The organism is Vibrio sp. CDRSL-10 TSBA, from assembly GCA_039696685.1.
In the GTDB taxonomy this organism is placed as follows: Bacteria; Pseudomonadota; Gammaproteobacteria; order Enterobacterales; family Vibrionaceae; genus Vibrio.
The window spans coordinates 3,114,262-3,171,932 of sequence record CP155566.1; the positions used below are offsets into that span (position 1 = coordinate 3,114,262).

Genomic DNA, 57,671 nt, shown 5'->3' on the forward strand with positions numbered 1-57,671 from the left:
TGGTCATGGTGGCTTTACGGCCTGCGCCCGTTACGCCGCTGACCGCATTAATCACCGGCCACTGCGCTTTATCGACCAGACCCGCTGCCAGCAGTGGTTTAATCGCCAGTTGCGAAGCCGTCGGATAACAACCGGCTACCGCGACCAGCTGACTATTAAGAATAGCCTCTTGGTTCCACTCAGCCAGTCCGTACGCCGCTTCCGCCAGCCAGTCACCATGCTGATGCTGGAAACCGTAATACTGATCATAAAAACCTTCACTCTGCACCCGGTAAGCACCTGACAGGTCAAACACCTGGCAGTTGTTGGCCAGGAAAACCGGCGCCAGATCGTGACTCACTTCGTGTGCCGTCGCGAGAAATACCACATCACACTCTTGCGCGACCTGCTCCACATCCGTCAATGCCTGCACCGGCATATCGACCAGCCCCGCCAGTTTACCGTGCAACTGGGCGATCGACTTTCCTGCATCGACGCTGTTGGCGGAAACGTATAAACCTGATAGCGTGAGCTCTGGGTGTTTGTGAACCATAAGAGCAAGTTCTGCTCCGGTGTAACCGCTTGCGCCGATAATGGTGGTTTTTAGCATCTCAAAGCATCCAAAGTGAAGGTAAATGATAATAGTTAAAACTGATTATTGATTTACATTTAAACTGACTATTAATTTGTAAAAAGACCGGATTATTTGGTTTTTTATTCATTAAAAGTGATTTAATATGTGTTTTACATTTTCAGCGTTATTCTGTCAATAGTAGGAGCAAGAATAATATGCAATTACCGAGTTTCCTCGAAGTCTATGAAGGCTTGATTTCGACCCCGTCGATCAGTTCCACGGACCCGCAATGGGACCTGGGCAATGAAAAGGTGATTGCCAAACTGGCGGACTGGCTTACTGCGCTTGGCTTTAGCGTTGAAATCGACCAGGTCGCTCCCGGCAAACAGAACCTGATTGCCAAAAAGGGTCAGGGCGAAGGCGGCCTGCTGCTGGCCGGTCACAGTGATACCGTGCCATTTGACGAAGGACGCTGGAATTTTGATCCCCATGCCCTGACTCAGGCCGACAACCGCTTTTACGGTCTCGGCACCGCTGATATGAAAGGCTTCTTTGCGTTTATCTTCGAAGCGGTGAAAAAAGTCGACTGGAACAAGCAGACCAAACCCCTGTACGTGCTGGCGACCTGTGACGAAGAAACCACCATGCTCGGTGCACGTCACTTTACTGAAAACGCACCGTTTCAGCCCGATTACTGCATCATTGGCGAACCGACCAGTCTGGTGCCGATCTACGGCCATAAAGGTCACGTTGCCAATGCGATTCGCGTGACCGGTAAGTCGGGCCACTCCTCCAACCCGGCGCTGGGCGTCAATGCGATCGAAATCATGTATGAAGTGATGTTCGCGATGATGCAACTGCGCGACAAGCTGATTAAAGAGTACCAGCATCCGGGATTTGAAATTCCGCACCCGACACTTAACCTCGGCCATATCCACGGCGGTGACACACCAAACCGCATCTGTGGCTGCTGTGAACTGCACTATGATGTACGTCCGCTGCCGGGCATCAGCCTGGATGGTCTGGATAACATGCTGCGCGGTGCCCTGAAAGAGGTACAGGAAAAATGGCCGGGCCGGATTGAAGTTGAACCTTTGCATGATGCGATTCCGGGTTATGCCTGTGATCACGACCATCCGTTTCGTGACTGACGTCAGTCAAATCTGTGAGCAGCCGGCGCAAACCGTCAATTACTGCACTGAGGCGCCGTTCCTGCAACAGCTGTGTCCGACCCTGGTGCTTGGTCCGGGCTCGATTGATCAGGCGCACCAGCCGGATGAGTTCCTCGCCTTTGACTTCATTGATCCGACCATCAATGTGTTATCAAAAGCCATGGTTAAATACTGCTTTTAAAGTATGAATCTTGAATGACAGCCCCTGAGCAGATTTTATTCGCTCAGGGGTTTTTGTAAGAAATTTTCAACAAAATTGGGGATTTGACTTAACAAGTGTTCAAATGATTGCTCAGCGGCATAAATGGAATTTTAGTATGTCGGGTTTGACTGTAGTGGACAAACATAGTTAGATTGTGTACTTAAGAAAAGAACAATGGATGTAATTTTTTTACAAGGCAGGATGACAATGAACGAGAAATACGCCGCGCTCAAAAGTAACGTGAGCATGCTTGGTCGCCTTCTGGGGCAGACAATTCAGGATGCCAGCGGTGACGTTATTTTAGAGAAAGTGGAAACCATCCGAAAACTTTCCAAATCTGCCCGCGCCGGCAATCAAGCCGACCGCGATAATCTCATTGAAGAGATTAAAAGCCTGAACAATGATCAGTTAACGCCGGTTGCCCGCGCGTTTAACCAGTTTCTGAACCTGACCAACATTGCCGATCAGTACCACACCATTTCGCGTCACTGCGAAGAGCATGTGTGTGAACCTGACGCAATTCACGATCTGTTCAGCAAACTGAGCGACAACAGCGTCAGCAAACTCGATACTGCACAGGCGGTACGTGATCTTAATATTGAGCTGGTTCTGACCGCACACCCGACGGAAATCACCCGTCGCACCATGATCAATAATCTGGTTAAGATTAATGAATGTTTATCGAAACTTGAGCTGAGCGATCTTTCGTCCAAAGAGCGCCTTAAAACCGAGCGTCGTCTGGAACAGCTGATCGCTCAGGGCTGGCACTCTGATGTTATCCGTAAACAGCGCCCGACTCCGCTTGATGAAGCCAAATGGGGCTTCGCTGTGGTTGAGAACTCACTTTGGCAGGCGGTACCTGAATTTTTGCGCGAACTGGACGTCAGCGTGAAAAACTACCTCGGCGAAGGGCTGCCTATCGATGCCCGTCCGGTCCATTTCTCCTCTTGGATGGGTGGCGACCGTGACGGTAACCCGTTTGTCACTCACACCATCACCCGTGAAGTGATGCTGCTGTCACGCTGGAAAGCGGCGGACCTGTATCTGGGTGATATCAATGAGCTGATCTCCGAACTGTCGATGACCAAGTGTAACGACACAGTTCGCGACCTGGCGGGTGAAGAAGAACACGAACCGTACCGCGCCATTCTGAAACGAGTGCGTTCGGTCCTGCAGGAAACGCTGGAAATTCTTGATGCCAAAGTGCACGGCCAGCAACTGGCGGTTAAAGCGCCGCTGCGTAACATCAGTCAACTGTGGGAGCCGCTGTACGCCTGTTACCAGTCACTGCACGAATGTGGCATGGGCGTGATTGCCGATGGCTCACTGCTCGACACCCTGCGCCGCGTGAAAGCGTTTCGGCGTGCACCTGGTACGCCTTGATATCCGTCAGGAAAGTACCCGTCACTCTGATGTGCTGTCTGAACTGACCCGTTATCTGGGCATCGGTGATTACGACCAGTGGAGTGAGCAGGACAAGATTGCCTTCCTGACTAACGAGCTGGCCTCTAAACGCCCGCTGCTGCCGCGCGACTGGGAACCTTCAGCGCCGGTTAAAGAAGTTCTCGATACCTGTAAGATCATCGCGTCTCAGCCACGTGAAGCCTTTGGTGCCTACGTGATTTCCATGGCGCGCACTGCGTCTGACGTGCTGGCAGTCCATCTGCTGCTGCAAGAATGCGGCTGTCCTTACCGCCTCGATGTGTGTCCGCTGTTTGAAACGCTCGACGACCTCAATAACGCCGAAGCCGTGATTACCCAGCTGATGAGCATCGACCTGTACCGCGGCTTTATCCAGAACCACCAGATGGTGATGATCGGCTACTCCGATTCAGCCAAAGACGCCGGTGTGATGTCGGCGGGCTGGGCACAGTACCACGCGATGGAATCCCTGGTTAAAGTCGCCGAAGAAGCCGGTGTTGAACTGACCCTGTTCCATGGCCGCGGCGGTACTATCGGTCGTGGTGGTGCGCCGGCGCACGCCGCACTGCTGTCTCAGCCGCCAAAGAGCCTGAAAGGTGGCCTGCGCGTAACTGAGCAAGGTGAAATGATCCGCTTTAAACTCGGTCTGCCGGACGTGGCGGTCAACAGCTTCAACGTCTACGCCAGTGCGATTCTGGAAGCCAACCTGCTGCCGCCTCCGGAGCCAAAACAGGAATGGCGCGATCTGATGGAAGTGCTGTCAGACGTTTCCTGCGCGGCTTACCGTGCGGTCGTACGTGGTGAAGCGGACTTCGTCCCTTACTTCCGTCAGGCAACGCCTGAGCTGGAGCTCGGCAAACTGCCGCTTGGTTCACGCCCGGCGAAACGTAACCCGAATGGCGGCGTGGAAAGTCTGCGTGCGATTCCGTGGATCTTCTCCTGGAGCCAGAAACCGTCTGGTTCTGCCAGCCTGGCTTGGTGCCGGCGAAGCGATTCAGCACGCCATCGATCAGGGTTACCAGGCACAGCTGGAAGAGATGTGTCGCGAGTGGCCGTTCTTCTCAACCCGTCTCGGTATGCTGGAAATGGTGTACACCAAGTGTAACCTGGATATTGCCCGTTACTACGACGAGCGTCTGGTGGATGAACCACTGCGTCCGCTTGGTCAGCGTCTGCGCGATCAATTGCAGAAAGACATCAAGACCGTGCTGAACGTGGAAAACAACGAGAACCTGATGCAGAGCGACCCATGGGGCCATGAGTCGATTCGCCTGCGTAACATCTACGTTGAGCCGCTCAACATGCTGCAGGCTGAACTGCTGTACCGTACCCGTCAGAGTGAACAGCCGGATCCGGAACTGGAAGAAGCCCTGATGGTGACCATCGCAGGTATTGCCGCTGGCATGCGTAACACCGGCTAATCGCCAGTATGAAATTCTAAAAATTAACAAAAGATCGCATTTTTGCGGTCTTTTGTTTTACTTGATAATCTTATTGAGAATAATATCAGTTTTTCATTTGAAAACCGTATTGTATTCTACTTTATGCTTATTATTTAGATATACTACTGCTGCTCGATGACGGCATTTAATAACAACAAGTCGCAGAGCGATACGTAGAGTATCAACCCTAGGTGATAAACGGCTTTAAGGTGACATGACAGCAGATTTCTGCTGACCAGAATCAGGCACTGCATCAGAGAGTACCGCAGAGTACCCACGATGGCTGAATCTGGTGTAAAAAGTTTATTAACCATTTGGATTGAAGACATGTCATTACCACACGTTATCCTTACTGTTCTTAGCACTCGCGATGCAACCGGCTACGATATCACCAAAGAGTTTTCTGCGAGCATTGGCTATTTCTGGAAAGCCAGCCACCAACAAGTCTACCGTGAACTGAATAAAATGGGTCAGCAGGGCCTGGTAACTTGTGTCCTGGAACCTCAGGAAGGCAAACCTGACCGTAAAGTTTATTCAATTACGGACGCAGGCCGCAGCGCTCTGGGCGAATGGTTCGACCAGCCGACCGCGCATCCGACAGTAAGGGATGAATTCAGTGCTAAATTGATGGCTTGTGCCGTTCAGCCTGCAGAAACCTTACCGGGCTCAACTGGGCGAGCTGATTGAAGAATCCCGTAAGCTGGTGACTCACTACAAAGAAATTGAGTCGGCTTACTACGCCAATCCGGCGGTAATGGATAAGCAGCAACGTCTTGAGCGTCTCACGCTGCGCCGTAATCTGCTGCTTCGCCAGGCCTGGATCAACTGGGCAGAAGAAGTGATTGCGGAAATGGATGCAATGGCATAAGCCACACCAACTGAACACCAAACAAAAAGGATGATGCCGGGCATCATCCTTTTTTCGTTTTAGCCTTGGGTGTCAACCCAGGCAGATTTTCTACCACTTAAGGTCAGGCAAGCTTAAATGCCATCTCCGCCGGTGAACGTCTGGGTACGGCCGTTGAACTGCTGATCCATATCCAGTGACGGCTTCTGGGTTTTTGGCCGTCCGACGATACGCGCCGGCACCCCGGCGACTGTCGTGTGTGGCGGCACAGGTTGCAGCACCACCGAACAAGAGCCAATTTTAGCGCCCTCGCCGACTTCGATATTACCGAGAATTTTCGCTCCGGCACCGATCATCACCCCTTCACGGATTTTCGGGTGACGGTCACCGCTCTCTTTACCGGTACCACCCAGCGTGACGTCCTGCAGAATCGACACGTCGTCGCCGACCACCGCCGTTTCACCGATCACAATGCCGGTGGCGTGATCCAGCATGATGCCGCGCCCGACTTTCGCCGCCGGGTGGATATCCACCTGACACGCGACAGAAATCTGGTTCTGCATATAGGTTGCCAGTGCCTGGCGTCCTTGCTTCCACAACCAGTTGGCTACGCGGTGGCCCTGCAGGGCATGATAGCCTTTAAGGTACAGCAGCGGCATAGAATACATCGACACCGCCGGGTCACGGTTGACCGTGGCGCAAATGTCACATGCGGCGGCTTCAGCAATAGCCGGGTCTGATTTAAATGCTTCCTCGACCACCTCCCGTACCGCAATCGCCGGCATCGACGCTGTCTCCAGACGGTTAGCGAGGATGTAGCTCAACGCAGCCGCCAGGCTGTCATGCTTAATAATGGTCGCATGGTAGAAACTGGCCAGCATCGGCTCCTGCTCTGCCTGCTCACGGGCTTCTTGTACTATGGTCTGCCAAACTTTACTTTGTGCACACTGTTTCATTATTCACTCTGCCTCTGGCTGTGTTCGGCACAACGGCGTACCGCGCAGCTCTTTTAATCCTTCAAAATTCTACCAAGCAGCTTGGTGGTGATCATTCTCGTTCTGCTTTCTTGTCGCGCGCCAATAAGTCCTGAGCGGCCAGACGCGCGTCTTTGCCTTGATACAATACCTGATAAATTTGGTCAACGATTGGCATTTCCACACCCATACGCTGTGCCAGCAGCCACACCTCTTTGGTGTTGCGGTAACCTTCAACCACCTGACCGATTTCATCCTGTGCGGTATCGACATCTTTGCCCTGGCCAAGCGCCAGACCAAAACGGCGGTTACGTGACTGATTGTCAGTACAGGTCAGCACCAGATCGCCAAGACCAGCCATGCCCATAAAGGTTTCCGGCTGCGCGCCCAGTGCAGCGCCTAGGCGGCTCATTTCCGCCAGACCGCGGGTGATAAGCGCCGTACGCGCATTGGCACCAAACCCGATGCCATCCGACATCCCGGCACCAATCGCAATCACGTTTCTTCACCGCACCGCCCAGCTGCAAGCCGGTGAAATCACTGTTGGCATAGACGCGGAACGTCTTGCTGCAGTGGATTTTCTCCTGCAGCTGCTCAAGGAACTCAGCATCAGACGAGGCGACTGAAATCGCCGTCGGCATGCCCATTGCCAGCTCTTTGGCAAACGTCGGACCGGACAGCACCGCCAGCGGATGGTTATCCCCCAGTACTTCACGGGCCACATCCTGCAGCAGACGGCCGGTTTCCGGCTCCAGCCCCTTCGTTGCCCAGCAGATACGGGTATCTTCGCGCAGATAAGGTTGCAGGCTGTTCAGCACAATACCGAACACATGGCTGGGTACGACGACCAACAAATCACGACTCGCCTGCACCGCCTTTTGCAAATCGGCTTCAATGATCAGAGAGGGCGGGAAATCGATGCCCGGCAAAAAGGCATGGTTAGCCCGATCGGCTTCCAGACGTGCCATGTGCTCAGGATCATGTCCCCACAACACCACGTTCGCTCCGTTACGAGCCAGAGAAATCGCCAGTGAGGTACCGTAAGAGCCCGCACCGATCACGCTCATTGAAATCGCTTTACCGTAGGCATTATTTGTTTGTGAATCGCTCATTGTTCCGCCTGATAGCTATGCTCAGATGCACCAAAGCCCGGGCCTTGGTCATCGGTTTTGTTATTCTATACCCAAAACAGCGCGAGGTGCAGGCGCATTCGTCTGTTTTCCCTGAGTGAAAACAAAAATGCACACCGCACCTTGGTGTGTCAGTGCGTTGTGCATTCAATAAGCCGCCGGTTGTCGCACCGCCGGCCCGGATGAGTCAGAAAACGGCAGCGATTACGCTTGCGCTTCTTCCTGACCTGCCTGCTGTTGCAGGTAGTTCATGAACAGAGCATCAAAGTTAACTGGTGCCAGGTTCAGTTGTGGGAAAGTACCTTTTACCACCAGGCTTGAGATAGTTTCACGTGCGTACGGGAACAGGATGTTCGGGCAGAATGCACCCAGGCAATGAGCCAGCTGACCGGCTTCCATCTGTTCAGCAGTAAAGATACCCGCTTGCTGTACTTCACACAGGAACGCGTTCTCTTCTTCGTTTTTCACTGTCACAGTCAGACGTAGCACGACTTCGTATACACCTTCGCCCAGTTCACGGCTCTGAGTATCCAGATCCAGTTTAACATCCGGGTTCCACTCTTTCTGGAACATGGTTGGCGAGTTCGGTGCTTCAAACGACACATCTTTCAGGTAGATACGTTGAATTGCGAAGTTTTGTTGCGGAGCTTGTTGTTGTGCTGCTTCAGCCATGATTTTGTCCTTAATACAGATAAATTCGGGTCATAATGGTGGTGAGACTAACCGAGAGCGCGCTGCGGCATTAGAAACGATGCGTCATTCCGTGCCAGTCGTCACATCCGGTGCGAGTGGGTGCTGAGTTTGTAACCAGCACCACCGCCACCATTACAACCGTGTTTTGTTGCCCCGGAATTACTTCTTGCCACGTACCAGCGGCAGATTCGCTTCGTTCCAGGCTACCAGGCCATTTTTCAGCAGATTCACTTTTTCGAATCCTGCTTTGGCTAACAGCTCAGCGCTTTGACGCGCAGTCTGACCGGTCTTGCATACCACAATGATTGGGTCTGATTTATGACTTTCAAGGGCAGACAGATTACCGGCTTTGATGTCTGACGGTAAAATGTGAACTGAGTCAGTAATATGGCCACGTTTGTATTCGTCTTTGGTACGAATATCGACCACCACACCATTTTCACGGTTCATCAGTTGAGTAACCTGAGAGGCACTCACTTCTTTGTATGCGGCCGTAGCGGATTTAAACGTGGTAACGATCAACGCCACCAAAATACCTACCCAGGCCAACGATAGGATCATGTTCTGTTGAAAAAACTCAATGTATTCTTGCATATCCTGTGCTCTTGCAATGGTGGTTCAAAACAGTCAAGGAGTATAGCGAGGTTGCCCGCATGACGCGAGCGCTTAGCGCGCAGAATCCCTGACCCAGGCCACGAAATTGATCCCGGATGTTACCGGGATCCGCCGTCCGTGACCGGGCTTTACGCGCGTGGAAACGGAAACGCCGTCACCTTATCAATATGATCTTCACCCAGTGCCAGCATGATCAGGCGATCAATACCGAGCGCAACGCCGGCACACGGTGGTAGTCCGGCCTGCAGCGCCGCAATCAGATGGTAGTCGATCGGCTGCGCCGTCAGTCCCATTTCTAAACGCTTGGCATTATCGCCCTCAAAACGTGCCAGTTGCTCGGCCGGGTTATCCAGTTCATGGAAGCCGTTAGCCAGCTCAATGCCTTTAAAATAGACCTCGAACCGATCAGCCACCCGCGCATCGTGCGGGTTAATTTTGGCCAGCGCCGCCTGAGAGGCCGGAAAGTCATACACAAACGCCGGCACCTGCTGGCCGATGTGCGGCTCGATGCCAATACTGAACAGCAGTTGCAGCAGGGTATCGCGATCCTGCTCCGGCTCAGCAATATCACTCAGGCCGAGTTTCGCCGCCGCCAGTTTAAGTTCCGCCATACTGCCTTGCAGCGGACAGACGCCGAGGACAGTGATAAACGCCTGCTGATACGTCATGCGCTCAGCGGCGCCGATGCCAAGCACAAGTTGCAGCAGCGCATCCATTTCATCCATCAGCATGTGATGGTCAAATCCGACCCGGTACCACTCCAGCATGGTAAATTCCGGGTTGTGGTAACGGCCGTTTCTCTTCATTGCGAAATGCTTTACCTATCTGGTAAATCGAACCGCTGCCGGCGGCCAGCAGGCGTTTCATGTGGAACTCCGGGCTGGTCATCAGATGCAGTTGCCCGCCATCGGCATAACCTGGCCCGACAAACTCGGTCTGAAAAGTATGCAGGTGGACGTCAGTCACCGTAGCGTGACTCATGGCCGGCGTATCGACCTCAAGGACATCACGGGCAGCAAAAAACTGCCGGATAGTATTCAGCAGCGCGGCACGCTGCTTAAGTTGCTGGATTGATGCAGTGGGCATCCACTCTGGCTGGCTCATCTTCGTTCTTCTTCCAAACGCACAAGCCGCCAATTCTACCTGCTGGAGAACAAATTCCAAACAGTGACGTGATCAAACTCACACCTGCGGCATTAAATATGCTCGCATGTGCAATACCGCCACAAAAGTCCAACCGAATCAATATTTGCCCCGCTGGCCTCTTCTACACTAGCTCTACCACTTAGGTACAGGTGGTGCGCAGCGAGTGCCAGCTCCCGTCTCTTTCCCGAAGCCAACCCGCTGCTGATTATAATTAAGAGGCTCGTGTCCGGCCTCGCCCAAATCTCAATACACCGGAGGATAACTGTGCAAACTCTCACCACAGATATCGCAGTCATCGGCGCTGGCGGCGCTGGTCTTCGTACGGCAATTGCCGCAGCCGAAGCGAACCCGAATTTAGAAGTCGCACTGATTTCCAAAGTCTATCCCATGCGTTCCCATACCGTGGCAGCCGAAGGCGGCTCAGCAGCGGTGGTCAAAGAAGAAGACAGCTTAGACAACCACTTTAACGACACGGTCGGCGGCGGCGACTGGCTGTGCGAACAGGACGTGGTGGAATACTTTGTCGCCAACTCGACCCGTGAAATGATCCAGATGGAACAGTGGGGCTGCCCGTGGAGCCGTAAAGAAAACGGCGAAGTCAACGTGCGCCGTTTCGGGGGCATGAAAGTCGAGCGCACCTGGTTTGCCGCCGATAAAACCGGCTTCCATATGCTGCACACCCTGTTTCAGACCTCAATGAAATATCCGCAAATCAAACGCTTTGATGAGTACTTTGTGGTTGATCTGCTGGTGGTGGACGGTGAAGTCCAGGGCCTGATCGCAATTCACATGTCCGAAGGTGAACTGGTTACTATCAAAGCCAAATCCGTCGTCCTGGCCACCGGTGGTGCCGGCCGGGTTTACCACTGTAATACCAACGGCGGTATCGTTACCGGTGACGGTATGGCGATGGCCTATCGCCACGGCGTACCACTGCGCGACATGGAGTTTGTCCAGTACCACCCGACCGGCCTGCCGGGCACCGGTATCCTGATGACTGAAGGCTGTCGTGGTGAGGGCGGGATTATCGTCAACAAAAATGGCTACCGCTACCTGCAGGATTACGGCATGGGGCCGGAAACGCCGGTCGGCCAGCCGAAAAACAAATACATGGAACTTGGCCCGCGTGACAAAGTGTCACAGGCCTTCTGGCACGAGCAGCAAAAAGGCAACACCATTAAGCATCCGCTCGGCGATGTGGTCCATCTCGATCTGCGTCATCTGGGTGAAGAGTATCTGCAGGAGCGTCTGCCGTTCATCTGTGAACTGGCCAAGGCATACGTCAACGTTGACCCGGCCAAAGAGCCGATCCCGATTCGCCCAACCGTGCACTACACCATGGGCGGTATTGAAACCAACGGCCAGTGTGAAACCCGTATCCGCGGCCTGTTTGCGGTCGGGGAATGTGCGTCCGTCGGCCTGCATGGCGCCAACCGACTCGGCTCCAACTCACTGGCTGAGTTCGTGGTGTTTGGCCGCGTCGCCGGTGAACACGCCGTGCAGCGCGCCGCCTCGTTCCAGGGCTGGAATGACAGTGCCATTGCGCAGCAGGTCGAAGCCGTGGAAGCGCGTATCCAGGCTCTGCTCAATCAGCAGGGCGATGAAAACTGGGCCGATATCCGCACGGAAATGGGCCATGCGATGGAAGCCGGCTGTGGTATTTACCGCGAGCAGGATCTGATGCAACAAACCATCGACAAGCTGGCCGAACTGAAACAGCGCTACCAGCATATCAGCATCAAAGACCAGGGTAAGGTGTTCAACACTGACCTGCTGTACGCCATTGAGGTCGGTTACGGCCTGGAAGTGGCCGAAGCCATGGTTCATTCCGCGATTCTGCGCAAAGAGTCACGCGGTGCCCACCAGCGTCTGGATGAAGGCTGTACCGAACGGGATGACGTCAACTTCCTGCGTCACTCACTGGCCTATTATCAGCACGGCGCCGCACCGAAGATCGACTACAGCCCGGTCACTATTACCAAGTCGCAACCGAAAGCCCGCCTGTACGGTGAAGCGGCCGAAAAAGCCGCCGCCGCAGAAGCCGCGCAGATTGCAGAGGAGCAGAACTAATGTCAGCGAACCGAATTCAGAAAGTCGAAATTCTGCGTTACGACCCGGCGCGTGACAATGAGCCGTATCTGCAGGCGTTTGAAGTGCCGTTCGATGAGACCATGTCGGTCCTCGATGCGATTGGTTACGTCAAAGACCATCTCGATAAAGAGCTCTCGTACCGCTGGTCATGCCGGATGGCGATCTGCGGCTCGTGCGGCATCATGGTTAACGGCGTGCCGAAACTGGCATGTAAAAGTTTCCTGCGTGACTACCCGAACGGGGTCAAGATCGAGCCGCTGGCCAATTTCCCGATTGAAAAAGACCTGATTGTCGACATGACGCCGTTTATCGAGCGTCTCGAAGCCATCAAGCCATACATCATCGGCAACGACCGTAAACCGGAAGACGGCACCAACCTGCAAACCCCGCAGCAGATGGAAAAGTACAAACAGTTCGCCGGTTGTATCAACTGCGGCCTTTGTTACGCCGCCTGCCCTCAGTTCGGCCTCAATCCGGAATTTATCGGTCCGGCAGCGCTGACTCTGGCTCATCGTTACAATCTTGACAGCCGTGACCACGGCAAAGCTGAACGGATGAAGCTGATTAATGGTGAAAATGGTGCCTGGGGCTGTACCTTTGTCGGCTACTGCTCGGAAGTGTGTCCGAAACATGTCGATCCGGCTGCCGCCGTCAACCAGGGTAAAGTCGAGTCATCGATGGATTTTGTTATCGCGATGCTGAAGCCGGACGGTTCAGTGAAAACACAGGAGGCCTGATGATGACGAACCGTAAACCTTATGTGCGTGAAGTAAAACGCACCTGGTGGCAGAATCATCCGTTTTACCGCTTCTACATGCTGCGCGAAGCGACGGTACTGCCGCTGATTCTGTTCACGCTGTTTATGCTGATTGGCCTTGCATCGCTGGTCAAAGGTGCTGATGCCTGGCACAGCTGGCTGGCCTTTATGGCCCATCCGGTTGTCGTAGCCATCAACATCGTGGCTTTGGCCGGCAGTTTACTGCACGCACAGACCTTTTTCTCCATGGTGCCGCAGGTGATGCCGATTCGCCTCAAAGGCAAACTGGTAGAAAAGAGAGTCATCGTTGCCACTCAGTGGGCCGCGGTGGCGGTGATCTCACTGATTGTTCTCATTCTGGTGTAAGGAGCCTGCTGTGATTAATACCAATCCAAAACGTTCAGACGAACCGGTATGGTGGGGATTGTTCGGTGCCGGCGGCACCTGGTTTGCCATGGTCACTCCGATCACCATTCTGGTACTCGGTATTCTGGTGCCACTTGGCGTGATTGACAGCGCAGCCCTGAGCTATGAGCGCGTCGCGGACTTTGCCACCAGCATTATCGGGGCCCTGTTTGTCATCGCCACTATCGCGCTGCCGATGTGGCACGCCATGCACCGCGTTCATCACGGCATGCATGATCTCAAACTGCACACAGGCGTGGTCGGTAAGATTGCCTGCTACGGCATCGCCGCGCTGTTCAGCGTATTAGCGGTAGTGTTTATCCTGATGATTTAGTTCAGTGCTCAACACTGAGTTTTAAAAACAAAAAACCAGCGCCTGAGCGCTGGTTTTTTCATTAAGCCAAGCTTACTTCACGCGGCTTACGTATTCACCGCTGCGGGTGTCGACTTTGATGACTTCACCGATTTGGATGAACAGAGGAAACGCGTACTACTGCGCCGGTGTTCAGAGTCGCTGGCTTACCGCCGGTGCCCTGAGTATCACCTTTCAGACCCGGGTCAGTTTCAGTCACTTCCAGCTCAACAAAGTTTGGCGGAGTTACCGTGATTGGGTTACCGTTCCACAGGGTCAGAGTACAAGTGTTGTTCTCTACCAGCCATTTTGCGTTTTCGCCAACAGCTTTCAGATCCGCCGGGATCTGCTCGAACGTTTCAGCGTTCATGAAGTGGTAGAACTCACCGTCGTTGTACAGGTAGTCCAGATCGATATCCATTACGTCGGCTACTTCAACAGTGTCACCAGACTTGAATGTTTTTTCCAGAACTTTACCAGAAAGCAGTTTACGGATTCGTACGCGGTTGAACGCCTGACCTTTGCCTGGTTTTACATACTCGTTTTCGAGAATGACACAAGGCTCATTATCAAGCATAATTTTAAGACCGCCTTTAAATTCATTCGTGCTAACAGTAGCCATTATTTCCTCTTACATTCTTCGAGTTAAAGTTTAATGCCGCACATCATAACCCGAAAAGTCGAATCTGTTGAGCAAAACTGGATCCAACAGCTTGCGAATGGGATCTCCGATCCCGCGCAGTTACTCCAGCAGCTCGAGATCGATCCCAAGCCCTGGCAAAACGGATTTGCAGCACGTCAGTTGTTCGCACAGCGCGTACCGCAAAGTTTTGTCGATCGGATGCAAAAAGGCAATCCGTACGACCCGCTGCTACGCCAGGTTTTGCCGCTCAGTGAAGAGTTTGAAGTGCATGCCGGCTACTCCAGCGATCCACTCGAAGAGCAGAACAACACCACGCCCGGCCTGCTGCATAAGTACCGTAACCGCGCGCTGCTGATCGTCAAAGGCGGCTGTGCGATTAACTGCCGCTACTGTTTCCGGCGCCATTTTCCTTATGCCGATAACAAGGGCAACAAAACCACTTGGCAACAAAGCCTGGACTATATCGCCGCGCATCCGGAGCTGAATGAAGTAATCCTGTCCGGCGGCGATCCGCTGATGGCCAAAGATCATGAACTGGCCTGGCTGATTGATGCGATTGGTGCCATTGCGCACATCAAACGGCTGCGCATTCATTCGCGTCTGCCGGTGGTGATCCCGGCCCGCATTACCGATCAACTGGTCGATCTGCTCGCCAATACCCGTTTGCAGGTCATCATGGTGACCCATATCAATCATGGCAACGAAATTAACCTCGAACTGAAACAGCAGATGGCCCGTCTGCGCGCGGTCAATGTGACCCTGCTCAACCAGGGGGTGATGCTGAAAGGAGTCAATGACAATGCCGACGCCCAGGTAGAACTGAGCGAAACCCTGTTTGATGCAGGCATTCTGCCCTATTACCTGCACGTGCTGGATAAAGTACAGGGCGCCGCCCATTTCTTTATCAGCGACCAGCAGGCGAAAGCGATTATGGCGGAAGTCATGACCCGGGTATCCGGCTATCTGGTGCCCAAACTGACCCGTGAAATCGGCGGCCGCCAGAGCAAAACTCCGCTCGACCTCCATCTGGAATAAGCGCGCCAGACCAGGCTTCACAAGCGTTTTTTATCCACACCACTAAAAGCTTTTATTCGCATCCCAACGCAATAAAACGCATACTTCGCCCTTTCCCAGCATCTGTGGAGGGCGACATGTCTGCGCTGGATTTTTTGTTTGATTTCGGGCCGTTCAGTTGGCCTGCGCTGATGTGTTGTGCCATCAACGGTTTCCTGATTGGCGTCGAACGCCAGACACGCGGTAAACCAGTCGGTATTCGCACCTCGATTCTGATTATCTCCGGCACTTACCTGTTTATGGCCATGGCCGTCTCGCTGTCACCCAATACGCTTGATCAGGCGCGGGTACTGGGTCAAATCATTACCGGGGTCGGTTTTCTCGGTGCCGGGGTGATGATGGCCCAGGATGGTAAGATTCATGGCGTGACTTCAGCCGCGGTAATTTGGGTACTGGCGGCGCTCGGCCTGATGATTGGTCTTGGCTATATGACGCAGTCAGTGATGATCACTGTGCTGGTGCTGAGTGTGCTGTACGGGGTCGACAAAGTCGAGAATACCTTCCAGAGTCTGCGCCGCGGCGTGCATCAGCGCCTGCGTCGTCGCCATTAACCGGCAAAAGTGATCTGTAACAATGGCCGGTTAAAATGACCGGTAAAAAGCGTTGCAATCGCAACGCTTTTTTTGGGTTCATCGCGGCTTTCCGGGGAAAGCCGCTTTTATCTTTAAAAAAAAGTAATCGATATCTCGGTAGCCGTAGCCCATTCGTTTGATTAACTTTATCTTGTTGTTTATCCCTTCGAGCGTACAGGTATTGAGTGGGTAGCTTGCAGAAGCAACGATGCCATGAAGATACGGTTTGAGCTTTCTCGCGAAGTCCATAAGCGGCTTGATCCCGCTTTCTTGAACTTGCTCCCACCATACGTCCCATAAGTCTTCCGCTTCGCTTTCTGACTCGCACCTCCATAACTCTTTTAGCTGAGAGCCAAGTAAATACGTCACCATTAAGTCTTTGTTCATACTCAGTATCTCACTCAGATAGCTCTCCTGTTTACTGTCTAAATTACCTCTGTTTTTGAGGAGAAACCCAGCGTGAACGTTTCACCCATTGGCGCGCTTTCTTGTCCTGTTTGAGTTGATTAGCTTGGTCAACTCTGACTCTATCCATCACTTCCCGACCAAATTTTGCGACCACATGGAATAAATCGTACACAATGCGGGCGTTAGGACAATGTCGCTGCACTTCGAGGTCGAAAGCCGTATTCATATCCATTGCAACCGCTTCTATGTTCTGGCCATGCTCACCGAGTAATTCAAAGAAGGGACGGATATCTTTTCGGCTGCGTCCAACGCCTATCCAAAGCACTTGATGCGTCTTAGCATCCGCGATAACAGTGGCATAACGATGTCCCTTGAAGAGAGCAAACTCATCCATGACCAGCTGTCTCAGCTCTGCCCAGTTAACCTCTGGCACCGCATGTTGTAGCCGACGTTTATCTATCGCCTTAATCGTATGCCAATGAACCCCCGTCATCTGGGCGATATGTTTGATAGGAAGAAGAGGCAGCAACTGCTCAATGTAACGTCTTAAGCGGTTAGTCAGGCGAGCAAAAGGTTCAAGCCAAGAAATAGATTCGGTTTTGATACCGCAGTCAGGGCACTTTATACGCCTTGTTTGTAGGGATAGCTCGACGGGTACGCCGAGAATCGTCGCTTCCTTAATCGTGCGCCACTGATAATCATGTATGGCTTGAACATGTTGCCCACATGAACATCGAGCAGTCGTGCTGGGTTGGAGAGTAATCGTGATGAGAGAAGACGTTTGTACAGACTTTACGACATGAAAGCCTTCCCAGAACGAGGATAGGAAAGTATGATTCGGCATGAAAACGGTAGTTTGTGTAAGGTTGTGTTTGGCGATGTAACCTTATCACTTACTACCGTTTTTGTTTTAAGTTCCCGCCAATCCGCGATGAACCTTTTTTTGTGCCTTACTGCCCGCTGCGCGAGTGGATGTCCACCCGGTAGCCCTGCCCGTTTTCAGCGACAAAGTCGACAAAATGATGCACCGCATCCAGCGCATCTTCCTCGTGGTGAGTCACATACAGCAGCTGGCTGATCTGGCTTGAGGCAATCCGGTTCAGAGCATGGAATACCAGTTTACGATTGAGAAAGTCCAGCCCCTGATACGGCTCATCCAGAATCAGCAACGCAGGCTGTTTGATCAGTGCACGGCCAATCAGCAGCAGGCGCTGCTGACCATAGCCGAGTGAACGGAACCCGACTTTTTCCAGCTCGGCCATCTCCAGCATCCCCAGCCACTCACGCGCCAGGAGGATCTCTTTTTTACTCGGCTGCTGATAAAGACCAATCGAGTCATAAAAACCCGACACCAATACTTCCAGCGCGCTGCAGTTGACCCGGTACTGCAGGTGCAGTGCCGACGACACCACCCCAATGTGCTTTTTGACATCCCAGATGGTCTCGCCGCTGCCGCGCTTCATTCCCAGCACACGGATGTCATTGCTGTAGCACTGCGGGTGATCACCGAGAATCAAGCCCAGCAAAGTACTTTTTCCGCAGCCGTTTCGGCCCGCGTACCTGCCAGTGCTGACCGCGTTCAATCCGCCAGTTCACGCCGTGGAAAATCGGCGCATCGACGTACTCAACGGTGACGTTATTCATCTCGACCAACGGGTCGGGATACTCATGTGGACTTTGATGAGCCTGCATCAACGCTAGCATGGCATCACTTTTCTGCTCCGACAGCGCTTTCATCTGCGCCATTAATGGGTGTGAAAGCCAGTCAGCACGGCTTAAGGTCTGCACCAGTTTCTGCTCATCGAACAGCGCCACATCGGTGATAAACGGTGGCAGCTCATCTTCGCGCGCAGTCACGATCAGCAGTTGCATCTGCTGCGCGAGTTGCTCAAGCAGTTCAGACAGATGAGCGCGGTGGGCGATATCCAGCCCGGAATAAGGTTCATCGAGGATCAGCAATTGTGGTTTAAGCGCCATAGCGCGGGCCAGCATCACCCGGCGGGTTTCGCCGGTCGAGAGCTGACGAAAGCCGCGCTGGCGCAACGCCAGCAGGTCCGTCTGTTGCAGTAAACGCTCCAGCTCCTCAGCACTGCAGCCGGTATCAAGTACCAGCTGTTCCACGCTCGAACCGTAGTCAATGCGATCCATAAAATCGGTGTCATCGTTAGCCAGTTCCAGATCGAGCAGACGCTGCTGTTCATGCAGCGAAACACAGGCAATACGCTCAGGCAAACCGGTCACTGTGCCCTGCTGCGGGCTGAGTTCTCCACTCAAAACCCGCACCAGCAAAGACGCCGCGTTACTGTGGGTCGAGAACATGCCCCAGTGCTGGCCAGGTGTAAGCTGCCACTGTTCTATGGTGAGTGAGACCGATTCGGTCTGGTGTTTAAGCTGTTGAATCTGCATAACGTCCTTCCTTGGTAAGAGCCGATTAGTGTGCAAAAAGCGCCGCCGAATTACCAGTGCTTGTGTCATTTCACCGTGCACAAAGCTTCACTACAATCCTGGCAAACAGGCATAAAAAAGCCGGAGTGTTCACTCCGGCTCTCTTATGCATCAGGGGGATGATTACATCATGCCGCCCATGCCACCCATGCCGCCCATATCAGGCATTGCTGGGCCGTCTTTCTGTGGCAGGTCAGTCACCATAGCTTCTGTGGTGATCATCAGGCCAGCAACAGACGCTGCAAATTGCAGTGCGCTACGGGTTACTTTAGTTGGATCCAAGATACCCATTGCGATCATATCGCCGTATTCACCAGTGGCTGCGTTGTAACCGTAGTTACCTTCACCCGCTTTCACGTTGTTGGCAACCACAGACTCTTCATCGCCTGCGTTTCTTAGTGATTTGACGGATTGGAGCTTCCATCGCACGCAGAGCAACGCGGATACCAACGTTTTGCTCTTCGTTGTCGCCAGTCAGCTCAGTCAGTTTAGATGCAGCACGGATCAGAGCCACACCACCACCAGCAACCACGCCTTCTTCTACTGCTGCACGAGTTGCGTGCAGAGCATCTTCAACGCGGTCTTTCTTCTCTTTCATTTCAACTTCAGTTGCTGCGCCAACTTTGATTACCGCAACACCGCCAGCCAGTTTAGCCACGCGCTCTTGCAGTTTCTCTTTGTCGTAGTCAGAAGTTGCTTCTTCGATTTGCTGACGAATCTGAACCACACGGCCCTGAATCGCTGCTTCATCACCGGCACCGTCGATAACTGTGGTGTTTTCTTTGGTGATGGTGACACGTTTCGCCTGACCCAGGTCTTCCAGAACCGCTTTTTCCAGTTCCAGACCGATCTCTTCAGAGATAACAGTACCGCCAGTCAGGATTGCGATATCCTGCAGCATCGCTTTACGACGATCGCCAAAGCCAGGTGCTTTCACAGCGGCTACTTTCACGATACCACGCATGTTGTTAACAACCAGTGTTGCCAGCGCTTCGCCTTCTACGTCTTCTGCGATGATCAGCAGCGGACGAGATGCTTTCGCTACGCCTTCCAGTACTGGCAGCAGTTCACGGATGTTAGATACTTTCTTGTCAACCAGCAGGATGAACGGGTTTTCCAGATCAACGCTGCCCGCTTCCTGGTTGTTGATGAAGTAAGGAGACAGGTAACCGCGGTCAAACTGCATACCTTCTACTACATCCAGCTCATCTTGCAGAGCCTGACCTTCTTCAACAGTAATTACGCCATCACGGCCGACTTTTTCCATCGCCTGAGCAATGATGTTACCCACGCTTGAATCAGAGTTCGCAGAGATAGTACCTACCTGCGCGATTGCGTTGTTGTCTGCACATGGTACAGATAGCGCTTTCAGCTCTTCAACTGCCGCGATAACCGCTTTGTCGATACCGCGCTTCAGATCCATCGGGTTCATGCCCGCAGCCACGGCTTTCAGACCTTCATTCACGATAGCCTGTGCCAGTACAGTCGCGGTAGTGGTACCGTCGCCTGCTGCGTCATTTGCCTGAGACGCCACTTCTTTAACCATTTGTGCGCCCATGTTCTGGAATTTGTCTTCCAGTTCAATTTCACGCGCAACAGATACACCATCTTTAGTAATAGTTGGTGAACCAAAAGATTTGTCCAGTACCACGTTACGGCCTTTAGGGCCCAGGGTTACTTTTACTGCATCAGCCAGAACGTTTACACCTTCCAGCATTTTTACTCGAGCGTCATTACCAAATTTTACGTCTTTAGCAGCCATTTTGTATTTCCTCTCTTGAATTCGGTTTTAATTAATCGTTTTGATTCGGAGCAATTACTCAACGATTGCCAGAATGTCGTTCTCAGACAGAATCAGTACTTCTTTGCCATCGATTTTTTCTGACTTGGTGCCGTAGCCTTCTGCAAAAATCACTGCATCGCCAACTTTCACGTCCAGAGGCAGAACTGTACCGTTTTCCAGAATGCGGCCTTTACCTACTGCAAGCACTTTACCGCGAGTTGACTTTTCAGCTGCAGAACCAGTGAGAACAATTCCACCAGCAGATTTAGATTCAACTTCTTGGCGTTCAACGATAACTCGGTCATGTAATGGACGAATATTCATCGGTCGTCTCTCCTGATTAAATTTCCATTTGGTTGATGTAACGCTGGGTGACCAGCTTGTGAATGTTATGTGGGGGATAAAACAGCATAACCCAAGGGGGTGAAGTGAAAAAAATGTGATGAAATTAACGAATCTGCGCAGTCATTCACCAGCCACTGCACTGCGGCACGTTTTCCTTGCTTGTGTATAGTAAATAATTTGCTTTATTAACCTGATTATCCATAATAGATCAGAGGAATAAGAGGGAAATGATGAAGACGATCGACCGGATTTTGCACACCATCAAACGTGAAGGTGCCGTGACCGCCAAACAGCTTGCCGAAGACTTAGGGATCACGACCATGGGGGCGCGTCAGCACCTGCAGGCATTAGAAGATGATGGTGTCCTGGCCTTCCATGATGTGAAGGTCAAAGTCGGCCGTCCGACCCGCCACTGGTCCCTGACCAAACAGGGCCATGATCAGTTTGCCGACCGCCACGGCGAGCTGACCATTCAGGTTATCGAAGCGGTGGAACACATTTTCGGTAAAGAGGGGCTGGCTAAAGTCGCTGCCGAGCGTGAAGCACAGACACTGGCCCAGTATCAGCAAGCGGTGCAACACTGCCCTGATCTGGCCGCTAAGCTGGCAAGACTGGTCGAACTGCGCGAGCAGGAAGGCTACATGGCCGAACTGGAACAGACCGAGCAGGGCTACCTGCTGGTGGAAAATCACTGCCCTATCTGTAAAGCCGCCAAACGCTGTCCGAATCTGTGTCAGTCAGAGCTCAACGTGTTTCAGCGCCTGCTCGGCGATGAATGCCGGGTGGAGCGCAGTGAACATATCATTGCCGGTGAGCGGCGCTGTACCTACCAGATTTATCCGCTCTGATCAGGTGCTGACAGGCTGTCACACCGACAGCAGTCAGCACTGTCTCATTTTTGAGAAGACCCCATAGCCGCCGGGCAGTATGCTGTTTTGTCTCTTATGCTTTAGGTATTGATAAGTTCATCAATGCCACACTGGCACAGGAGCAAGCCATGTCCCCCCCACATTCCCATGAAGCCCTTCAGACACTGCCACCGTTTGATGAGCTGGTCGAAATGGCCAAAACCGATCCGGATGGATTTAGCCGCTTTAAGCACACCATGTGTCAGGAGATGATTCAGTCGGCCTCAGATACTATGCAAGCCAGACTGCAGGCCCAGCAGAGCCACATCGACCTGATCCTCAGTCAATGCAAAAACCCCGACCACGCCAATGTGACCCTGATGCGCGAAACTGTCGATGCAGATGGTAAAATTCCGCAACGCGCTGGATGGCGACCTGGATGAACAGAGTGAAGCGCAGGTTATTCCATTCCGGCCGCGCAATGACACCTGGCGCTAACGCTCATACCGCAGAGCACGACTAGCCCGCAAAGCGTAGTGTAAAATCAGCAAGTGTTGATAAATCAGCGCTTTCAGCGCTGCTCCGGCGGGCCGAACCGGTTGTGGTCTTCGACGGCGGGTAACAAGCCACACTCAATTAAAATCCAGCTGCCACACAGCAGCGCCAGCAGAGTCGCTCCGGTATCCAGCAAGGTTGGCGTGGCGACCATATCATCTTCAGCGCCCGGCACCATCATACGCCCGATCACCAAAGGCACATTAAGCAACAGCCACCAGCTGGTTTTATTGCGATCGTGCCAGCGTTTGGCGGTTACGGCCAGATCGGGGATGAGCAATACCAGCAGCAGCAAAGGGATCAGCAGCGGAGCCAGCCCGGGCACCAGGCGGTTACACAGTTGAATAAAGACCACGATGCTCAGGTAATAGCACAGATTCCAGATCCAGAATGTACGCCGTCCGACCCGGCCCTGAAAAGAGAACAGCAACTGCTGTAAAAATTGTGAATCCAAAGACATAACTCTTAACGACATAACCTCTCCTTTGGGCCCGGACCGGCAGAATGTCAATGCATCACACTGCGGAAACAGGCCTGATCCAATTCACGAATACTGACCGATAAGCTGCGTACCTGCCCGGTCTGGCTGTCGAGCACTTGCATCAGCTGCTGCGATAACGTTTGCTTCTGCTCGGCGCTGTAACCGGACATCACTTCGACACTGATATAGATAAAGTCTTCACTGTCCGCCTGATCACCAATCAACCAGTGATGGCAGCGCAGGGTGCGCGATTTCACCGTCAGCACATCAAATAATCTGCACTCAATCATCACCTGATGGAGATCTTCCAGCAGCCCCTGCACATTGACGCGCTCCTCGACCGAATTAGAGTACTCCAGCACCAAATTAGGCATATTCACTTCCCTGTTACGTCATTTCATCATAGTAAACTGACACTAATAGCAAGTCGCAGCACAAAATCCGAGCATATCCCCTCTATTCTGTATAGCAGATCACTGCCGCACGCGTGCCGCACTGGATAAGATCCCAGAAAGTCATGACCGGAGTCATGATCTGCTCAGTTTTATCTGTTATATTCAGTCGCAATCAGGTTTTTTTTATTAATTGAAATTGGAGATATTCCTATGCGTCGTCCTGTAGTGATGGGGAACTGGAAACTAAATGGCAGCAAAGCAATGGTAACTGAACTATTGGCTGGCCTGAATGCAGAACTTGAAGGTGTAACTGGTGTTGACGTGGCAGTAGCGCCACCAGCTCTTTACCTGGATCTGGCTGAGCGTCTGATCGCAGAAGGCGGCAACAAGATGATCCTGGGTGCACAAAACACTGACCTGAACAACAGCGGTGCGTTCACTGGCGATATGTCTCCGGCTATGCTGAAAGATTTCGGTGCTTCTCACATCATCATCGGTCACTCAGAGCGTCGTGAATACCACCACGAATCAGACGAGTTTCGTTGCGAAGAAATTTGCGTTCCTGAAAGAAAACGGCCTGACTCCGGTTTTCTGTATCGGTGAATCTGAAGCGCAAAACGAAGCGGGCGAAACTGAAGCAGTATGCGCACGTCAAATCAACGCAGTGATCGACGCTTACGGCGTAGAAGCTCTGAACGGCGCAATCATCGCTTACGAACCAATCTGGGCAATCGGTACAGGTAAAGCAGCGACTGCAGACGATGCACAGCGCATCCACGCTTCTATCCGTGCCCTGATCGCAGTAAAAGATGCAGCGGTTGCTGAGCAAGTGATCATCCAGTACGGCGGTTCAGTAAAACCTGAAAACGCAGAAGCTTACTTCGCACAACCAGACATCGATGGTGCTCTGGTTGGCGGCGCATCTCTGGATGCGAAAAGCTTTGCAGCGATTGCTAAAGCAGCAGCAAAAGCAAAAGCTTAATCGCTTTTAGCAGTAAAAAAGGTCGGCTTGCCGGCCTTTTTTCGTTGCTGCGCCTTCCCGCCAGCGCGCTAGTGCCTCCCGGCAATATCAGGTATCCTTGTCATATTGCGCTGCCACACTCGCCTAGCCGTCTTCACCAGTGCCCACAAGCGCGAGTCTCCCGGCGGCTTCACACACCACCAACCCGCTTGCAGAAACAGTATGAACGATAAACACGGCCTGCTCTCGGCACCGATTGCGCTGGTATTGCGCCAGATGACTATCCCTATGGTCGTCGGCATGATAGCGATTCTGATGTTCAATCTGGTCGACACCTTTTTCATCTCTCTGCTCGGTACTGATGCCCTGGCGGCGATCAGTTATACCTTTCCGGTCACGTTTGCCGTCAACTGTATCACCATGGGCATCGGCGTTGGCTTATCGACCAGCATCGGCCGTCTGCTCGGCCAGGGCGATGCCCCGGATGCGGCCCGTTTTGCCACTCATGGTCTGATACTGGCTGTGTGTCTGGTCACAGTCGCCTCACTCAGTGGCTTCTTTACCATCGAGCCGCTGTTTCTGGCACTCGGAGCCAAACCTGAGCTACTGCCGCTGATCGAACAGTATATGCAGGTGTGGTACCTGACGATTCCGCTGCTGGTGATCCCGATGGCCGGCAACAGCGCAATTCGCGCCACCGGTGACACCAAAACACCGGCTAAAATGATGCTGCTGGCCGGAGCGATTAACGGCGGCCTCGATCCGCTGCTGATCTTTGGCTACGGTCCGTTTCCCGAACTGGGTATGCAGGGCGCGGCGATTGCCAGCGCTGTATCCTGGCTTGGGGCTCTGCTTGGCTCTGGTTATGTGCTGATCAAACGCGAACACCTGCTGGCTGTGCCGCGCCTCAGTCATTTGCTGCACGACTGGCGCCAGATCCTGAAAATCGGCACACCGGCCGCACTCTCCACCGCCATGAACCCGCTGTGCGGAGCCCTGCTGATGAAGCTGCTCTCCGGTCACGGTACGGCAGCGGTGGCGGCTTATGGTGCGGCACAGCGGATTGAATCCATTCTGATTCTGGTGCTGATGTCACTGACTTCGGTGCTGACGCCGTTTATGGCGCAGAATCTGGGCGCGGGGAATCCGCAGCGCAGTTTTGCCGGCCTGTTCCTTAGCCTGCGTTTTGCCCTGCTGTTTCAACTGATGATTTTTATCATGATGGTGCCACTGAGTATTCCGCTCGCAGCGCTGTTCTCCCAAGAGCAGGCGGTACGCGACCTGTTGTGGCATTACCTGTTGGTGGTGCCGTTCAGCTATGGCTTTCAGGGAGTGGTAATGATGCTGGTATCAGCGCTGAATGCCCTGCATCTGCCGCTCAAGGCGTTTCAGTGGAGTTTTATGCGCCTGTTTGTGTTTACCCTGCCCGCGGCCTGGCTCGGGTCATGGCTGTTCGATATTGAAGGGTTATTTATCGGCATTGCCTGCGGTAATGTACTGGGCGGCTTGTTTGGTTATCTGTATGCCGTGCTGCTGCGCCGCCGTTTTAGCGCCGCGCAAACCCAATCGGACAGCTCCGCGGCGACGCACTAAACCGGCCACGTCAGTCGTATGGCTGTCCTTAACCAGCATCGCTTTATGTCTGCCAGCCATAATCTGCCGCCAGCAACAAGAACACGTCTGCTGGCAACAAGAACACTGTCTGCTGGCAACAAAAAAGCCGGCAGTCAGGCCGGCTTAATTTCAGCAACGATCAGAGCAGTCTGTCGTCATCATCCAGAATCTCTTCCAGTTCTTCCAGCACTTCATCTTCTTCACTGTCGAGACCACTGTTAAGCGGTTCTTGTGACAAGATGATGCCGGTATTGTCCGCATAGAGATAATCTTCCGGCAGGAAAGTGACACCACCGAAATTGACCGGTACATCCACTTCACCAATCCCCTGCGCGGTGGCACCGACCGGAATCGAGGCCATGGCCTGAATACCGATACTCATGTCTTCCAGCTCGTCCACTTCACGTACACAGCCGTAGACCACGATGCCTTCCCATTCGTTCTCTTCTGCCAATGCCGCCAGTTCAGCGTCAATCAGCGCTCGGCGCAGTGAGCCGCCACCGTCGATCAGCAATACCCGGCCCAGGCCGTCCTGTTCGAGGGTTTCGCGGATAAGACCATTGTCTTCAAAACATTTAATGGTCGTGACCTGCCCCGCGAAGGAAGCACAGCCGCCAAAATTGCTAAACATGGGTTCTACCACATCCACCTGGTCGAGATAGATATCACATAACGCAGAGGTGTTATATTCCATAGCTTGAGTCTCTTTGCGAACAGTCTTTAAACGAGTATATCGGGTCGTTGAGTCAATGCAATGACATTGTGCACATTAACTCGTCAGAGTTTGCGCGATAACTACCCCAACAAACAAAAGGTTAGTCACCAGCGAACATTTGACGATCGCCGGTAGCATAGGGGCAATCTGGGCCGGCTTTTGCGTCGCCCACACTGCACGGCTGTGGCGGGTAACAATAATCAGGCTGAGCAGAAACGGCAGGCTGATCCAAACTGGTTTACTCTGCATCAGCAGATAGCCGCCAAACGCCACCAGCGCGCCAGCCAGCAGCAGAAAGTGATACTGCTTGGCTCGTTGCTGCCCCAGACGCACCGCCACGGTACGCTTGCCGCACTCGGCATCATTCTCGATGTCACGCATATTATTGACATTGAGCACCGCGACCGCCAGCAGACCGCAGCCTAACGAGGGCAGAAACAGGCTCCAGTCAATCGAGCCGGTGTGCAGAAAGTAAGTGCCGGATACGCCGAGCAGACCAAAAAAGATAAACACCGACAAATCACCCAGGCCGACATAGCCATACGGCTTATTACCGACGGTATACGCAATCGCGGCCGCCATCGCCAGTACGCCAAGACCAATAAAGGCCAGAATGCTCTGCAGACTGTCGAGGGCATACAGCACCAGTCCCAGGCCGGCAATGATGGTCAGCACCACATTAATGATGATCGCCTGCTTCATGTCAGCCAGCGATACCTCACCAGACTGGATGGCGCGCATCGGACCGAGACGTTTTTCGTTATCGGTGCCTTTGACGGCATCACCGTAGTCATTAGCAAGATTAGACAAGATCTGCAGCAGCGTCGCGGTTAACAGCGCCAGCACTGCAATGGCCGGAGCAAAACGGCCGGATGAGAAAGCCAGAGCACTGCCGGTAAAAATCGACACCAGTGCCAACGGCAGCGTTTTAGGGCGGGCGGCGTCAAACCAGATACGTAATGAATTCTTCATAGTGATGAGAGATTGATCAACATACGTTCAGTATACGCCCAATCTGAGAACACAAAAAAGCCCACCAGATCAAGGTGGGCTCAGAAAAATGCACAATTTTATACTGTCAGAGTAAAACCGGGGCGATTACAGGATGAAACGGCTCAGGTCTTCGTCTTCCACCAGCTCACCCAGACGAGCTCTGACATAAGCACCGTCAATGGTCAGGCTGTCGCCGGCTTTTTCGGTGGCGTCAAACGAGATTTCATCCATCAGACGCTCCATCACAGTATGCAGACGACGGGCACCGATGTTCTCCGTGGTCTCGTTGACCTGCCACGCAGCCTCTGCGATCTGCTTGATGCCGTCTTCGGTAAAGTCGACATTCACATCTTCCGTTTTCATCAGCGCAATGTACTGTTCGGTCAGTGAGGCTTTTGGTTCGGTCAGGATGCGCTTAAAGTCATTGCTCGACAGCGCTTCCAGCTCAACACGAATCGGCAGACGGCCCTGCAGCTCAGGGATCAGATCCGATGGCTTCGCGACCTGGAAACGCGCCCGAAGCAATAAACAGGATATGGTCGGTACGCACCATGCCATGCTTGGTCGATACCGTGCTGCCTTCAATCAACGGCAGCAGATCACGCTGCACCCCTTCGCGGGACACATCCGGACCTGAGCTTTCGCCGCGTTTACAGATTTTGTCAATCTCGTCGATAAACACGATGCCGTTGTTTTCAACATTGTAAATCGCCTGCTCTTTGAGCTCTTCCTGATTGACCAGCTTAGCCGCTTCTTCTTCAGTCAGTGCTTTCAGCGCTTCTTTGATTTTCAGCTTACGCTTTTTCTTGGTGTCGCCACCCAGATTCTGGAACAGACCCTGCAGTTGGTTGGTCATCTCTTCCATACCCGGAGGTGCCATAATCTCTACGCCCATCTGCGGCGCAGCGACTTCGATCTCAATCTCTTTATCATCCAGTTTATTTTCACGCAGTTTCTTGCGGAAAATCTGGCGGGTATTGGAAGACTCATCGTTGTGCTCTGCCTGCCCCCACGCATCGCGCGCCGGTGGCAGCAAGGCATCCAGAATACGCTCTTCCGCCAGCTCTTCGGCGCGGAATTTCACCTTCTCCATCGCCTGCTGATGGGTCAGTTTCACGGCCACATCGGTCAGATCGCGGATGATGGTCTCGACTTCTTTACCCACATAGCCCACTTCGGTGAACTTGGTGGCTTCGACTTTGATGAACGGCGCGTTGGCCAGTTTGGCCAGACGGCGGGCGATTTCAGTTTTACCCACACCGGTCGGACCGATCATCAGAATATTTTTCGGCGTCACTTCGACCCGCAGGCTCTCTTCGAGCTGCATACGGCGCCAGCGGTTACGCAGTGCAATCGCAACCGCTCGTTTCGCTTTATCCTGCCCGATGATGTGACGGTTCAGTTCATGGACAATCTCACGAGGAGTCATTTCAGACATAATGCTTTCCTTCAATTCGGTGGCTGGCAGCGCTTACTGATCGCTGGTCGCTGGCAGCATTCCCTCAGGGATCTCCAGCTCTTCAATCGTATGATGGTGGTTGGTGAACACACAGATGTCACCGGCAATCTTCAGGGCTTTTTCCGCAATCTCGCGCGCATCCAGCTCGGTATTTTCCAGCAGGGCAATCGCCGCCGCCTGGGCGTAGTTACCGCCGGAACCAATCGCAATCAGGTCATGCTCCGGCTGCAGCACATCCCCATTACCGGTAATGATCAGCGACGCGGTTTCATCTGCCACCGCCAGAATTGCTTCCAGGCGGCGTAATGCACGGTCACTGCGCCAGTCTTTCGCCAGTTCAACCGCGGCTTTAGTCAGGTGTCCCTGGTGCATTTGCAATTTACTTTCGAAACGCTCAAACAGCGTGAATGCGTCCGCCGTACCACCCGCGAATCCGGCCAATACTTTGTTGTTGTACAAACGACGAACTTTGCGCGCGTTGCCTTTCATCACGGTATTGCCAAGCGAGACTTGTCCGTCACCTGCGATGACAACTTTGTTATTACGACGTACAGATACGATGGTAGTCACTAGGAACCCCTTTGTGGTTTTCACTATCAAGATAGTGGTTATATGAGGCTGGAAAATCAAAATTCAAGGGAAAGAATCGCCGCCCCAACGCAAAACGCCCGGAGAAACTCCGGGCGTTACTGATATCAGGTTTACTGCTGCTCTTTCCAGATAGCGCAGGGTTCAATCTTGGCACGCTGCAGCTTATGCTTGTCGCGCTCGGCATCGCGCTTGAACTTGTACGGGCCGAGTACCACCCGAAACCAGCTGCTGCCTTCCTTATTGCGGATCTTACTGCTCAGGCCCTGAAAAGCGATATCCAGCTTGCGGGTTTCCGCCTGGTGCATGGTTTTGTATGCCCCGCACTGCATGATGTAAGGAATGTCCGACACCTGCAGTTCTTTAGCTTTGACCTCAATCTGGCGATTAGGCAGCGATTCCACGTAATCCCACTGTTCGGTCGGTGGTGGCGGCAGGCTGTTGGCCGGCTGCGGTTTACTGACCGGCAGCGGCTTGGTTTCCACCACTTGCGGTGCGGGTGGCTCGGGATCCTGACTGAGCTGATACAAACCATAGCCAAAGCCGCCCGCCAGCAAGAGAGCCAGCAGACCACTGCGCCAGGGTTTTCTGCGTCGGGGAGTGGGAGTTGTTTTCCGGGTCGGCTTTTTCGGACTACGACCGCGTCTTACATAATCTTTATTAGCCACAAACTATTTCGAAAGTTGACAATTTTGTCTTCATGTTAATGCAGTTTCCTGCCGGATAACAGAGCAGAAATGGAAGCGGCGTGTCAAAATACGCCGCTCACACTGAGATATTACTCGCGCTTAAAGCGCTAGATTGCACGTGGCGGAGCCGCGCTGTCGCGCACCACCAATTGGGTTTCCAGTAAGCGTGAACCGGCCTGAACATCATTGCCACGCAGTAATTCCAGCATCATCAACATGGCCTGACGGCCAATCTCATAACGCGGCTGGGAAATGGTGGTCAGCGGTGGATCGCAGTACTGGGCAAACTGAATGTCATCGAAACCGACCACTGACAGATCCTGCGGCACTCGTGTACCCAGACGTTTGGCTTCCTGAATTGCCCCAATCGCCATGGTATCGTTGTGGCAGAAAATCGCCGTCGGCGGCTCGGACAGCGCCAGCAGCTGACGCACAGCCTGAGCACCCGATTCAAATGAGAAATCACCACTCACACTGTAGTCCGGATTGCGGGTAATCCCCGAGCGGCGCAGTGCCTGCTGGTAACCCTGCTCGCGGAACTGGCACAGCACGGCCGTATCCGGGCCGGCAATTTGCGCAACCCGCTTGTGGCCCATCTGAGTCAGATAGTTAACCGCTTCAAACGCCGAGGTCAGGTTATCAATATGTACCGTTGGCAACTCCAGTTTCCGGGGCAAACTCACACGCCATTACCATCGGCGGCAGGTTTTTCTGTTCCGGCTTACTGACATCAAACGGCAGGTCGGTGCCGAGCAGCAGCATACCGTCCGCCTGCTTGGTGAACACCAGATTCACAAATGAGCTTTCACGTTTTTTCTGCTGACCGCTGTCACCCAGCAACACCAGATAACCGTGCTCCATCGCCGCATCTTCAATGCCGCGGATGATCTCGGTGTAATACGGGTCACAGATATCCGGCACTATGGCCACAATCGTTTTGGACTCATTGCGACGCAGATTGCGTGCGAGAGAGTTAGGGGAATAACCAGCTTCTAACACCGCCTCTTCAACCCGTTTACGGGTCGAGGAAGAGACTTTCTCGGGATTCATCAGAGCACGCGACACTGTCGCCGTTGATACGCCTGCAAGCTGGGCAACATCCTTCATTGTCGCCATAGGGGGTACTGTCCTCTTTTCTCGGTTCTTAATAAAAATTCATCGTGTCTGAGACACTGATTATCGTTATAGAGCGCCGCCGGGCATCCGGTTTGGCTGCTAACATTGCTTGGATTCACGCTTACCTGCTGCACGTTCGCTTAAGGTTCGCCACATTTACGCCAGCGAAAACGATTCACTGCGTGATTATGGCATTTAGTGTATTCCTTTCCGATGGGAAAGTTACGGTCTGATTAACAATTCTTGCATCACAAGTGTGATTTTTATCACGATAAGAAGGATTTCATTTTCTGACAATTTTACCAGCAAGCCGGACGGGCCAGCTTAGCTCAAATCCTGCGGTTCAATGTCCAGCGTCCAGCGCACTTTCGTCGCCAGCGGCAACATCTGAATAGCCGGGCGCGCGCTGGCTAACAGCTTCTGCATCACCGAGCGGCTTGGTGCCTGCAGCAGCAACTGCCAGCGGAATTTTCCGGCCCGCTTGGCCAGCGGTGCCGGCGTCGGCCCCAGTACCAGACAGCCCTGCTCACTGAGCGGATGAGCTTCCAGCGTGTGGCGTACCTGACGCAGAAAATCTTCCACCTGCTGCGCTTGGTTGCCTTCGGCGCGAAACAGGGTCAGAAAAGTGTACGGCGGCAGTTGTGCCAGCTTACGCTCAGCCAGTGCGGTTTCGGCGAAATGGGTGTAATCCTTGTTGAGCAACGCCTGTAATAAGGTGTGCTCCGGATGGTGAGTCTGCAGCACCACTTCACCCGGCTTGCTCGCCCGTCCGGCCCGACCCGCCACCTGGATAAACAGCTGAGCCAGACGTTCAGAGGCGCGAAAATCACTGCTGTACAGCGAGCCATCCACATCCAGCAGCGCCACCAGGGTCACATCCGGAAAGTGGTGGCCTTTGGCCAGCATCTGAGTGCCGATCAAAATCTGATATTCATTATTGCGAATCGCTTTCAGCGCCGATTCCAGGCTGCCCTTGCGCCGGGTACTGTCACGGTCAATCCGAATCGCCTTGTAGTCCGGAAACAGTTCCCCCAGCTGCGCTTCCAACTGCTCGGTGCCGACACCGACGGTGACCAGATGAGTCGAGCCACAGCCCTGACACTGGTGGATCACCGGACGCTGCGAGCCGCAATGGTGACAGCGAATCTCGTTACTGTACTGATGGTAGGTATAGTAAGCGTCACAACGCTGGCAATCGGCTATCCAGCCACATTCGTGACACATCAGCGCCGGAGAAAAGCCACGCCGGTTGAGGAACAGCAGCACCTGATTGCCCTGCGATAAATGGCGCCGCATTTCCGCAATCAACGGCGCGGATAAACCGCTTTCCAGATACAGGCCTTTGACATCCAGCACCCGGTTGGTGGTCGGGCGCGCGGTCCCGGCACGCTGGGTCAGATGCAGATGATGGTATTTGCCGCTCAGGGCATTATGCAGCGTTTCCAGCGCCGGAGTGGCACTGCCGAGCACAATCGGGATCTGCTCCAGATTGGCGCGCATCACAGCCACATCGCGCGCGTGATAGCGCAGGCTGTCCTGCTGTTTATACGAAGAGTCATGCTCTTCATCGACAATGATAATGCCGAGATCGGCAAACGGCGTCAGCAGCGCGGAAACGGGTACCAATCACGATACCGGCCACTTTGTCGCGCGCGGCCAGCCAGGCATTGAGACGCTCGGTTTCATTGAGACCGGAGTGAATCACCTCAACCGGTACATTGAACCGCTTACGAAAACGGTTAATGGTTTGCGGTGTCAGGCCAATCTCCGGCACCAGCACCAGCGCCTGGCGGCCTTGCTCCAGCACCGGCTTGATAAGATTAAGGTAGACTTCGGTTTTACCCGAGCCTGTCACGCCCTGCAGCAGATAACAGCCGAATGCCGGCTGATGGTTGACCGTCGCAATCGCAATCGCCTGCTCAGAGTTAAGCTTGGGCTTATCGACCGCGGCTTCCGGCTCTGCCGGCCAGGGCCGGAACTGCGGACGCTTTTCACTGACTTCAATCCAGCCTTTGTCCTGCAGAGTGTTAAGTGTCGCACTCGACACTTCCTCATCCTGCATGATCTGATGCGGTACCGGGCCTGAGGCGACCAGATTCATCACCTTGGCCTGTTTAATCGCACGCCCAAAGCCCTGCATCAGCTGATCGCGCCCGGCGGCAGTAATGAGCCACTCTTTGCTGCTGGCAAAATCAGCCGCTTTGCCTTTACGCAGCGCCCCCGGCAGAGCATTGGCCAGGGTCTCGCCCAGCGGATGCTGATAAAACTGACTGCACCATTGCAGCAGGCGATACAGTTTATCCGGCCACACCGGCTGAGTATCGAGCACGGCCTTGAGCGCTTTAAGCTGCTCACGCGGAAACTCAGACTCCTGCACCAGTGCAGTCACAATGCCGACCAGAGTCTGGCGCCCGAACGGCACAGAAACGCGGCCGCCGATAATCGGAAACAGGTGGCCGGGAATCAGGTAATCAAATTGCTTATCAAGCGGCACCGGCAGGGCAACGCGAGCAATAGTTGGGCGCATAACAATCCGTCAGCAATAAAGTCAGTTAAGGACGCCACAGTCTACTGGAAGACGGGCATAAATTCGACCCGCACATGGCGGGCAAAAGGCCGCACGCCGCACACCGGCAGCAGTTCGGGTATCGGGTCTGGCGGCCAGCGGAGCCAACCAGCCATGCTCTGAGCGGCTGTTTTCTGTTGCTGGCTAAAATAACGCCGAAATCGGTTGATCCGGGCAGGCAGATTCATTAATATATCGCGCCTTAATGGTCCTCAGCAGTTCGCTGTGACCATGGCAATCGTATTATTAACGTTACGTGTGGTGTCCGGCTCAGACTCGGATGGCGACACGGCCCAATTTTTGAGGTTATCCCATGAAAGCTGGTATCCACCCAGAATACAAAGAAGTAAATGCAAGCTGCTCTTGCGGCAACACTTTCGTTTTCAAATCTACTCTAGGTAAAGAAGAAATGCACCTGGACGTATGTGACAAGTGCCACCCATTCTACACTGGTAAGCAACGTGTTGTTGACACTGGCGGCCGTGTTGATCGCTTCAACAAGCGTTTCGGCGCACTGTCAAGCAAGAAGTAATTTTTACTTTACGCGAAGATTTCAAAAAGGACGCTACGGCGTCCTTTTTTCATGCCTGCCGTTTTAATACCTGCCATCTGCCCGCTCCCCGTTCTATGACTAAAGTCTATCCTGATCACAAAACAGCTGGTCTTATCAGCCAAAAACTCACGCATTTTGTACGATTATACAGCACCCCTGCCTAGTCACTATTTCAGGCATCAACTAGAATGTGCGCCCCTTTTCCAAAAATAATAAGAGAACCTCCCCTATGTCCGACGACAATCGTCAAGAATTAAGCGCGGAAGAAGCATTCCGTCAACGTGCTCTGGATTACCACGCGCAGCCGACCCCGGGTAAAATCGCGGTCTCGATCACCAAACCGGCTGACTCAGCCACTGATCTGGCGCTGGCTTACAGCCCGGGCGTGGCAGAACCAGTACGTGAAATCGCTCAGAATGTCGATAACGTTTACAAATACACCGCCAAAGGCAACACAGTGGCGGTGATCTCAAACGGCACCGCGATCCTTGGCCTGGGTAACCTGGGACCAATGGCCTCTAAACCGGTCATGGAAGGTAAAGCGCTGCTGTTCAAACGTTTTGCCGGCCTCGATTCCATTGATATTGAAGTTAAACACCGCACCATCGATGAGTTTATCGACACCGTCGCTAACATCGCTGACACCTTCGGCGGCATCAACCTGGAAGACATCAAAGCGCCGGACTGTTTTGAGATCGAGCGTCGCCTGATTGAACGTTGTGACGTGCCAGTGTTTCACGATGACCAGCACGGCACGGCGATCGTAACCGCTGCAGGCATGCTGAACGCGATTGAACTGCAAGGCAAAGAGCTGTCTGAGTGTGTGATTGTCTGTCTGGGTGCGGGCGCTGCAGCAGTGGCGTGTATGGAGCTGCTGATTAAGTGCGGTGCGATGCGTGAGAAGATCTACATGCTCGACCGCAAAGGTGTCATCCACACCCGTCGTGACGACCTGAACCAGTACAAGCAGCTGTTTGCCAACAACACCGACAAACGCACACTGGAAGATGTGATTGCCGGCGCGGATCTGTTTCCTGGGTGTATCAGGCCCGAACCTGCTGTCTGCCGACGCGCTGAAGCTGATGGCTGACAAGCCTGTGGTGTTCGCCTGCTCTAACCCGGATCCGGAAATCAAACCTGAGCTGGCTCACGCCGTGCGTGATGACCTGATCATGGGCACCGGACGCAGTGACTACCCGAACCAGGTCAACAACGTGCTGTGTTTCCCGTTCATCTTCCGTGGCGCGCTGGATGTACGTGCCAGCGAAATCAATGATGAGATGAAACTGGCGGCGGTCGAAGCGATTCGACAACTGGCCAAAGAAGAAGTGCCGGCAGCCGTACTGCAAGCCGCAGGCAGTGACAGCCTGACCTACGGTCATCAGTACATTATTCCTAAACCAATGGATCCGCGCCTGCTGCCTCGCGTGGCCAAAGCGGTCGCACAAGCTGCGGTTGACTCTGGTGTCGCACGTATCGAGATGCCGCTTAACTATATGCAGGATAAGTAAGCAGCAAGATAAGTCACCCGGCATGGAAGGTAAATAACCCAATATGCCGGACAAACAATCCGCTGACAGAATCGTTAATCCTGGCGGGTTAAAAATGCCCTGATGCTTAAAATGATCTGAGCGCTAAAAATGCAAAAACCCTGGTCACTGACCAGGGTTTTTTTATGCTGATGCGGTGCACAGCGACTTAGTCGTCATATGCCTCAAACTCAATACCCATCGCCGTCATCAGCGCTTTGGCCTCGGTCGGAATGTCATCCGGACGGTCTTTACGCAGGTCTTCGTCGGTTGGCAGCGGCTGACCGGTGTAGGCATGCAGAAACGCTTCACACAGCAGTTCACTGTTAGTGGCATGACGTAAATTATTGATCTGTCGACGAGTACGTTCATCCGTCAGCACTTTAAGTACCTTAAGCGGAATCGAGACAGTGATCTTTTTGACCTGCTCGTTCTTCTTCCCATGTTCCGCGTACGGGCTAATATATTCGCCGTTCCAGTCTGCCATTGCGCACCTTCGTAAATTTGAATTCGAGTTGAGTTTTTCAAAGACCCCAATTTTAGCGGGATTTACTGCCATAAGCAAAGACATATGGACGTCTAGAAGCGTTGACGTCTTCTTTTTTGACCAGTAAAGTGTGATGTTATTCACCGGTGTGAACATTTGCCTCATCGCTCACCCCGGAATTGGATTTACACATCGCCCGGAATTGTTTGAAATCCACTTATCGCCCAGGCCGCGCAACCACGCGCCGGGCCCGTACCGAAAACGGTCGCAGACTGATGTTCGGTACCTGCTTTCAACAATTCAGGAAACACCAGACAGGAAAGGAAACGCTCATGACCAATCGCAAGCCAGCCACCATCGCGGTTTCGCACCGGTATTGAATCTGACACTCAGTACCACGCCGTTGTTCCACCCATTTATCTCTCAACCAATTATGGCTTTCCTGCATTTGGTGAAGTGCCAAAATACGACTACACCCGCTCCGGTAACCCGAACCGCGGCCTGCTGGAACAAGCCCTGTCTGAACTGGAATCCGGCGCGGATGCGGTAGTCACCAACTGCGGCACATCAGCACTTAACCTGTGGGTCTCGGCATTCCTGTCGCCGGGCGAAATCATTATTGCACCACATGACTGCTATGGTGGTACTTACCGTCTGTTCAATACCCGCGCCAAGAAAGGCGATTTCAAAGTTTTGTTTGTTGACCAGTCTGACGACGCGGCAATGGCCGCAGCTTTTGCCCAGAAGCCAAAACTGGTGCTGCTGGAAACGCCGTCTAACCCGCTGGTACGTGTAGTGGATATTGAGAAAATCTGTCAGCAGGCGAAAGCAGTCGGCGCTCTGGTCGCGGTCGACAATACCTTTTTGACGCCTGTGTACCAAAAGCCGCTGCTGCTTGGTGCCGACTTCGTCGTGCACTCGACCACTAAATACCTCAATGGTCACTCGGATGTGATCGGCGGTGTGATCATCAGTAAAGACGCCGAACACGCCACCGAGCTGGCATGGTGGGGTAACTGTATCGGCGCCACCGGCACGCCGTTTGACAGCTACATGACTCTGCGTGGCCTGCGCACCCTGGGTGCACGTATGCGCGTGCATGAAGAGAGCTCGCAGCAGATCCTCGATTACCTGCAAGGCCAGGAGCTGGTCAAAGTGATTTACCACCCTAGCCTGCCAAATCATCCGGGCCATGACATCGCCAAGAAACAGCAGCTTGGCTTTGGTTCAATGCTGAGCTTTGAATTCGGCGGTTCATTCGAGCAGCTGAAATACTTTGTCGGTGAACTGCAGCTGTTCTCACTGGCCGAATCACTGGGCGGTGTGGAAAGCCTGGTGTGTCATCCGGCCAGCATGACTCACCGCGCGATGGGCGAAGAAGCGCTGGCCGAAGCCGGCGTCTCTCAGCAGTTGCTGCGTCTGTCGGTGGGTCTGGAAGATGCGACCGATCTGATTGCCGATCTCGACCAGGCCTTCAACAAAGCCAAGGAGGCCTTTTAATGTCGGTTTCACGTCAGCTGCATAAATTTGGTGGTAGCAGTCTTGCGGATCCGGAATGTTATCAACGAGTCGCGCACATTCTGCGTGACTATTCTCAGGCCGACGATCTGGTGGTGGTTTCTGCAGCCGGTAAAACTACGAACCGCCTGATTGAATTTCTTGAAGCGCTCAACAAAGACGGCCGCGCCGCGCACGAAGCGCTGCAGGCCCTGCGCCAGTTTCAGGTCCAGTTGATTGAAGGTTTGCTGGAAGGCGAAGCAGCAGATCACCTGCTGACCGAGCTGAGCGGCGAGTTCGTCGCACTGGGCGAGCTGACTGCACCGCTTAGCAAAGCGCAGCAAGCCGCGGTTTCTCGGTCACGGCGAACTCTGGTCTGCCCGCCTGCTGGCGGCGCTGCTTAACCAGCAGCAATTGCCGGCTGTGGCTCAGGACGCACGTGCGTTTCTGCGCGCTGAAACCGGCACTCAGCCGGAAGTCGATCGCGCCCGCTCTTACCCGTTACTGAAAGAAGTCCTGGCCCAGCATGCCCATCACCGGGTGATCATCACCGGCTTTATGGCGCGCAACGAGCAAGGCGAAACCGTACTGCTCGGCCGCAACGGTTCTGACTACTCAGCAACCGTGATCGGTGCTCTGGCCGATGCCGAACGCGTCACCATCTGGAGTGATGTGGCCGGCGTGTACAGCGCCGACCCCCGTCTGGTGTCGGATGCCTGTCTGCTGCCATTACTGCGCCTGGATGAAGCCAACGAACTGGCCCGTCTGGCCGCTCCTGTGCTGCACAGCCGTACCTTACAACCCGTCGCACAAAGCGCGATGGAGCTGCAGCTGCGTTGCAGCTACCAGCCAGAGTCGGGGTCGACCCGGATTGAGCGTGTGCTGGCCTCCGGCCGCGGTGCCAAAATCATCACTTCACTGGACGAAGTCCTGCTGCTGGAACTGGCCTTTGGCCAGGGTCACGACTTTGCCCGTGCTCAGGCTGAAGTACTGGAAAAACTCAAACGTGCTCAGCTTGAACCGCTGGCTTTCGAGCTGCAGGCCGATCAGCACTGCCTGCGTCTGGCTTACACCACAGAGATCGCCTCCGGCGCGCTCTCCTTGCTGCAGGATGTGGCGATTGAAGCCGAGATTCGCCTCAAAGAGGGCTTCGCTCTGGTCGGCGCTGTCGGTGCGGGTGTCACCAAAAATGCCCAGCACAGCTACGGCTTTTTCCAGCAACTGAAAAATGCGCCGGTCGAATTTATCAGCGAGGCCGAATCCGAGCTGAGCCTGGTTGCGGTGCTGCGTCAGTGTGATGTCAACCCGCTGGTGACCGGTCTGCATACCCAGCTGTTCCAGGCCCAGAAGCGGGTCGGACTGGCGTTGTGCGGCAAAGGCAACATCGGCTCAAGCTGGCTGAAACTGTTCGCGGAACAAAAAGACGACCTGGAAAAACGCTACGGCATGAACTTCGAGCTGGTGGCCGTGATCGACAGCCAGGCGTATCTGTTTAAACCGCAGGGTATTGATGCCGCCTCGGTACTCAACAGCTACGCCGATGAAGCGCAGCCGAACGACGGTCATACCTGGCTTAAACAGCTGGGCGCCATCCGGGGCTATGATGAAGTGATTGTGCTCGATGTTACCGCCAGCGCCGACATTGCCAGCCTGTATCCGCAAATCGCCGAACAGGGCATGCACCTGATCTCTGCCAACAAAGTGGCAGGTTCTGCTTCGGGGGATTACTACTACCAGGTTAAAGATGCCTTCGCCAAGATCAGCCGTCACTGGCTGTACAACGCCACCGTAGGTGCCGGTCTGCCGATTAACCACACGGTCCGTGATCTGCGTGAGAGCGGCGACGACATCACCGCCCTGTCGGGCATTTTCTCCGGCACTCTGTCCTGGTTGTTCCAGCAATATGACGGCAGTGTACCGTTCAGCGAACTGGTTGATCTGGCCTGGCAGCAAGGACTGACTGAACCGGACCCGCGTAATGACCTCGACGGCTCAGACGTGATGCGCAAACTGGTGATTCTGGCGCGCGAATCCGGCCTGGACATCGAACCGGACAGCGTCAAAGTCGAGTCGCTGGTACCGGCCGAAACTGCAGGATTTGTCGCTGGATGATTTCCTGGATCGCAGCCAGCTGCTCAACGAGCGTCTGGCCGAGCGTCTGGCCCGCGCCCAGAAGCAGGACAAGGTGCTGCGTTACGTTGCGCGTCTGGAAAAAGACGGTAAAGCTACGGTCGGTGTCGAAGCGCTGGATAAAGAGCACCCGCTCGCCAACCTGCTGCCGTGTGACAACATCTTCGCCATCGAGAGTAAATGGTACCGCGATAATCCGCTGGTGATTCGTGGCCCGGGGGCCGGACGCGAAGTTACCGCCGGTGCGATCCAATCCGATCTCAACCGTCTGGCTGGTCAGCTGTAATCACCACTCTGCTCACGGCTAAAAACGGCTACTGATAAAAAACGTACAAAGCTCGCCTGTTTGGCGAGCTTTTTTACTATTATTCTGTAGAAACATACGTTAGCAGGATAAACGTCGAATATCACCTTCAGACACGTCAATGACGTGTAATTGCTGACATTATTGTTGAAATAAGCTCACGATCAACATGAAAAAAATTCATATTTACAATGTTGACATTAAAATGTATTCAAGACATTCTGTGGCCATATAGACGTCTAAACGTCAATTTCAATTTAGTGTTCGCGTTGTGGCCGCCGTATGCCACAAGGAGAGGAAAATGGGATACACGCACGCCAGTCATATCGATGCTCTGAATCAGAACATCGCTGATATTTCAGACATCAACGTTTCATTTGAGTTTTTCCCGCCGAGCACACCGCAAATGGAAGAGACGCTGTGGAATTCAGTGCATCGTCTGAAAACCCTGCAACCGAAATTTGTTTCGGTGACTTACGGGGCAAACTCCGGTGAGCGTGACCGTACCCACTCAATCATTAAAGCGATCAAAGACCAGACCGGCTTGGTCGCGGCTCCCCACCTGACCTGTATTGACGCATCACGTGACGAGCTGATTCAAATTGCTGACGATTACTGGAACAACGGCATCCAAAGTATCGTTGCCCTGCGTGGTGACATTCCTAAAGGCGGCGGTAAACCAGATATGTACGCGTCTGATCTGGTCGCGCTACTGAAATCACGCCACGACTTTGACCTGTCAGTGGCCGCATTCCCGGAAGTACACCCGGAAGCCAAGAGCGCGCAATCTGACCTGCTGAACCTGAAACGCAAAGTCGATGCCGGTGCTAACCGTGCCATCACCCAGTTTCTTCTTTGATGTTGAAAGCTACCTGCGTTTTCGTGACCGCTGCGTATCGGCCGGTATCGATGTAGAAATCGTTCCGGGTATCCTGCCGGTGTCTAACTTCAACCAGGCACAGCGCTTCGCTGCGCAGAACAACGTCAAAGTGCCGAGCTGGATGGCGAAACAGTTTGAAGGTCTGGATGATGATCCGGTCACCCGTCAGCTGGTAGGTGCCAGCCAGGCGATTGACATGATTCGTATCCTGTCGCGTGAAGGCGTGAAAGATTTCCACTTCTACACCCTGAACCGCGCAGAGATGACCTACGCCCTGTGTCATACCCTGGGCGTACGTCCGAACAAGCAAAAATAATCGGCTATTTGCCTGCCGGGCGGCAGGCATAACCAACCTGCAAAAACGCCGACCAGATGGTCGGCGTTTTTTGATTCTTCAGGTCGTCGTTATTCAACGTCGTCCATTTTACCCAGCAGGCTGCGGATACGCTCTTGCCATGCTGCGTGTTCTTGTTGAACTTGCTGCGCACGCTGCTCCAGCGCTTCACGCTCGGCTTTCAGCTCAGAAGCTTCAGTAGTCAGCTTCTGTTTCTCTTCTTTCAGTTCTTCAACTTCCATTTGCAGCAGGGCGATTGTATCAACCGCAGTTTGAATTTTCGCTTCTAATTGTTCTAGCACTTCAAAAGACATGGTACTTACCTTTTCTTGATTCGGTCGAGGTGACGGTCACTTCAGTTATCTTTCCATTCTACTCAGCCAAGCGCAGAGAAACACTCACTATATTCGATATTTTGCGCCATTCGCTTAAAAAAACAGCGCAAATTGACCTGGCGTTAACTTTACCAGCGGTTAACAAACATCCAGCCGCAAAAATTGTCTTATTGGCGCCGATTTTGATCCAGGCTAAGCCGTGCACAAATCAAAACCCGAACCTTGCCCGCTGAATATGCTAAACTTCGCGCAACTTTCCCCCTCTGGCTGACATGCCGCCACATACGACACGCGCAGCATGCGCTCAACACAGCATGATGGCAGCGCAGGACGCGAGAGGTTAACGATTTTTCAGGTTTGGAGTGAGCATGAAACGCGATTTAGCAATGGCTTTTTCACGGGTTACGGAAGGCGCTGCCCTGGCAGGCTACAAATGGCTTGGTCGCGGCGATAAAAACGCCGCTGACGGTGCCGCAGTAGAAGTAATGCGGACCTTATTAAATAAAACCGACATCCGTGGTGAAATCGTCATCGGTGAAGGCGAAATTGATGAAGCGCCGATGCTGTACATTGGTGAACAAGTCGGTTTGGGCGGCGATGAAGTCGATATCGCCGTCGACCCGATTGAAGGCACCCGTATGACGGCGATGGGCCAGTCCAATGCTCTGGCAGTGCTGGCGGCCGGCGAACGTGGCAGCTTCCTCAAGGCGCCGGATATGTACATGGAGAAACTGGTGGTGGGTCCGGGCGCGAAAGGCTGTATTGACCTCGACAAACCATTGCAGGAAAACCTGGAGAATGTCGCCGCGGCGCTACATAAACCGCTCAGCAACCTGACGGTCATCACCCTGGCCAAACCTCGTCACGATAAAGTGATCGCTGAGATGCAAAACCTCGGCGTACGCGTTTTTGCGGTGCCGGACGGCGATGTGGCGGCCTCAATTCTGACCTGTATGCCTGACAGCGAAGTAGACGTGATGTACTGCATCGGCGGCGCACCGGAAGGCGTGGTGTCGGCTGCGGTGATCCGCGCGCTGGACGGTGATATGCAAGGCCGTCTGCTGCCTCGCCATAAAGTCAAAGGCGACAGTGACGACAACCGTATCTGGGGTGCTAAAGAGCTGGAACGCTGTCAGGAGATGGGGGTTGAAGCTGAAGTGATCCTCAAGCTGGAAGATATGGCGCGCAGCGATAATGTAATTTTCTCCGCTACCGGTATTACTAAAGGTGATCTGCTGGAAGGCATTACCCGCCAGGGCAATATTGCCACCACCGAGACGCTGCTGATTCGTGGCCGCTGCCGTACCATTCGCCGCATCAAGTCGATTCACTATCTGGAGCGTAAAGATCCGGAAGTGCGTGAAGCGATTCTGTAAGCGCACAGTGAATGGCCGCTATCGCGGATACCGATAGCCGCACAAACAAAAAAGACCGCCGCAGCGGTCTTTTTTACATCTGATACTCAGCAGCCGGCTTAGAACAGCTCTTCCGCAACTTTGTACAGATCTTTGCGCACCGGGCGCTTCATGTTTTCAATCGCGTCGATGATGTCGTGGTGAACCAGCTGCTCTTTCTGGATACCGACACAGCGGCCGCCGTAGCCTTCCATCAGCAGGTGCACAGCGTAGTTACCCATGCGCGATGCCAGCACACGGTCAAACGCAGTTGGTTTACCGCCACGCTGAATGTGACCAAGAATCGTCGCGCGGGTTTCGCGGCCAGTCGCTTTCTCAATCTCTTTCGCCAGTTGGTTGGCGTCCATCATCAGCTCAGTCAGCGCGATAATCGCGTGTTTTTTGCCTTTCTTGATGCCATCCTGAATGTTGGAGATCAACTGCTCCATGTCCAGGCCGGTTTCCGGTGTGATGATGTACTCACAACCACCCGCCACTGCTGACATCAGGGTCAGGTCACCACAGTGACGTCCCATGATCTCAACAATAGAGATACGCTGGTGTGACGATGAAGTGTCACGCAGACGGTCAATCGAATCGATCACTGTGTTGAGTGCAGTCAGGTAACCAATGGTGTAATCCGTGCCCGCGATATCGTTATCGATAGTGCCTGGCAGACCGATACATGGGTAACCCATTTCAGTCAGTTTCTTCGCACCCATGTACGAACCGTCACCACCGATCACAACCAGTGCATCAATGCCGTGTTTTTTCAGGTTTTCGATCGCTTTTTCACGCACTTCGACTTCACGGAACTGTGGGAAACGTGCCGAGCCCAGGAAGGTACCACCGCGGTTAATTACATCAGACACGCTTGAGCGATCCAGCTGCTTGATGCGATCTTCGTACAGGCCCTGATAGCCGTCGTAGATACCATACACTTCCAGACCTGCGCCCAAGGCAGTACGAACCACGCCGCGAATTGCAGCATTCATGCCCGGGGCGTCGCCGCCACTTGTCAAAATACCGATCTTCTTAATCATGCTCACCCTCGATTTTTGGGAACTTAATATAATTTTTCTACACCGCCCGCTAACGACATTCAGGCGGCAAAAGCATTGTTATCTGTGCGTTATGTTACATTTCCTAAATAGGAATACTACAGTTATTGCACGATTTTCTGTAACTTTTTTACTTATGTAAGAGTATTACAGTTTTAGCCATTCCGGTTGTTGATTCACATCAGGATCAGGTTTCTTTCATGAACTGAGAAAAGATAGTCAAGATCACTGATATTTGCCTTACCAGCCCTGAAATTTTTGCTTCCTTTCCACTCCGAATACCACGGAGTAAGGGTCCTGGTGAATCAGCACATCGGCGCCCGGAAATGCCTTGCGCAGCTTCGCTTCGACAATATCGGAAATACGGTGTGCTTCAATCAGGGGAATATTGTCATCGAGTTCCAGATGCAACTGGATAAATCTTACAGGCCCGGACATACGGGTACGCAGCTGATGCACCCCCATCACCCCTTCCACAGATAATGAAATAGTGCGGATCTGAACCAGCTCTTCATCCGGCAGTTTATGATCCAGCAGAGTATGCACCGCGTGGTAAGCCATCCGGTAAGCGCTGTATAAAATGTAGATACCAATACCGACCGCAAATACCGCATCAGCCTGCTTGATACCGAACCAGCTCAGCCCCAGCGCAACCATGATCGCCGCATTCATCAGTAAATCGGACTGATAATGCAGTGAATCAGCCGCAATCGCCTGGCTGCCGGTTTTGGCCACCACGGCCCGTTGAAACATCACCAGAGCCGCCGTGACCACCATGGCAAACGCACTGACATAAATACCGTATTCCGGAGACTGCAATTCATGCGGGCGGAAAAAGCGGTCGACCCCGTTCAGAATCAGAAAGCAGGCAGAACCGGAAATAAACATAGCCTGAGCCAGCGCAGCCAGCGATTCGGCTTTACCGTGCCCGAAGGTATGCTCCCGGTCAGCGGGCTGCAGCGAATAGCGCACCACCACCAGGTTGACCACCGACGCCGCAATGTCGAGCACCGAATCAATCAGAGAAGCCAGCAGGCTGACCGAAACCGGTCACCCACCAGGCGGCAATTTTACAAATCAGCAGCAGTGTCGCGACCGCAGTGGCCGTCCACGCCGCGGTGGTGACAAGTCGGGCGTATTCCTGTTTCATATCACGTTACCAAATCAAAACAATGGCTTAATTATGGTTCATCGCGGATTGGCGGGAACTTAAAACAAAAACGGTAGTAAGTGATAAGGTTACATCGCCAAACACAACCTTACACAAACTACCGTTTTCATGCCGAATCATACTTTCCTATCCTCGTTCTGGGAAGGCTTTCATGTCGTAAAGTCTGTACAAACGTCTTCTCTCATCACGATTACTCTCCAACCCAGCACGACTGCTCGATGTTCATGTGGGCAACATGTTCAAGCCATACATGATTATCAGTGGCGCACGATTAAGGAAGCGACGATTCTCGGCGTACCCGTCGAGCTATCCCTACAAACAAGGCGTATAAAGTGCCCTGACTGCGGTATCAAAACCGAATCTATTTCTTGGCTTGAACCTTTTGCTCGCCTGACTAACCGCTTAAGACGTTACATTGAGCAGTTGCTGCCTCTTCTTCCTATCAAACATATCGCCCAGATGACGGGGGTTCATTGGCATACGATTAAGGCGATAGATAAACGTCGGCTACAACATGCGGTGCCAGAGGTTAACTGGGCAGAGCTGAGACAGCTGGTCATGGATGAGTTTGCTCTCTTCAAGGGACATCGTTATGCCACTGTTATCGCGGATGCTAAGACGCATCAAGTGCTTTGGATAGGCGTTGGACGCAGCCGAAAAGATATCCGTCCCTTCTTTGAATTACTCGGTGAGCATGGCCAGAACATAGAAGCGGTTGCAATGGATATGAATACGGCTTTCGACCTCGAAGTGCAGCGACATTGTCCTAACGCCCGCATTGTGTACGATTTATTCCATGTGGTCGCAAAATTTGGTCGGGAAGTGATGGATAGAGTCAGAGTTGACCAAGCTAATCAACTCAAACAGGACAAGAAAGCGCGCCAATGGGTGAAACGTTCACGCTGGGTTTCTCCTCAAAAACAGAGGTAATTTAGACAGTAAACAGGAGAGCTATCTGAGTGAGATACTGAGTATGAACAAAGACTTAATGGTGACGTATTTACTTGGCTCTCAGCTAAAAGAGTTATGGAGGTGCGAGTCAGAAAGCGAAGCGGAAGACTTATGGGACGTATGGTGGGAGCAAGTTCAAGAAAGCGGGATCAAGCCGCTTATGGACTTCGCGAGAAAGCTCAAACCGTATCTTCATGGCATCGTTGCTTCTGCAAGCTACCCACTCAATACCTGTACGCTCGAAGGGATAAACAACAAGATAAAGTTAATCAAACGAATGGGCTACGGCTACCGAGATATCGATTACTTTTTTTTAAAGATAAAAGCGGCTTTCCCCGGAAAGCCGCGATGAACCTTAATTATACCCACATAGTGCTTGAATGTGAGTAAAAGATCATCACGCTCTGGCCGCAGCAACAGGCGGTAAGCCACAACGAAAACAGGCAGCCGAAGCTGCCTGTGGTGTATTTCAGTGCGATTATTGCGCCGATGCTGGTACTGGCTTTTTGCCTTGCTGACCTTTGTCGCCTTGATAACCATGCTCACCTTTCGAGCCTGGGTGTCCGCCACGCGGCCCTTCTTTCCAGCACTGCGTCATGCGCTCTTGTTGCAGTGACTCAAACTGGCTTTTCTGTTCCGCAGTCAGGACATTGAGCATCTGATGACGCTTCTCCATCATGCGCACCCGGTGCTCGACTTGTTTTTCCGCCATCTGTTTGGCCAGTGCAGTCGCCGCGGCTTTATCAAAGTTTGGCGCCAGCATTAATGCGCGCTCTTGCTGATGCAGCGCCTGCATCTCTTCTCTCATGCCTGCACGCGGCTGCTTTTTCATCTCTGCACGGCCTTGCTCGCGCAGGTTGCGCAGCTGCTCTTGTTGCGCATCGCTCAGGTTCAGTTGCTTAAACAGAGCTCGTTCAGCGCCGGGACCACAGTCACGGTCGTGCGGTCCTTTATCTCCACCCGCAGCCAATACGCTGGTGGCGCCAAGTGTGGCAGGTAAAATCAGTGCGGCAAGCATCCATTTTTTTACGTTTTTCATCATCGTATCCTCTCAGGTTTCACATTTACTTACAGGCTGCTTTCGCAACGCTTGAGGTTAGAATACAAACTGCCAGGTAAAGTGACGTTTAGAGTGCGTAAATCTACGTAAAGAGTGCAATCGGCGCTGATTCAGCGCACTATTTCGCAGTAAACTACATTCATCAACGCGGTTTTACGAGGCAGTTATGGCGCACATTCTTCTTATTGATGACGACACCGAGCTCACCAGCCTGTTAAAAGAGGTCCTGAGCTATGAAGGGTTTGAGGTATCCGAGGCCAACGATGGCGAGGCGGGATTACAGGCGGTAGGTGAACAGACCGATCTGATCCTGCTCGATGTCATGATGCCGAAAATGAACGGTATGGAAACCCTGAAAAAGCTGCGCGAAAACTGGCAAACGCCGGTCCTGATGCTGACCGCCAAGGGTGAAGAAATTGACCGCGTGATAGGCCTTGAGCTCGGCGCAGACGACTACCTGCCCAAACCATTCAGTGACCGTGAACTGCTGGCACGCATCCGCGCTATTTTGCGCCGCACCAATCCGCATCAGCCGGCCAAAACGTCTGATGTAATCGAGTGTCAGGATCTGCAGCTTTATCCCGGAAAGCAAGAAGCCTATTGTCAGGGTGAGCTGCTCGATCTGACCAGCACTGAATTTGCCCTGCTGGCCCATTTCGTCCAGAATCCGGGCGAAACCCTGACGAAAGAGTCGCTCAGCCTGGACGTGCTCGGCAAACATCTGGCCGCGTTTGACCGCGCCATCGACATGCATGTCTCGAACCTGCGCAAAAAGCTGCCCGAGCGCAGCGATGGCAAACCGCGAATTAAAACTCTGCGCGGACGCGGCTATCTGATGGTGCTGGAGGATTGATGCGCTTACCCAAGTTCAACAACCTGTACGGCCGTATTTTTGCCATCTTCTGGTTTACCATGATGCTGGTGGTGATTGCTGTGTTGTCGCTGCCCCATCTTGATCCGCGCAAATCACGCGATATGCCGGCCGAGGCATACCAGCGCATGCTGCAACATAAAGAGGCGCTCGAAGATCGCTTTAGCGGCGATAAGAACCTGGCCCGAATCATCAAGGAAACTGGAGAGCCGCGCCGACGAACCGCATGAGAAAGGACCGCGCTTTTTTGTTACCGATCAGGAAGGCAATATCCTCACCACACGCAAACACCCTGATTTCAAACTGAAAGCACTACGTAACTTTACTACCAGTATCGAATCGGTGGAACAACCGCAACAACGCCTATATGGCCGCTATATGATAGCCGGACCAGCACCGATCAGCCTGGCAGGACAGGATTTACTGCTGTATGTCGGCCTGCGCTGGGATCAGCCGCCACCATTTCTGCTGCGCCTGTTTGATCGCCCGCTGCAGCTGTTACTGGCCGTGATGCTGGTCAGCACACCGCTGCTGCTGTGGCTGGCCTGGGCACTGAGCCAGCCGGCACAACGCCTGGCTCAGGCCGCACAACGTGTCGCGCGTGGTGAATTTGAGGTAGATGCCAGTCTGGAAAAAGGCACCACTGAGTTTCGCCAGGCCGGACGCAGCTTCAACCAGATGGTAGAAGCGGTCAATCAGATGATTTCCGGTCAGCAGCGTTTGCTGTCCGACATCTCGCACGAGCTGCGCTCTCCGCTGACCAGACTGAGAATGGCCAATGCACTGGCCACCCGTAAGCAGGGTTCCAGCCCGGAACTGGAGCGCATCGATACCGAAGCTCAGCGTTTGGAGCAGATGATTGGTGAACTGCTGGAATTGTCGCGCATGCAGACCAACAGTCAGATGAGTCGCGAAGTACAGCCATTGAGCAGCCTGTGGGAAGAACTGCTCAGCGATGCCCAGTTTGAAGCAGAGCAGATGAACAAGACTCTGACCATGGAAGACATTCCGAACCGCCATATCTCAGGCAATCCGCCACTGCTGATGAGCGCGCTCGAGAACATAGTGCGTAACGCGATTCACTATGGCCACGACAAAATCGCGGTCCACTTCTCGGCTTCAGCCCAGCAGGTGACGGTCAGCGTCGAAGATAACGGCGAAGGTGTACCGGACAGCGAGCTGGAGGAGATCTTCCGTCCGTTTTACCGTGTTTCTACCGCGCGGGATCGCCACAGTGGTGGGACCGGGCTGGGGCTGGCCATCACTGAAAGCGCCATTCGCCAGCACAGTGGTAAGATTGCCGCCAGCCGCAGCGAGCTGGGCGGTTTGAAAGTCACCTTCACCCTGCCGTTACAGGACTGACCCGGCCGGGAGAGCGCCCGCTCTTCCGGCTGAACAAAAACCACACAAAAGACATAGTTGATAATGAGAATGGTTATCAATATTATCTATATTGATTGAACGGAGGATCAACTATGTCGCATACATTCCCTGAACTGCCTTACGCCTACGATGCCCTGGAACCTTACATCGATGCGCAAACCATGCAAGTGCACTACAGCAAGCACCACCGCACTTACTACGATAAATTTATGACCGCGATTAAAGGTACCGAGTACGAGCAAACCCCGCTCGATGAGTTGTTTGCGCGTATTTCTACCCTGCCTGCAGCGATTCGTAACAACGGCGGTGGCTACTACAATCACATCCTGTACTGGAACTGCATGGCTCCGGAAGGCGGCGGCCAGCCTGAAGGCGAACTGGCCGATGCCATCGAGCGCACGTTCGGCAGTTTCAGCCAGTTCCAGCAACAGTTTTCCGACGCAGCCGTCAACACCTTCGGCTCTGGTTTTGTCTGGCTGGTGGTACGTGATGGTGAACTGGTGATCAGCTCAACCAGCAATCAGGACAATCCGCTGATGGACATTGCCAATGTACGCGGAGAACCGATTCTGGCTCTGGATGTATGGGAACACGCGTACTACATCAGCTATCAGAACCGTCGACCTGACTACATCACCGCCTGGTGGAATGTAGTGAACTGGCAGGCCGTCGCAGAAAACTACGCGGTTGCCAAAGCGCTCGCCGCCTGATAATCCGCCCGGTGGCAGCCCCTCCCCAGCTGCTGCCGTTTTTCGTTATCCAAATCGGCACTTATCTGGGTATATCGGCTTGTCTGGGTATATACTGCGGCGTTCAATCACCAAGGAACGCAAAAGCCATGTTAGACATCGCCCTGTATGAACCTGAAATTGCGCCCAACACGGGTAACATTATTCGACTGTGTGCCAACTGCGGTGCCAACCTGCATCTGATTGAACCTCTGGGCTTCGATCTGGAGGAGAAGAAGGTTCGCCGAGCCGGACTGGATTACCATGATTTGGCACGGGTCACCCGCCACAAAGATTATCAGGCCTTTCTCGATTACCTGGCTGAACGTGGTGAATACCGCATTTTTGCCTGCACCACTAAAACGACCGGTCATCACGTCGATGCCCGCTACCAGGATGGTGATGTGCTGCTGTTCGGACCGGAAACCCGCGGACTGCCGGCCGATCTGATTGCGGCTCTGCCCCCTGAGCAGCGAATCCGCATTCCCATGATGCCAGAGGCGCGCAGCCTCAATTTGTCCAATGCTGTGGCCATCATCGCATTCGAAGCCTGGCGCCAGATGGACTTTGCCGGCGCGGTTTAAGTACCAAAGCTTTGAAGTTTAAATAAACCGCCTTCAGGTTTAAGTAATTAAGCTCTCAGGTGAGTAACCATACTCTCAGAGTTAAGCAGCCAAAATCTGGGAGAGCGATGGGAAAAACGCCCGGTCCGGAAAAAGCAAAAGCTCTCGCAGACGAGAGCTTTTTTAGCTTTGGGGTTATGGCAGGCCGAAAGCCCTAATGGCGATCCAGCTTGTCGTGATCTGAGTCGTCTTTACGCTCATATTCGCCATCAAAGGTCTGTCCGCCCCGGCCATGTTGATCCGGGCCGCGCTCATGCGGGCCGGACTGAAATCCCCCGGCCGACATATTGGTCACCACCACTTTGGTCATCAAATACTTAGCCAGCATCGCCCGCGGGCGTGGCAGCAATATCAGCATTCCCATGGTATCGGTCATAAAACCAGGCGTCAGCAACAGCACGCCAGCCACCGCCAACATAACCCCCTCAACGATCTGCTGAGCCGGTATTTCGCCGCGCTGCATACGCTGCTGCACCGACAGCAGAGTCGCCAGACCCTGGCTGCGCACCAGTGAAGCACCAACAAATGCGGTGATCAACACCAGAGCCAAAGTCGGCCATAAGCCCAGCATACCGCCCACCTGAATAAACAGGCCGATTTCGATCACCGGCACCGCAATAAACATCATCAATAATATCGGAAACACTGTCCCTCCTTTGTTGGCTTCAACATTAGCGTCAAGGGCAATCTTGTTCAAGCAATCAGCTCACAGCCATAATATAAAAAATTATTGCCCATGAGGAAAAAATCTATTGCAATTAATTCAATGAGATAGACGTAAGTTATTGCTGTAACTGAAATTGTGGTTGGAAATTCATCCGCAAGTCGACTACCTTAAATACACAGATCTAACTCAACAAGTGGCATAATGAGACGAGTTACCAATACACTAAAAAAAACGGTAATTCTGTGGCTGGGTTTAACGCTGATTCCACTCGGCTTTTATTACCATTTATCCAATAAAGCGCATCAGTTCCTGCTCAACCAGCTTGAAGTGCAGGGCTTACAATTTCTTTCGTTTGTTGATGCGAAGGCCAGCCGCACTCATGCTCAAATTCAGAAAAGCTTCTACCAACTCAGTCATTCACCACTGCTGGTCGACTACGCCAGTCATCGCGATCCTCAGTTCCGCCGTTATCTCGAAAGCCAGTGGTCGTTAACCTCGTTTAATTCCGGCCTGTTTTATCAGCTGCGTTTTCTTGACCTTGCCGGTAAAGAAGTCATCCGCGTCGATTACACCCCGCAAATGACCCAGCCTTTTGTGGTACCACAAGAACAACTGCAGGATAAAGGTCATCGTGATTATTTTATTTACGCCCGCCAGCTGGCCGTCGGAGAGCAGGGCTACTTTGGTATCGATCTCGAGTATGAACACGGCCTGCCCCTCATCCCCTACAAGCCGGGCTTTCGTATTCTGTATCCGCTTGACACAGAGCAGCAGCGCCTTGGCTATTTTATCGCTAACCTCGATGTAATGGCGGTCATCAAACAAATTACGTCCAATAACCAGAACCTCAGTGTCGACTTTGTCGACCGCCAGGGTTATTTCATCGTCAGCAGCGATGAAGACAAGCTGTTTGGTGACTTAATCCAAAGCCGGGCAGCGCATAACCTGCCCAACGAGCACCCTGAGGTGTGGCAGGCGATGCAAGCCAGTAATAACGCCAAGGGCAGCATTATCACTAAACAGGGGCTGTTTATCTATCAGCGCTTTGATAATCAGCTGTTTTCTTCGGTGGGCGGACTAATGCTGCTCACTCATTACACACCTGATATGTTGAGTGCGATGTTCGCCCCACGCGACGCCGAGATACTCAACGATGCCATCGTCATCTGGCTGCTGCTGGGTATTGCGTCGGTGATTCTGGCCATGTTCTGGATTGCGCACAAAAGCATTAAAATGGATAAAACCTATGCCCAGTTTGTAATTGAAAACGGCGTGGCCATTGTGTTCACCAATCGTGAGCACCGCATTTTACGCGTCAACAAGCGCTTTTGTGACATGGTAGGAATGGAGCCGTTCGCATTGCAAGGGCGCAGTGTGCTTAACTTTTTACCTTCACGCCTCAAACAGCGCGAGATGCAGGCTGATCTGATCAAACAGGGCAACTGGGAAGGACAATATACCCTGCAAAACCCATATGGTGATGAAGTGGTGTGTAAAACCGAAGTAAGTGCCCTGAGCAGCAAGCTGAAAAAAGTGCAGTATTATGTCTATTCATTTACCGATATCTCAGAGCATCATAATGCAATCATCGAGCTGAAAGAGCGCAGCGAAACGCGATCCGGCCACCGCGTTGTGGAACAAGAAAAAGTTCGAAAATATGCTCAACTACCACACCCGCCTGCATCAGCGTTATCCGGACGAGCCGCCAGCCTGCCTGGCCGTGATAGACATCGACTCGTTCAAAGACATCAATGATACGCTCGGCCATGCGGTCGGCGATGTGGTTATCTTGCATGTCGCCCAGCAGTTACAGACTCTGCTGCGTGATACCGATTTTATCGCCCGCATCGGCGGTGATGAGTTCGCAGTCATTATTCAGCACACCGATATCCATCAGGCCGACAAACTGATGCAACGCGTGTGCAGTGCTATCGCCAACTGGCCGCAATACAAGGTCACCATCAGTGTCGGAGTGGCGGAAGTCACCAACGATGCCATTCAGACCGCAACCAATGCCGACAAAGCCATGTACCGCTCCAAACGCAAAGGCAAAAACTGTGTCTCGTTGCATGGCTTTGAAAATCTGACGGTGGTCGAACCTCAACAATCGTGATCTTTAACGCAACAAAAAGTGATCAACTTCCTGTTTTTTCTTGATGACTTGAGTATGATGTGCGACTAAAGTCAGGATCGATTTTGCAGCCAAAAACTCTGATGAACGGATTCTTAAGGCAGAAGTGGCTAACTAGTTGCAATCTAATCAGAATAATTATCTTAAGGATCCTGTTATGGCTCAAATCACTGAAGCCCAAATGACATCTTCCCCTTCCCCAGCCACACGAATTGAAGAAGATTTACTCGGCCAGCGTCACGTTCCCGCAGACGCTTATTATGGCATCCACACCCTGCGTGCGATCGAAAACTTTAACATCTCAAATGTGACCATTTCTGATGTGCCTGAGTTTGTACGTGGCATGGTGATGACCAAAAAAGCGGCGGCTCTGGCCAACAAAGAACTGAGCGTCGTACCAAAAGATGTCGCCAATTACATTATCCAGGCTTGTGATCTGATTCTTGAGACCGGTAAGTGTATGGACCAGTTTCCCGTCAGACGTATTCCAGGGTGGTGCCGGCACTTCGGTCAACATGAACACCAACGAAGTGATCGCCAACGTCGCTCTGGAACTTATGGGTAAAGAGAAAGGCCAGTACCAGTTCATCAACCCGAACGATCACGTCAATAAGAGCCAGTCGACCAACTGTGCTTATCCGACCGGTTTCCGCATCGCGGTTTACAACAGCGTGCTGAAGTTAATTGATGCGATTGAATACCTTAAAGGCGCATTCGAGCTTAAGAGCCAGGAATTCAAAACCATCCTCAAGATGGGCCGTACCCAGTTGCAGGACGCTGTGCCTATGACTGTAGGCCAGGAATTCCATGCCTGGGCTGTGACGCTGAACGAAGAAATTCGTGCCCTGCAGTACACTTCAAAACTGCTGCTCGAAGTCAACCTGGGTGCGACCGCCATCGGTACTGGTCTTAATACCGCACCGGGTTACCAGGCGGCGGCGGTGAAACACCTGGCACAAGTAACTGGCCTGGAAGTGGTTCCGGCAGAAGACCTGATTGAAGCAACCTCAGACTGTGGCGCTTATGTAATGACCCACGGCGCCCTCAAACGTCTGGCGGTGAAACTGTCGAAAATCTGTAACGACCTGCGTTTACTGTCTTCAGGTCCGCGCGCCGGCCTGAACGAACTTAACCTGCCTGAACTGCAAGCGGGTTCATCCATCATGCCTGCCAAGGTAAACCCTGTGGTACCGGAAGTGGTGAACCAGGTTTGTTTTAAAGTACTGGGTAACGACAATACCGTCTCGTTCGCAGCAGAAGGCGGCCAACTGCAGCTCAACGTGATGGAACCTGTCATTGCTCAGGCGATGTTTGAGTCGATTTCACTGCTGTCTAACGCTTGTGTGAACCTGCGTGACAAATGTATCGATGGCATCACAGTGAACAAAGAGATCTGTGAAGGCTACGTGTTTAACTCTATCGGTATCGTTACCTATCTGAACCCTTACATTGGCCACCATGAAGGTGACATTGTCGGTAAGATCTGTGCAGAGACCGGTAAGAGTGTACGTGAAGTGGTCCTGGAGCGTGGTTTGCTGACCGAAGAAGAACTGGATGATATTTTCTCGGTCCAGAAACCTGATGCACCCGCAGTACAAAGCCAAACGCTACGAATAAGCTGTTTGCCCCATCAGGCCCCTCGGGGCCTGATTTTTTTATCCCTCCCGGCCCTGCGTGAGCATTGCTCAGTGACCGCGCCCCGTTATCCGTTCACACCGCCCGGTGGCGATAAATTCGCTCGCCGAGGAAACCAAACCGGTGGTAGACCGGTCTGATTGATTAAGCGGATTAAATCCGGGTCGGCTCTGCCCGGTCCGCCGCCTTGTTGTTCACAGACGAGGGTTCTTAACAGACGAGGGTAGTTAACAGACAAGGCCAACTGCAAAGGCCCGCAGAGATAGCAATATGCCAACGGCTTGATGAAATTTGACACAATGCGCCGAACTCAACGATAGTTCAGGTATAGTATGGGCGTTCACTTATTCAGAATATCCTAATGATGCGACTAATTTTTTCCCTAATTCTACTGCTGTGCGGCGCACTCAATTCACCCGCTTTTGCCGCATTTGGTAACAGTAACCCATTAACACTGGGCAACAGCAACAGCCGTTTTGTTACGGTGGATGAAGCGTTTGCCTTCAGTTACTTCCAGCAAGGCAATCAAATCTACCTCGATTGGCAGGTCAAACCGGGCTATTACCTGTATCAGGATCGCATCACGCTGCAGGGTAAAGATGTGCAGACCGGTCAGCTCGCATTACCGCCGGGTGAGCCTTATCATGATGAATTTTTCGGTGACGTGACTATCTACACCACCCCGCTGTCGGTCAATGTCCCGCTCAGCCAGTATCAGGCCGGAGCGCAGCTGACCATACAGTATCAGGGCTGCGCCAAGGCTGGCTTCTGTTACCCGCCGGAGACCCGGGTGATCGAGGTGAATCATTTTACTGACAGCAGCACGCCACCACCGGCGAAGACCCCAGTGGTAAAAGCGGCAGCGCTGACGCCGCCAACATCGCTGCCGAGCTCGCCTCAGGACTCACTGGCCTCACAACTGGCCGCTGCATGGTGGACACCGCTGCTGTTTTTACTGCTCGGCATCGGCCTCGCGTTTACCCCGTGTGTGCTGCCGATGTATCCGATCCTGACCAGTATCGTGCTGGGCGGAAACCCGCTTTCACAACGCCGCACCCTGTTGCTCAGCCTGGTCTATGTGCAAGGTATGGCACTGACTTATACCCTGCTCGGTTTGGTCGTCGCCCAGGCTGGTTTACAGTTTCAGGCCGCGCTGCAGCATCCGTATATATTAATCGGCCTGAGTCTGTTATTTGTCGTGCTGGCACTGTCGATGTTCGGACTCTACACCATCCAGTTGCCCGGCAAAGTTCAGACCTGGCTGACTAACCTGAGTAATCAGCAACAAGGCGGCAGCCTGGCTGGCGTGCTTGCCATGGGTGCGATATCCGGTCTGGTCTGCTCGCCCTGCACCACGGCGCCTCTGTCCGGAGCCTTATTGTACGTGGCCCAAAGCGGTGATTTACTGACTGGCGGGATTGCGCTGTACGCGCTGGCGCTGGGCATGGGCATTCCGCTGATTCTGGTCGCGATGTTCGGTAACCGTCTGCTGCCAAGAGGCGGCGCCTGGATGGACCGGGTCAAAACCCTGTTTGGTTTCATCCTGCTCGCCGCGCCGGTTTTCCTGCTGGAGCGCCTGCTGCCGGAGAGCTGGTCCACCGTTTTATGGTCAGCACTGGGCCTGGCCGCTTTCGGCTGGCTGTACCATGTCAAAAACAGCCTGCCGTTTGCTGGCTGGAAACAGAGCCTGCTCGGCATCATTGCCATTCTTGGCTTACTGGCCTCAGCGCAGCCAGCCCTGAACCACTGGTTTATGCCCGGCAGCGCCCAGGTGCAAAACGCGCCACAGATTGAGTTCACCCGCATAGCCGATGTTGCCGAACTTAATCAGCAACTGGCTAAAGCACGCACGGAAGGTAAAGCGGTGATGCTCGACTTCTACGCCGACTGGTGTGT

The 57,671-nt window shown here is 53.2% G+C and carries 30 protein-coding genes and 24 pseudogenes (2 of these 54 only partly in view); 28 read left to right on the forward strand and 26 right to left on the reverse strand.

Going from position 1 to position 57,671, the window contains the following annotated elements:
- A pseudogene (gene argC / locus ABDK09_22205) lies at positions 1-589 on the reverse strand (N-acetyl-gamma-glutamyl-phosphate reductase); it reaches 417 nt to the left of the window's first position.
- Between the two features lie 179 nt (positions 590-768).
- On the opposite strand from argC, the pseudogene argE reads away from it, so the two are divergent.
- The 3 pseudogenes from argE (at position 769) to ABDK09_22220 (ending at position 5,659) form a co-directional block, all read left to right on the forward strand.
- Positions 769-1,906: pseudogene (gene argE / locus ABDK09_22210) on the forward strand (acetylornithine deacetylase).
- Between the two features lie 228 nt (positions 1,907-2,134).
- Positions 2,135-4,770: pseudogene (gene ppc, locus ABDK09_22215) on the forward strand (phosphoenolpyruvate carboxylase).
- 348 nt (positions 4,771-5,118) lie between these two features.
- Positions 5,119-5,659 (forward strand): annotated as a pseudogene (locus tag ABDK09_22220) (PadR family transcriptional regulator).
- Positions 5,660-5,772: 113 nt separating this feature from the next.
- Here the strand turns inward: ABDK09_22220 and cysE are convergent.
- From cysE to epmA, 5 genes and pseudogenes are all read right to left on the reverse strand, one after another.
- The gene (gene cysE / locus ABDK09_22225) at positions 5,773-6,594 is read right to left on the reverse strand and encodes a serine O-acetyltransferase (GenBank protein XAW89389.1); all 822 of its coding nucleotides are present in this window, start codon (positions 6,592-6,594) and stop codon (positions 5,773-5,775) included.
- A 91-nt stretch (positions 6,595-6,685) separates the two neighbouring features.
- A pseudogene (gene gpsA / locus ABDK09_22230) lies at positions 6,686-7,724 on the reverse strand (NAD(P)H-dependent glycerol-3-phosphate dehydrogenase).
- A 222-nt stretch (positions 7,725-7,946) separates the two neighbouring features.
- Entirely contained in the window at positions 7,947-8,414 is a 468-nt protein-coding gene (gene secB / locus ABDK09_22235) for a protein-export chaperone SecB (protein ID XAW89390.1), read from the reverse strand.
- Positions 8,415-8,594: 180 nt separating this feature from the next.
- Positions 8,595-9,029 (reverse strand): rhodanese-like domain-containing protein, encoded by a 435-nt coding sequence (locus ABDK09_22240; protein ID XAW89391.1) that lies wholly within the window; start codon positions 9,027-9,029, stop codon positions 8,595-8,597.
- A gap of 149 nt (positions 9,030-9,178) precedes the next feature.
- Positions 9,179-10,154: pseudogene (gene epmA / locus ABDK09_22245) on the reverse strand (elongation factor P--(R)-beta-lysine ligase).
- A gap of 306 nt (positions 10,155-10,460) precedes the next feature.
- Between epmA and frdA the strand changes: the two are divergent.
- From frdA to frdD, 4 genes are read left to right on the forward strand one after another with little or no spacing between them, the layout of a single operon-like run.
- Positions 10,461-12,266, forward strand: coding sequence for a fumarate reductase (quinol) flavoprotein subunit (gene frdA, locus ABDK09_22250; protein XAW89392.1), 1,806 nt, complete (start codon positions 10,461-10,463; stop codon positions 12,264-12,266).
- Positions 12,266-13,024 carry a succinate dehydrogenase/fumarate reductase iron-sulfur subunit gene (locus ABDK09_22255; GenBank protein XAW89393.1) on the forward strand — a complete coding sequence of 253 codons (759 nt, stop codon included), beginning with the start codon at positions 12,266-12,268 and terminating at the stop codon, positions 13,022-13,024. The genes frdA and ABDK09_22255 overlap by 1 nt, the downstream gene beginning before the upstream one ends.
- A gap of 2 nt (positions 13,025-13,026) precedes the next feature.
- Entirely contained in the window at positions 13,027-13,410 is a 384-nt protein-coding gene (gene frdC / locus ABDK09_22260) for a fumarate reductase subunit FrdC (GenBank protein ID XAW90801.1), read from the forward strand.
- A 10-nt stretch (positions 13,411-13,420) separates the two neighbouring features.
- The gene (frdD, locus tag ABDK09_22265; protein XAW89394.1) at positions 13,421-13,783 is read left to right on the forward strand and encodes a fumarate reductase subunit FrdD; all 363 of its coding nucleotides are present in this window, start codon (positions 13,421-13,423) and stop codon (positions 13,781-13,783) included.
- Between the two features lie 72 nt (positions 13,784-13,855).
- Here the strand turns inward: frdD and efp are convergent.
- A pseudogene (gene efp, locus ABDK09_22270) lies at positions 13,856-14,423 on the reverse strand (elongation factor P).
- 33 nt (positions 14,424-14,456) lie between these two features.
- On the opposite strand from efp, the gene epmB reads away from it, so the two are divergent.
- Positions 14,457-15,479: an EF-P beta-lysylation protein EpmB gene (epmB, locus tag ABDK09_22275; GenBank protein ID XAW89395.1), complete on the forward strand. Its 1,023-nt coding sequence runs from the start codon at positions 14,457-14,459 to the stop codon at positions 15,477-15,479.
- A 116-nt stretch (positions 15,480-15,595) separates the two neighbouring features.
- Positions 15,596-16,069 (forward strand): MgtC/SapB family protein, encoded by a 474-nt coding sequence (locus ABDK09_22280; GenBank protein ID XAW89396.1) that lies wholly within the window; start codon positions 15,596-15,598, stop codon positions 16,067-16,069.
- 78 nt (positions 16,070-16,147) lie between these two features.
- On the opposite strand, the pseudogene ABDK09_22285 reads toward ABDK09_22280, so the two are convergent.
- The 4 genes and pseudogenes from ABDK09_22285 to ABDK09_22300 form a co-directional block, all read right to left on the reverse strand.
- A pseudogene (locus ABDK09_22285) lies at positions 16,148-17,342 on the reverse strand (ISL3 family transposase).
- A gap of 106 nt (positions 17,343-17,448) precedes the next feature.
- Positions 17,449-18,904, reverse strand: a pseudogene (gene modF, locus ABDK09_22290) (molybdate ABC transporter ATP-binding protein ModF).
- A gap of 162 nt (positions 18,905-19,066) precedes the next feature.
- A pseudogene (groL, locus tag ABDK09_22295) lies at positions 19,067-20,705 on the reverse strand (chaperonin GroEL).
- Between the two features lie 54 nt (positions 20,706-20,759).
- Complete coding sequence (locus tag ABDK09_22300) at positions 20,760-21,050, reverse strand: co-chaperone GroES (GenBank protein ID XAW89397.1); 291 nt, start codon at positions 21,048-21,050, stop codon at positions 20,760-20,762.
- 251 nt (positions 21,051-21,301) lie between these two features.
- Between ABDK09_22300 and ABDK09_22305 the strand changes: the two genes are divergently transcribed.
- Positions 21,302-21,919, forward strand: coding sequence for a metalloregulator ArsR/SmtB family transcription factor (locus tag ABDK09_22305; GenBank protein XAW90802.1), 618 nt, complete (start codon positions 21,302-21,304; stop codon positions 21,917-21,919).
- 149 nt (positions 21,920-22,068) lie between these two features.
- A pseudogene (locus tag ABDK09_22310) lies at positions 22,069-22,417 on the forward strand (DUF3135 domain-containing protein).
- 73 nt (positions 22,418-22,490) lie between these two features.
- Here ABDK09_22310 and ABDK09_22315 read toward each other — a convergent pair.
- Entirely contained in the window at positions 22,491-22,949 is a 459-nt protein-coding gene (locus tag ABDK09_22315; protein XAW89398.1) for a DUF805 domain-containing protein, read from the reverse strand.
- Positions 22,950-22,981: 32 nt separating this feature from the next.
- The gene (locus ABDK09_22320; protein ID XAW89399.1) at positions 22,982-23,329 is read right to left on the reverse strand and encodes a 5-carboxymethyl-2-hydroxymuconate Delta-isomerase; all 348 of its coding nucleotides are present in this window, start codon (positions 23,327-23,329) and stop codon (positions 22,982-22,984) included.
- Between the two features lie 231 nt (positions 23,330-23,560).
- Between ABDK09_22320 and tpiA the strand changes: the two are divergent.
- Positions 23,561-24,332: pseudogene (gene tpiA, locus ABDK09_22325) on the forward strand (triose-phosphate isomerase).
- A 201-nt stretch (positions 24,333-24,533) separates the two neighbouring features.
- A complete protein-coding gene (locus ABDK09_22330) occupies positions 24,534-25,904 on the forward strand; it encodes an MATE family efflux transporter (protein XAW89400.1) in 1,371 nt (456 codons plus the stop codon).
- Between the two features lie 160 nt (positions 25,905-26,064).
- Here the strand turns inward: ABDK09_22330 and rraA are convergent, their stop codons facing one another.
- From rraA to priA, 7 genes and pseudogenes are all read right to left on the reverse strand, one after another.
- Complete coding sequence (gene rraA, locus ABDK09_22335; GenBank protein XAW89401.1) at positions 26,065-26,619, reverse strand: ribonuclease E activity regulator RraA; 555 nt, start codon at positions 26,617-26,619, stop codon at positions 26,065-26,067.
- Positions 26,620-26,694: 75 nt separating this feature from the next.
- Entirely contained in the window at positions 26,695-27,612 is a 918-nt protein-coding gene (locus ABDK09_22340; GenBank protein ID XAW89402.1) for a 1,4-dihydroxy-2-naphthoate polyprenyltransferase, read from the reverse strand.
- A gap of 126 nt (positions 27,613-27,738) precedes the next feature.
- Positions 27,739-29,071 (reverse strand): annotated as a pseudogene (gene hslU / locus ABDK09_22345) (HslU--HslV peptidase ATPase subunit).
- 33 nt (positions 29,072-29,104) lie between these two features.
- A complete protein-coding gene (gene hslV / locus ABDK09_22350; GenBank protein ID XAW89403.1) occupies positions 29,105-29,662 on the reverse strand; it encodes an ATP-dependent protease subunit HslV in 558 nt (185 codons plus the stop codon).
- A 131-nt stretch (positions 29,663-29,793) separates the two neighbouring features.
- Entirely contained in the window at positions 29,794-30,348 is a 555-nt protein-coding gene (locus ABDK09_22355) for an SPOR domain-containing protein (GenBank protein XAW89404.1), read from the reverse strand.
- A gap of 128 nt (positions 30,349-30,476) precedes the next feature.
- Positions 30,477-31,485, reverse strand: a pseudogene (gene cytR, locus ABDK09_22360) (DNA-binding transcriptional regulator CytR).
- Positions 31,486-31,809: 324 nt separating this feature from the next.
- Positions 31,810-34,012 (reverse strand): annotated as a pseudogene (gene priA / locus ABDK09_22365) (primosomal protein N').
- Positions 34,013-34,364: 352 nt separating this feature from the next.
- Between priA and rpmE the strand changes: the two are divergent.
- Both rpmE and ABDK09_22375 read left to right on the forward strand, forming a co-directional pair.
- Positions 34,365-34,583 (forward strand): 50S ribosomal protein L31, encoded by a 219-nt coding sequence (rpmE, locus tag ABDK09_22370; protein ID XAW89405.1) that lies wholly within the window; start codon positions 34,365-34,367, stop codon positions 34,581-34,583.
- Between the two features lie 250 nt (positions 34,584-34,833).
- Positions 34,834-36,115: pseudogene (locus tag ABDK09_22375) on the forward strand (malic enzyme-like NAD(P)-binding protein).
- Between the two features lie 187 nt (positions 36,116-36,302).
- Here ABDK09_22375 and metJ read toward each other — a convergent pair.
- Positions 36,303-36,620, reverse strand: coding sequence for a met regulon transcriptional regulator MetJ (metJ, locus tag ABDK09_22380; protein XAW89406.1), 318 nt, complete (start codon positions 36,618-36,620; stop codon positions 36,303-36,305).
- A gap of 332 nt (positions 36,621-36,952) precedes the next feature.
- Between metJ and ABDK09_22385 the strand changes: the two are divergent.
- The 3 pseudogenes from ABDK09_22385 (at position 36,953) to metF (ending at position 41,747) form a co-directional block, all read left to right on the forward strand.
- Positions 36,953-38,120: pseudogene (locus ABDK09_22385) on the forward strand (O-succinylhomoserine (thiol)-lyase).
- A pseudogene (locus ABDK09_22390) lies at positions 38,120-40,533 on the forward strand (bifunctional aspartate kinase/homoserine dehydrogenase II). Before ABDK09_22385 ends, ABDK09_22390 begins: the two co-directional pseudogenes overlap by 1 nt.
- A gap of 319 nt (positions 40,534-40,852) precedes the next feature.
- Positions 40,853-41,747: pseudogene (gene metF / locus ABDK09_22395) on the forward strand (methylenetetrahydrofolate reductase).
- Between the two features lie 89 nt (positions 41,748-41,836).
- Here metF and zapB read toward each other — a convergent pair.
- Positions 41,837-42,079: a cell division protein ZapB gene (gene zapB / locus ABDK09_22400; protein XAW89407.1), complete on the reverse strand. Its 243-nt coding sequence runs from the start codon at positions 42,077-42,079 to the stop codon at positions 41,837-41,839.
- Positions 42,080-42,468: 389 nt separating this feature from the next.
- On the opposite strand from zapB, the gene glpX reads away from it, so the two are divergent.
- Positions 42,469-43,476 carry a class II fructose-bisphosphatase gene (gene glpX, locus ABDK09_22405; protein XAW89408.1) on the forward strand — a complete coding sequence of 336 codons (1,008 nt, stop codon included), beginning with the start codon at positions 42,469-42,471 and terminating at the stop codon, positions 43,474-43,476.
- 98 nt (positions 43,477-43,574) lie between these two features.
- Here the strand turns inward: glpX and pfkA are convergent, their stop codons facing one another.
- Both pfkA and fieF read right to left on the reverse strand, forming a co-directional pair.
- On the reverse strand, positions 43,575-44,537 hold the full coding sequence (gene pfkA, locus ABDK09_22410; protein ID XAW89409.1) for a 6-phosphofructokinase: 963 nt from the start codon (positions 44,535-44,537) through the stop codon (positions 43,575-43,577).
- 258 nt (positions 44,538-44,795) lie between these two features.
- Positions 44,796-45,705: pseudogene (gene fieF, locus ABDK09_22415) on the reverse strand (CDF family cation-efflux transporter FieF).
- Positions 45,706-45,834: 129 nt separating this feature from the next.
- Between fieF and ABDK09_22420 the strand changes: the two are divergent.
- Positions 45,835-47,029: pseudogene (locus ABDK09_22420) on the forward strand (ISL3 family transposase).
- 126 nt (positions 47,030-47,155) lie between these two features.
- On the opposite strand, the gene ABDK09_22425 reads toward ABDK09_22420, so the two are convergent.
- Complete coding sequence (locus ABDK09_22425) at positions 47,156-47,716, reverse strand: CpxP family protein (GenBank protein XAW90803.1); 561 nt, start codon at positions 47,714-47,716, stop codon at positions 47,156-47,158.
- Between the two features lie 187 nt (positions 47,717-47,903).
- Between ABDK09_22425 and ABDK09_22430 the strand changes: the two genes are divergently transcribed.
- From ABDK09_22430 to trmL, 4 genes and pseudogenes are all read left to right on the forward strand, one after another.
- On the forward strand, positions 47,904-48,590 hold the full coding sequence (locus ABDK09_22430; protein XAW89410.1) for a response regulator: 687 nt from the start codon (positions 47,904-47,906) through the stop codon (positions 48,588-48,590).
- Positions 48,590-49,970: pseudogene (cpxA, locus tag ABDK09_22435) on the forward strand (envelope stress sensor histidine kinase CpxA). Before ABDK09_22430 ends, cpxA begins: the two are co-directional and overlap by 1 nt.
- 113 nt (positions 49,971-50,083) lie before the next feature.
- Positions 50,084-50,701 (forward strand): superoxide dismutase, encoded by a 618-nt coding sequence (locus tag ABDK09_22440; protein XAW89411.1) that lies wholly within the window; start codon positions 50,084-50,086, stop codon positions 50,699-50,701.
- Between the two features lie 128 nt (positions 50,702-50,829).
- Positions 50,830-51,303 (forward strand): tRNA (uridine(34)/cytosine(34)/5-carboxymethylaminomethyluridine(34)-2'-O)-methyltransferase TrmL, encoded by a 474-nt coding sequence (gene trmL / locus ABDK09_22445; protein ID XAW89412.1) that lies wholly within the window; start codon positions 50,830-50,832, stop codon positions 51,301-51,303.
- A gap of 193 nt (positions 51,304-51,496) precedes the next feature.
- Here the strand turns inward: trmL and ABDK09_22450 are convergent, their stop codons facing one another.
- Entirely contained in the window at positions 51,497-51,988 is a 492-nt protein-coding gene (locus tag ABDK09_22450; protein ID XAW89413.1) for an FxsA family protein, read from the reverse strand.
- A 222-nt stretch (positions 51,989-52,210) separates the two neighbouring features.
- Here ABDK09_22450 and ABDK09_22455 point away from each other — a divergent pair, with 222 nt between their 5' ends.
- The 4 genes and pseudogenes from ABDK09_22455 to ABDK09_22470 form a co-directional block, all read left to right on the forward strand.
- Positions 52,211-53,764: a PAS domain S-box protein gene (locus ABDK09_22455; GenBank protein XAW89414.1), complete on the forward strand. Its 1,554-nt coding sequence runs from the start codon at positions 52,211-52,213 to the stop codon at positions 53,762-53,764.
- A complete protein-coding gene (locus ABDK09_22460) occupies positions 53,667-54,122 on the forward strand; it encodes a GGDEF domain-containing protein (GenBank protein ID XAW89415.1) in 456 nt (151 codons plus the stop codon). The genes ABDK09_22455 and ABDK09_22460 overlap by 98 nt, the downstream gene beginning before the upstream one ends.
- Positions 54,123-54,297: 175 nt before the next feature.
- Positions 54,298-55,757 (forward strand): annotated as a pseudogene (aspA, locus tag ABDK09_22465) (aspartate ammonia-lyase).
- Positions 55,758-56,139: 382 nt separating this feature from the next.
- Positions 56,140-57,671 (forward strand): annotated as a pseudogene (locus ABDK09_22470) (protein-disulfide reductase DsbD); it runs 257 nt beyond the window's last position.

Bases quoted from the DNA above. Each gene is read 5' to 3' on its own strand.
- cysE (XAW89389.1), bottom strand. From the start codon at position 6,594: ATGAAACAGTGTGCACAAAGTAAAGTTTGGCAGACCATAGTACAAGAA.
- secB (XAW89390.1), bottom strand. From the start codon at position 8,414: ATGGCTGAAGCAGCACAACAACAAGCTCCGCAACAAAACTTCGCAATT.
- ABDK09_22240 (XAW89391.1), bottom strand. From the start codon at position 9,029: ATGCAAGAATACATTGAGTTTTTTCAACAGAACATGATCCTATCGTTG.
- ABDK09_22255 (XAW89393.1), top strand. From the start codon at position 12,266: ATGTCAGCGAACCGAATTCAGAAAGTCGAAATTCTGCGTTACGACCCG.
- frdC (XAW90801.1), top strand. From the start codon at position 13,027: ATGACGAACCGTAAACCTTATGTGCGTGAAGTAAAACGCACCTGGTGG.
- epmB (XAW89395.1), top strand. From the start codon at position 14,457: ATGCCGCACATCATAACCCGAAAAGTCGAATCTGTTGAGCAAAACTGG.
- ABDK09_22280 (XAW89396.1), top strand. From the start codon at position 15,596: ATGTCTGCGCTGGATTTTTTGTTTGATTTCGGGCCGTTCAGTTGGCCT.
- ABDK09_22300 (XAW89397.1), bottom strand. From the start codon at position 21,050: ATGAATATTCGTCCATTACATGACCGAGTTATCGTTGAACGCCAAGAA.
- ABDK09_22305 (XAW90802.1), top strand. From the start codon at position 21,302: ATGAAGACGATCGACCGGATTTTGCACACCATCAAACGTGAAGGTGCC.
- ABDK09_22315 (XAW89398.1), bottom strand. From the start codon at position 22,949: ATGTCGTTAAGAGTTATGTCTTTGGATTCACAATTTTTACAGCAGTTG.
- ABDK09_22320 (XAW89399.1), bottom strand. From the start codon at position 23,329: ATGCCTAATTTGGTGCTGGAGTACTCTAATTCGGTCGAGGAGCGCGTC.
- ABDK09_22330 (XAW89400.1), top strand. From the start codon at position 24,534: ATGAACGATAAACACGGCCTGCTCTCGGCACCGATTGCGCTGGTATTG.
- rraA (XAW89401.1), bottom strand. From the start codon at position 26,619: ATGGAATATAACACCTCTGCGTTATGTGATATCTATCTCGACCAGGTG.
- ABDK09_22340 (XAW89402.1), bottom strand. From the start codon at position 27,612: ATGAAGAATTCATTACGTATCTGGTTTGACGCCGCCCGCCCTAAAACG.
- rpmE (XAW89405.1), top strand. From the start codon at position 34,365: ATGAAAGCTGGTATCCACCCAGAATACAAAGAAGTAAATGCAAGCTGC.
- metJ (XAW89406.1), bottom strand. From the start codon at position 36,620: ATGGCAGACTGGAACGGCGAATATATTAGCCCGTACGCGGAACATGGG.
- zapB (XAW89407.1), bottom strand. From the start codon at position 42,079: ATGTCTTTTGAAGTGCTAGAACAATTAGAAGCGAAAATTCAAACTGCG.
- glpX (XAW89408.1), top strand. From the start codon at position 42,469: ATGAAACGCGATTTAGCAATGGCTTTTTCACGGGTTACGGAAGGCGCT.
- pfkA (XAW89409.1), bottom strand. From the start codon at position 44,537: ATGATTAAGAAGATCGGTATTTTGACAAGTGGCGGCGACGCCCCGGGC.
- ABDK09_22425 (XAW90803.1), bottom strand. From the start codon at position 47,716: ATGAAAAACGTAAAAAAATGGATGCTTGCCGCACTGATTTTACCTGCC.
- ABDK09_22430 (XAW89410.1), top strand. From the start codon at position 47,904: ATGGCGCACATTCTTCTTATTGATGACGACACCGAGCTCACCAGCCTG.
- ABDK09_22440 (XAW89411.1), top strand. From the start codon at position 50,084: ATGTCGCATACATTCCCTGAACTGCCTTACGCCTACGATGCCCTGGAA.
- trmL (XAW89412.1), top strand. From the start codon at position 50,830: ATGTTAGACATCGCCCTGTATGAACCTGAAATTGCGCCCAACACGGGT.
- ABDK09_22455 (XAW89414.1), top strand. From the start codon at position 52,211: ATGAGACGAGTTACCAATACACTAAAAAAAACGGTAATTCTGTGGCTG.
- ABDK09_22460 (XAW89415.1), top strand. From the start codon at position 53,667: ATGCTCAACTACCACACCCGCCTGCATCAGCGTTATCCGGACGAGCCG.